Consider the following 57,671-nt stretch of genomic DNA (forward strand, 5'->3'; position numbering starts at 1 on the left):
CCCCCACATCAGCCAACCAAACACATAAACTGCCTGGCCGCGCTGACCTCCGATTACATTACACACACGCCCTTATTTAAGCGAATCCGCTGGTAGAACCATGAAAACAATTCACTTTAGTTAACCCCGTACGCCAAATCAGAGACTTCCTACGGCTCGGTCGCTACTTGTCAGCAACTCAGCAACCGACCAATTACTTAGTCAGAGCCGCCTTGTCACCTGCGAGTCGTCGCCAAGCAGTGGCAGACGCGACACCCATCAGCGCACCCGCCCCCAGAAACACGCTGCCTGCACCCATCGCGGTAGCACCCAAACCAGCAACCGGCGGCAGGATGACCTGCGCCAAGCGGTTACCCATCAGCCGGATGGATAGCGCCTGAGCACGCACCTCGGCATCCACCAGGGAGCTCACCCACGTCATAGACATAGGCATGACAAAGCCCCACGCCAAGCCACAGATACCAACTGCGATAACCATCAGCCACGCACTCTGTAGCCACGGCATTGCCAAAAGCGGCATGACACCGGCACAAACTGCAATGATAAGGACCCGATTGCGATTAGCTTTGCGCAAAACAGTCGGCATGAGGGCTCGGGAAATAATCGCAAGACCACTACGCGCACCAAGGATCGCCGTCACCTCGGCAACACTAAAGCCCAGTTCACGTCCCAGCACCGGCACATATGCCGTCAACAGGTCAATGGCTACGATGACCGCGATTGAGACAGACATAGCGCTGGACATGCCATCGATACGCAGGATGCTTAAGACCGATGCGCCACTGGCTTCGGCCTGCGCCAGCCGCCTCTCCTCCATCCGGCTGCGGTCGCTAACAGTCGACGCCGGAGAATACTCAGTTGAGCTAGCAGCTTGCACTTCGGCGGCTGCATTTGCTTCGTGCCGTCGATAAGCAGTTGCGACCGGCCAGCCGATGACCAGGGCGACCGCACCGATTCCCGTCATCGTCCAGAGCGCGGAAGTGGTGGCGGTCATGGCGCTGCCGTCGTGGTTGGGAGTGAGCAGACCCGCACCGACGATGCCGAGGAACTGCCCGACGGAGATTCCAAGCGTGAAGTACGCAAAGAGGCTATCAAGCCCGGCGACGCCGCCACGCAGGTGCGAAACCATGCCTTGAGCGGCGATGAGCGTGGTCATGTGGGCAAAACCCAGGGCCACGTAGCCGATCAGAAGAATAGGTAGGTTCGGCGAGAGCGCCATTACTGCTGCAGCGATGACGGTGGCGACGAGACCGGAGTACATGACTTCGGTGGCACGATGGCTGTCGACAAGCTTGCCGGCGGGAAGCGCAATAATAAGAGGTACAAGTGAAAATGCGGCAGTGAACCAACCGACGGTGGCGGCGGAACCGCCAAAATCGAGGACTCGCCAAGAAAGCAGCACGCGACCGCCGTTGAAAACCGCTTGCCCCAACACAGTAATGAGAACCAATAGGCCGAACCAGCGTCTCATACCTGTTTGTAACTCCCCTTCTCCTGTGTGGTCGCACTCTTCGCGGGGCGATTTCTTTGCACGTCAATACCTAAATTGATCGGTGTTTTCTCGTCGGCTCGCACTTCTGCCAACCCGCGAAGAACGGTCAAAGCAATGCGGCTTATTAAGAATAGTCCCTGAAGTTAAACATGTTTAGCGCATAGAATGAATTATTCGGGCATCCTTGTCGATGTAACCGGTTTGCTTATTTAGTTAATAAAGAATCAGGAATTAGGAGCCATGCTTGAACGCACATTGGTGTTCGTCGATACGTCATATTTACTGGCGAGCTTTTACAACTCGTGGGAAACCGGAGCCCGCGGGCAATTAGAAATCGACCTTAGAGAAGTAGTTAGTGTCCTTGACCGAATGATTAACCAGCAGCTGAACCAGCCAGTTCAGCGGCAACTTTGGTACGACGGCATCCCGGAGTCGGGGCCGCATCGTTACCAGCGCTCACTGCGCACGATTGATGGTGTGCAGCTGCGCGCAGGTCAGCTCATTGAATGGGGTGACCGACGGACGCAGAAGGCCGTCGATACGCGACTCGTCGCAGACATGGTTGTAGCCGGCCTGCGCAACCAAGTTTCCGATATCGTGCTGGTCTCGGGCGATGCGGACATGCTGCCCGGCGTCGCTGAGGCTTCGGCCGCCGGTGTGCGCGTGCATCTCTACGGCTTCGGCTGGGACTCCATGTCCGGTGCGCTTCGCCATGCCTGCGATTCGACGACAATCCTCGATCCCCGCGAGGACTTCGCCGACGCCATGCAGCTCAATGTCCTCGAGGGCCCAATCCCACCGGTCGTCCGCACGAATAAGCCGCTGGGCGATGCCGAACCAATCGAAGATCTCGGTGCCACCTGCGTACCGGATACGCGCATCACTCCTCCGGGCGAGGACTCGCTTGACGACGGCACGGAGAACACTCCCTCCGCTGCCGACGGTGATGTTGCTTCGCCGGAGGCCGGCTCTCCGGAGGTTCCGCAGGACCAGCGCGTTGTGCCATCCCCCACAGCTGACCGCGACTCCGACTGTCGCAGCGAAGACAATGCCGCAGCCACGCCGACGGCCAAGGCCGACTCGCCGAAGTTCAACGAGGTCGAGCACGCGGCCAAGATGGGTGCCCGGGAAATCCCGGCGCAGGCTGAGCACCGCGCTGAGGTAGAGCGCACCGGCGGTTTGGAAGCTACACAGGTGGATTCCGCTGCTTCGGGCGTTTCGGCTGACTCGCCAACACAGCAAACGCAACCAACTCAGCCAGCACAGCCTTCTCCAGCGGCCATGCCCGGCGCAACAGTCAACACTGGCAGTGGGGCTGGTAACGACACTGCGAACAACACCGGAGCCGAGAATGCAGGCGCGTCTGCCTCCGATTCCGCGTCGTCGATTGCAACCGGCAGTGGGGAGTCAGCGACGGAGCCGTCGGCAAGCGAAGACGGTGCCAACGCGAGTACCCCGAAACCAAACCCGCGGCCGAATCCTTCGATGATGGCGCCAAGGAGGAAGCTGCGTAGTCGATACGTGCCCCTGCCGAACGAGGTGTGGGCATCCGCGGGTTTCCAGACGCCGTTCGATGTGGGACAGCAGTACGCGAACTGGTGGTACGAGAATATTGCGAACGAGCAGGCGCGCGATAGTGCCCACTTGCTCTCTGGTGGTGGGCTGCCGCCGGACATTGATCGTCCGCTGCTGCAGTTTGCGTGCGAAACCCTGCACGAATACACGCTGACGGAGACGCAGCGCGTCAATCTGCGCGATGGTTTCCACGCCGGTATCCGCGGGGTGCTGCTCGCGCGGAAGAACGGCGAATTGGAGAAGTAGCGCGTCTCACGGCTTCGGCAGTTTCGGCGGCTTCGGCGCTGCCGGCGCTACTGTCGCTGCTGGTGCGGCTGACGCGAGAAAGTGTCGGGGTTTATGGCAGTTTAGGGTGGTTTTTCCCGCTCAAACTGCCATAAACCCCGACACTTTCTTGTTGGCGATTGTTGGCAACTGGTGAAGGCTACTTCGCTTCGTCTGCGTCCGTTGTGGTGTCCTCAACGGCCTCGGCAGCCTCGGAGGACTCCAGCTCGCCGGCATTATCCTTCACGGCAGAACCGGATTCGAGAGCAGCGCTTTCATTATTCATCTGGGCACGAATTTCGGCCAGACGCATGTCGGCAGCGGCATCGCGAGTCGAAGTCTCGATCTCAGCCATGCGACCTGCTTGTGAGGATTCCGCGAGCTCCTGAGCGCCCAACGCATTGGCGTAGCGGCCTTCAATCTTCTCACGGACCGAATCCAAAGTCGGCACATTCGGATCCTCGGAAATACCCTGCATGCTCTGGAGAGTCTTCGACGCGGTCTCTTGCATCTTGGCCTGATCCGCCTGCGACTCCAGCTTGCGGATATCCTGCTTAATCTGCTCGTAGCGAGCCTGCGACTGCTGCGCCTGACGCTGTGCCTCCTCAGCAGCAGATACGGCCTGCTGGTGGAGCTGCGTAGTATTTTCCAGCTCCTTTTCAACATTCACCAGCTGGGTGGCAAACACCTCAGCAGTGCTTTCCATCTTCTGTGCAGTGGCCTCATCGCCCTTGGCACGAGCCTGATCCGCATTGGCGAGTGCCTGGCGGGTGTTCTCGGTAATCTTGTCACGCTCAGAGGTCAACCGCCCCAGCTGCATTTCCAGCTGATTGCGGTTGCCGATGATAGCCGCAGCCTGACGCTGAATCTCCTGATGGCGCTGACGCTCGGCCTCAGCTGCCTGTGCAATCTGAACCTTCGGATCCGCATTGTCCTCGATTTTCTTATCAAACGAAGACATCATGTACTTCCAGCCCTTGGCAAATGGATTAGCCATGCAAATCCAACCTTCCTCAACATATGCGGAATAACTAATCGGAACCGAGAAGATTCCATCTCTTAAAAAATTGTACGTGAGCTAGCTCGCTCTCTCTCGGCAAACGGAAAGAGCTGGTTACCGACAAGCAAGACTCCCCCAGAGTTGTAAACTCTCTAAACATGGTTCATTGCCCTCAACGCGCGTACCGCGGACTTGCCGCGAGTCTCGCCGCGGTAATTACTCTGTCAGCAACTGCGGCGCTGGCTAACGCGACAGTCACCGCAACTGCTGACTCCACCGATACCGGCGCATTTTCGCAGGTAGTCGTCGCAGCTCCATCCTCAACGGAGCCGACTAAGCCCTCCGACGCAAAAACCAAGAAGACCACCGAAAAGCCAGCTGAAAAGGCTCCCGAGAAGAGCACAGGGCGAACCGCAGAGAAGTCGGCAGAACAGTCGGCGGAGAAGTCGGCAGAGAAAACCTCTTCAACGACATCGGAAACGTCCTCGACGGAGCCGTCGGAAAGCACTGCGAAAAGTGAGCCGAAGGCGTTTCCCCCACTTGTGCCAGGGGCGAAGACCCAGTGGGGCCTTGGCGTCCAAACTCGTCTCGACCAGGTGACCGAGAAGTTTGATGCTAAGGGCGGCATGCTCGGCATGGGCATCCTGGATCGCCAGACCGGTGAGTTCATCTGCAACGCACACTGTGATGATGTTTTTCGCCTCGCCAGCCTGATGAAGGTATTCATCGCCGATGTCGTGGCCTACTCCAACTACACACAGCCGAAGAAGGGCGAGATCGTCGCTGGCCAGGGCGATATGCCGGTTGAGGGCAACCCCGACGCCATGCTGCGCGACGACATGATTCGATACTCCAACAATGAAGCAACTGACGAGCTGTGGGATTCCTACGGCGGTGTACGCATCGTTGACAATGTCCGGCAGCGCTACGGCCTGTCGGATAAGACCGTCGGCTCGCCTATGTGGGGAGCCACCACTAGTACGCCAGCCGACATGGTCGCCTACTTTGACCGCATGCTGAGCGAAGAAGGCGGACTGAGCGACACGGAGACCAAATACATGCGTCAGCTGATGTACTCACTGCCGCGCTACTCCTACGGCGATGCAGACCAGAACTTCGGTCTGCGTGCAGCGCTACCGAAGGAAACGATTGCCAACAAATCCGGTTGGTACGAAGAGCAGCACACCACTGCCGGATTCCTTGGCGACGATGACCGTTACGCTATCGCGGTTCTGGGCAAAAACCTGACCGCCAACGACCTCACCGAAGCTGTCAAGCACGTGTTCCCGGGCGGGCAGGTTCTGCCAACAGGTGAGAAGGAGACAAAGCATGCCCGCACCAGCGCACCACTGTCGATTGAGGAAAACTCAAACAAAGTCGCTCCAGCCCTGTGGGCACTAGTAGCGGCACTCGCTGGCTTTGGTATTGGCTGGCTCATTCGTGGCCAGCGCGCGGACTAGATACAAAAAGTCCCCGCGGGCTTGAGGCGCGGGGGCTCATGCGGCAGTGCTCTAAGTTGGAAAACGCACAGTATGCGGACTAAACCGCAGAATTTACTCGGTAGCGCTATCCTGTGCGGCCTGCTCGGCAATCTGCGCACGGACATCATCCATGTTCAGCTCCGAAGCCTGGCCAACCAGGTCGCTCAGAGCGGTCTCAGGCAGCACACCAGAGTGCTGGAACAGCAGGATTCCCTCGCGGAAAACAAACAGCGTCGGAATCGACTGAATGCCCAGGGCGGCCGAAACCTCCTGGTTGGCATCGGTGTCCAGCTTTGCGAACACTACCTCTGGGTGCTTCTCCGAAGCCTTCTCATAAATCGGGGCGAACTGGCGGCACGGACCGCACCAGGATGCCCAGGCATCAACGAGCACAATGTCGTTGTTCTGAATAGTCTCAGCGAAAGTCTCGTTCGTAATATCAACAGTTGCCATGGGTCTAACTCCTCTTACTCTTTAACGTCGTGTTCTAACTTCACGTTCTTTACGTAGGTTTTTACCCGTTAGTTCCCCACAACGCACGCGGGAGTCAATTCATTCCCGCCGGGTTCGCGGGGACGTCGTAAAGCGGCGCGTGCTAGTGGTTGATGCGGACAGTGTTGGCCTGTTTACCCAGGCCATCGATGGTGATGATCATTTCCTGGCCATCCTGAAGGTAGGTCTGCGGGCTCATGCCGTGGCCAACACCCGCCGGCGTTCCCGTGGAGATGACATCGCCCGGGTTCAGCTGCACGAACTGTGAGATGTAGGCGATTAACTTCGCCGGGGAGAAAACAAGGTCCGCAATCGGGGCATCCTGGCGCAGCTCTCCGTCGACATATGTGCGCACCCGTGCGGAGTCCGCATCGAAAGCATCGGCTGTGAGCATCCACGGCCCGAAAGCACTGGCACGCTGCAACGTCTTCCCCTGTAACCACTGCGCAGTGGCGTACTGGAAATCGCGCTGGGTGAAGTCATTCATAATCGCGTACCCAGCGATAGCGTCCTGTGCCTGCTCCTCCGACACCCGCAAGCAGGTCTCGCCGACGATAACCGCGAGCTCGCCTTCATAATCGAGCTTTTCCGCGCAGGCCTCCGGCACTCGGATATCATCCTTCGCACCGGCAACGGCATCGGCAAACTTCGCGAATAGCGTCGGCACCTCGGGACGCTCGTGTCCCATCTCATCGATGTGGGCGGCATAGTTCAGGCCGACGCAAACAATCTTGCCCGGCCGCGTGATCAGCGGCGCGAACGCCCACGTGCTCTCCGCCATGACGTTGTCAGGGTTGTTCCCCGCCTCCGCCAAGAGTTCTTCCGCTTCACGACGCCACGTTGGCCGCGCTAACACATCTCCGAGACAGTGGTCATCAAAAAGGACCGCTACGCCGTCGCCGAGAACAGCGGCGCGGGTTGCACCCTGGTATCGCAACGTTGCTAGACGCATGGCTTTCTCATTTCTTCATGGCTATTCTCTGTGTCACTTCTGCCGCCTGATCGGCTCTCGGTTCCACGCTACCGCCTTGTTGAGCTGAATTAGGAAGCAGGTTCGCTCTTTGGCTGACGCAGAGCCTCGCCTTCAGGCTGGGAGGGAAGATTCTGGCTGTGCTGAAGAGCACGCTGTCCCGGCGTAGTCATGCGAACTACCCAAGCAGGACGGACGAAGAGCCATCCGGCACCGATGGCAAGCAGCAACCTGTGCAGACCGAGACACAGCATCGCCGCGATGATGGCCACCAGCGGCGTCATGATGACCAAGTGTGGGTCCTTCGGCAGGATGAGGTCGCAAATAATCATGACCACAACCAACATTGGAATGTGCATGAGGAAGATAGGCAGCGTTCGGCCGCCAACCTTTTCAAAGGGCACAACTAGGCGAGTGTTCTGCAGCATCGCCATAACATTGATTGCAGCCAGTGCGCCAGTGGTGGACAGGTACACGCGGGTGAAGCCGACGTTGCCTTCGTTAAAGCTCGCGTAGGTCGCCTGCACCCAGATTGCCACCGACAGGAACGCCGTCAGCGTCACTAGCAGTGAGAGGCCGCTGCGACGCTGTGCCATCCGGAAGATCCAGGGCGCACCGTACATGCCCAGCACATAGAAGAACAGCATCTTGCTGACAAAGTCCCACGACCAGCTGGATGAGGCAAAAGGCGCCCATGCACTAATGAGGCCTGAAACGATGAGCTGAATCACCGGATGTACCCAGCGGAATGCTCGTGTGAGAATTGCAAATAGCGCCAGCGCCCACAGGAACCACAGGTAAGAAGTTGGCTCGATGCCCGCGTGAAGCGTGTTGTAAATTCGCGGCCCCCACGCACTGTGGTCCGTAATCGGCGGCGGAGACACGATGCCATCGGCATCCTCGTGCGTATATGGCATGAGGAAAAGCACGAAGTCACGCAGTGGAACCCAAATCACGTAGAGATAGACCATCACCCAGATTCGGCGATTGGCCAACTTATGCCACGACTCCTTGAGTGCCTTGCCGGCGAACAGACCAGATAGCAGGAAAAACAGCGGCATACGGATTGGTCCGAGGAAGAAGTTAATCCCCGCCCACTGCGCCGTGTAGTAACCGTGCGCTTGCAGCTCTGTGATGGCATGGCCAAGCACAACTAATAGAATGCACAGCCCCTTGGCCGCATCTACCCAGCCGACGCGCTGTTTCGGCGCACTCTTATGCCTTTTAGCTTTGGTCTCCGCTGCCACGGGAGCGGCAGTTGGTGACATAGTGCTTCCCCGCTTCCCGACGACTCCGCGTAACCCTCAAAACCTTCAAAACCATCAACGCACGAAAACTCGCCCCATTGACTGTCACTCACCTTACCTAGCCACCCGGATTGCACTAATTCTGGGTGGCTAGGCCAGGAACCTAGAGAGAACCGCTGGGCTCCTCCGCCAGGTTGGCGAACCTGGAGTAGTGCAGCTGGTGGGCCACAGCAATGCTTCCGGTCGGCCCACCACGGTGCTTTGCGACGATAATATCCGCCTCACCAGCACGTTCATGGTCGGCCTCCTGCGAGTCCGGCCGGTAAATCAGCATGACGATATCGGCATCCTGCTCCAGTGAGCCCGACTCACGCAGATCCGAGACCTGTGGCTTCTTATCTGTGCGAGCTTCCGGACCACGGTTCAGCTGCGAAATTGCAATCAGCGGTACCTCGAGTTCCTTCGCCAACAACTTGAGCTGACGGGAGAACTCCGAGACCTCTTGCTGCCTGGACTCGACTTTTTTACCCGAGCTCATCAGCTGCAGGTAGTCGACCACAATCATCTTCAGATCGTGCTTCTGCTTCAGCTGACGTGCCTTCGCGCGAATTTCCATCATGGTCAGGTTCGGCGAGTCATCAATAAACAGCGGAGCATCCCGAATCTTGTCGCCGACCTCGACCAGCTTTGTCCAGTCCCGCTCATCCAGGTCACCGGAGCGCAAAGATGCCATGTTGATTTTCGCCTCTGCGGACATGATGCGCATCATGATTTCGTTGCGCGACATTTCCAACGAGAAAATTGCGCTGGTCATGCCGTTGCGAATCGAGGCCGAACGCATGAAGTCCATCGCCAGCGTGGACTTACCCACACCCGGACGAGCCGCAATAATCACCATCTGACCTGGGTGAAGGCCGTTCGTCAGCTTGTCCAGGTTGGTAATCCCCGTCGGCACACCCTGCGCCAGACCGCCGTTTTGGGTAATAAGATCCAGTTCCTCCAGCGTGTCATCCAGGACATCGGCGATGGGAACGTAGTCATTCTTCGTGTTCTCACGTCCAACGCTGAAGATGAGCTGCTGCGCCTCATCCACCAGCTGCTCCGGCTCCGTGTCCTCCGCGCCCGCATAGCCGATCTGGGCGATCTTCGTGCCGGCCTCGACCAGGCGACGGATTGTCGCCTTCTCCGCAACAATGCGGGCATAGAACTGCGCATTCGCCGCCGTTGGAACCAGGGAGGCCAAGGTGTGCAGGTACAGCGGACCACCGATACGCTCCAGGTCTCCAGTTCGATCCAGACGACCTGCCAGCAAAATAGGGTCAATTTCCGAGGACTCACCGTAGAGGTGCAAAATCGCCGAGTAAATCGTCTGGTGCGCTGGCCGGTAGAAATCCTCCGGCGTCAGCTGCTCGTACACATCCGCAACGACCTCTGAGTTCAGCAGCATCGCGCCGAGCACACTCTGCTCCGCCTCGATATTGTGCGGCGGCGTGCGCTCAAAAGTCGCGCCCGCGACCGCACTCGCACGAGCGCCACGACCACGGTCTCGCTCCCAGTCCCGCGCCCCAGATCCGCTTGCCGACGATCCGTTGCCCGAGCTCTGAGAGAAGGAATACTCCTCCGGTGGCGCATCCTCTACCGGCGGTTCCGGGGGCAGCGGAACGTCATCGAAGGAATCATCGTGGGAATTTACCGAGTAGGAGGACGCCTCGTCCCCTGCTCCGGAATGACCACCATCACCTACAGGCTGACTCATCGTGAGCAGCTCCTCCCCTTCTGGACCACTTAGGTGCCTTTTCAACCCTGTTGCTGACTGACCGTCACACTCAATATGTCTGTTCCGACCGCCAGCACTGGACACCTGACTACCTACCGCAGTTATACCTGTTCGAGCGGATTGACGGACCTGTAAAAGTACCCTTGAAGGCCCCGGAAAACAATCTTCTACGGTGTTTATCCCCGAAGTTATCCACAGCACCTGTGGACAAGCCTGGGGAGAACATGTGCACAATCAAGAAAAGTCCAGGTGAACGGTCCGTAACCCTAAACCGCCGCTTGAATGTTAACGGGGGTAGCGGAGTTTCAACCCGGAAATATTCTATCTACGCAGGTCAGTGCGTATTTGCCTTAATTCTGCACAAATGTAATCCTCTGTTACCTCGTTAGCATCGATGCTGCTCATGCGGAGATTATTAACGATAAATTAATAAAAATCTCGCGCTCTCCAGAAAAGTTATCCACGGCAGCCAGGCAAGTTACCCACAGGTTTATCCACAGCAATCATCGTTAGCCTGTGGACAAGTCGTAGACGCTCTTTCCAACACCTGCGTAAAAGGCTTTAAACCAGCCTTAAACCACGAAAAGCCCCGACCTTTCACTACGAAAGATCAGAGCTTCACGTGTGCTGTTGTCATTGGGCCTCAGAGCCCGCGCAGTCTTTAAACGCGGTGCTCGTCAGCCGCCGTCAAAGTAAAAACTCTAAACCGCGAACTTACGCGGCGACGACCTGTACGGAAACATGCGCGGTAATCTGCGGGTGCAGCGCGATGTCAACGGTGTGCTTACCAAGGGACTTGATCTGGCTCGGAGCAAGCACGACTGCGCGCTTGTCGATAGCCTGACCGGAAGCCTTACGAACTGCATCGGCGATGTCACCCTTGGTGACAGAACCGAACAGCTTGCCATTTTCCGAAGCCTTCACAGCAACGGAGACGTTGTCGAGCGAATCAATCTTCTGCTTGACTTCACGTGCATGGTCGAGGTCGCGGATAGCGCGAGCCTCCTGGGCACGACGAATGCCCTCGATCTGCTTTTCTGCGCCGCGGGTGGCAACAATTGCCAGTCCGCGAGGAAGCAGGTAGTTACGTCCGTAGCCGGCCTTGACCTCAACGATGTCGCCTGCGACACCGAGCTTGTCAACGTCGGCGGTGAGGATCAGCTTCATGATCCCTGCCTTTCGCTGGATATGTCTTTAAAAGATTATGAGAATTGTGGATGCTAAATCTGCTGCAAACTAGTCACGTAGTGCCGTGGCTGCAAGGAGCTTAGAACGGAGGCTCATCGCCGCCGAAGCCGCCACCGGCCGGAGGAGCTGAGTTCCACGGATCTTCCGCAGGAGCTCCGCCACCAAAACCGCGATCGCCCTGTCCACCCTGGTTGCCCTGGTTTCCACCAAAGCCACCGCCGAAACCACCACCGGCATTTCCGCCCTGGCTGCGGTTGCCGCCGCCAAAGTTTCCACCGCCGTTGCGTGGAGTGCGCGTGACCTGAGCTCGAGCGAACTTCAGGGACGGGCCCACCTCATCGACCTCAACCTCAAAGACGGTACGACGCTCGCCCTCGCGGGTCTCGTAACTGCGCTGGCGCAGACGACCCTGGACGATGACGCGCATGCCCTTGGAGAGACTTTCGACAGCGTTCTCCGCCGCCTCACGCCACAGGCTGCAGGTGAGGAACATACCCTCGCCGTCAACCCACTGGCCATCTCGGTACACCCGCGGAGTCGACGCGACGCGGAAGTTCGCGACGGCGGTGCCGTTCTGGGTGTACTTAAGCTCCGGGTCAGCAACCAGGTTGCCAACCACTGTGATTTGTACGTCTCCCTGAGCCATGCTTCTTCTCCTCGGTTGTATTCTGTCGAGCTGATGATGGGGCTTTCGCCCGCTATCCTACGGCTTTCGCTTTACCGGTGTGCCCCATTCGAGCACTCTGGCTACGCAAATATGACGCAGATTAACGATCAACCCGCAGCACCTTGGTGCGCAGGATGCTGTCGTTCAGATTCAGACGACGGTCGAGTTCCAGCACGGTTGCGGACTCGCAGGTGAGGTCGACGACAACGTAGATGCCGTCTTCCTTCTTCTCGATCGGGTAGGCGAGGTGGCGCTTACCCCAGATGTCCACCTTCTCCACCTTGCCGTTCTCCTTGCGGACAACGTCGAGGTACTTCTCCAGGGACGGGCCTACGGTGCGCTCATCCTGAGACGGATCGATAATAATCATTACTTCGTAGTGACGCACGGACCTCATCACCTCCTATGGTCTAGTTCTTGTATTTCGGCTACACAGCGTGGTGCGCTGGCACTGTCTTTCATGCCAACCGCTATGCAGCAGGAGGATCGTTGCGTCAAGCAACCCTGCCAGGGTACCGCAGGCAGAGGTATATGTCCTAATCGCAGGCGCCGTCGGCAAGCAGTACTGGCAAGCGGTGTCAGGGCGCCGAATAAAAAGAGACGCACACAGAGCTACTGCGTGCGTCTCTTTGAATTGTGAAGTTGTCGCGTGCTTGGTGGGCAGTTAGCGCTCTAGCAGCTAACTACCTGGCCTGCGTCCTACATTGATGTCGAGGAAGCATGTGCCAACGCAATAATCACCGGAATGACTGTCGCGAATAGGAAGGCTGCCAGGCACAGAGCCCAAATGATTGCCGGTTTCCACTTCTGCATGAAGCCCCAAAAGGCCGTGCCGAACATCAGGAAGCCGATCGCGACGCAGACGATGGTGAAAATCACCCACGTATCCACTTACTGTCCACCTCCAGGGTTACCGGGGTCTCCGCCGCCTTCATTGCCACCGCCGAAACCACCGCCTCCCGGAATCGGGATGGGCAGTAGGTCAGCGATTCCGCCGCCACCGCCGCCGCCATCGCCACCCGGAACCGGAAGCGGTGCAGGCTGCTCCTCGGAGGACTCAGAGGTCGACTCCTCGGCCGACTCCTCTTCTGTGGTCTCCGGGGCAGAGCCCTGGTCATAACCAGAGTCAGAGGTCGACGGCGCCTGGTACTGCGGCGCACCTGCAACACCACCGATTGGTTCCGGCTTGGTGAAGTACTCAAAGTCCTCGTTGGCCAGTGCGTTATCCATGGTGTACTTCCACAGATCGCCCGGAGTTTGGGCACCGTACATGATGCCACCGTAGGCGTTGTAGAGCGCCGAACCATCGACGTTGCCAACCCACACTGCAGTCGACAGCTGCGGTGTCGAACCGATCATCCACGCATCCTTGTTCTGGCCGGTGTCACCCAACTGCGTAGTACCGGTCTTGGCGGCCGACGGGCGACCACCGCTCAAGGGCTTGTTGCTGTAACCGGCAATAGGCTCCATGGCCGATATCATATTGGTGGCCACTGCCTTGGAAACTCGACGGTCGCCCTTGTCAGCGTTGGACTCGTAAACAATCTCGCCCTTGGAGTTTTCGACCTTCTCTACGAAGTGAGTCTGCTGATAGACGCCATCGTTAGTCAGGGTAGCCAGACCAACGGCCATATCCAGCGGACGTGAGAGGTACTGACCCAGGGCGATACCGTCCTGCGAGTGACCGTTGTCGTCCATCAGAGTCTTTTCAATACCCGGGATGGACTCAGCCACGCCCAGACGATGAGCCATTTTGGCGGTGTCATCCGGACCATTCTTTAGGTCGCGCTGCAGGCGAATAAACGGGGTGTTCAGCGACTGCTTCAGGGACTCATAAAGCGGAAGCACGCCACCGCCGGCACCGCCGTCGTTGTGCAGAGTGACGTTACCGGACTGCACAGGTGCCGAAGAGTACTGCGCGGTCAGCGGAATGCCCTGATCGAGCGCTGCGGCCAGCGCAAAAATCTTGAAAGTAGAACCGGTCTGCAGACCGCTGTTCGCGTAGTCCCAACCAGTCGGATCGTCGCCACCGTAGTAGGCGCGGACAGCACCGGTCTTTGGCTCCACCGAAACGATGGCGGCACGCAAACCCGTTGACTGATCGACGTAGTTTTCCATCGCATCCAGGGCAGCCTGCTGTACCGTCGGGTCAATGGTCGTCGTAATGCGTAGACCGCCGGTGTTGACCTCCTGCTCGGAGATACCTTCGCGCTCCAACTCAGCCAGCACCTGATTCTTGATCATGGCAGCCGGGCCGGGCTCCGGAGCCTGCTTCGGCGCCAACGCCGGATCGATGGTCTCCGGGTACTGCATTCCCGCGCGGTCCTGCGGCGAGACGATGTTCATCTCCACCAGGCCATCGAGGACGTAGTTCCAACGCTGCTCAGCCTCCGGGCGGTTAGTCCACGGATCCAGTGCGGATGGACGCTGAATCGAGGCCGCCAACACAGCACCCTCTTCGGCATTCAGCTCACCGACTTCCTTACCGAAGTAGGCCTTCGACGCTGCCGCGATACCGTATGCGTTACGACCAAAGTAAATCGTGTTGAGGTAGGCCTCAAGGATTTCGTCCTTGGTCCACTCCCGCGCCATCTTCGCCGACATGACCAGTTCCTTGGCCTTGCGGGTCAGCGTGCGCTCATTGCCCACCACAGCATTCTTGACGTACTGCTGCGTAATGGTCGAGCCGCCACCCGCACTGGAATTACCAGTCACGACTCCCAGAGCCGCACGGGCATAACCAGTCAGGGAGAAACCCGGGTTGGTATAGAAATCACGATCCTCAGCTGCCAGCACTGCATTGCGTACAGCATCCGGCACCTTGTCGATAGTGATGTTGCTTCGGTTACCGCCCTCGGGGACGATGCGCGTGATTTCCTTTTCACCAGAACGGTCATAAATCACCGCAATCTGGCTATTGGCCAACTCCTCTGGCTCCGGCACGTCCGTTGTCGCATAAGCAACACCGAACACAACTACCGGCAACAGCACGACCAACGCCACGGCTAGACCGAGCCACGCTAAAATTCGCCGCTTATTGTCAGTCGGCTGTTCTTCTTGCGCCATCGAGCTTTCCTCTTCATGGTCATCTGGTTCATGGTCATCTGGGGCGTACTGCCCCTTCTCCGGATCCGGCTCGCTTGCCGACGTCATCTCTGAACCGGTAGCCAGACCCTCGTCATTGCCACCGACCGAAACAGCATCAATGCTGTCACTGGAATCGTCGTCAAGCGATGCGTCATCGGAGTGTGCGTGCGTATTGAAGGAATCAGCATCCGGCTGATCCCACCACTCGCCTGATGAATTAGAACCCTGGCCCTCGTGAGGGCTGTTAGGACCGCCTGGGCTATCGGGTCGATCATTGCTCACGGGTGCTCTCCCTAGTTTTCTGACTCTTCTCGAGCTGCCTGAAGTGTCCGGGTCAGGAAACTCCACTTGCAGTCGGGGCACACCTCAACTTCTTTGACGGTGCACGAACCATATTCATTAACTATTGCGGATAATTCGTTTTCAGTACAAGCAGAGCCGGAACGACGGCCCAAGTTTTCTCCGAACACCCAGAATACGAGTCGGAGGTCGAATTTGCGACATACTGGGCACTCTTCCTGGGACTTTCTGCCATGAAAACGCGCGGCAGCGACCAGCCGAGCATCAGCATCACAGAGTGATTTCCGTGAAATCTCCCCTACACGCCACTGCTCCAATAACTGCTTCTTGAGCAAGGAGTGATCAATCTCGCCCTGCCATGTCATCACGAAGACAGATTAGCAGGCTCGTGCGGGCTGGTTTCACCCCCGCTTTATCGGTAAACACATGCCCCCTCACGGTTCGGGCATCGGCAAAAAACGCATAAAGGTATAACGTCACGCTCGTTACCTCAATGCGCGCACCCACTCACGGCCGCACCGCTGGCGCAAGACCCTGGTGCGGGGTTCTGATGCTAGGTCTTGATGCGAGTTCCCGGTGTGAGTTCCCGGCGCGAGGTCAAAGCCTCCGAGCACATAGTTTCAAGGAGAATTACTAAATGAGTTCAATTCGCGTCGCTATCGTCGGCGTCGGCAACTGCGCCTCTTCCCTGGTGCAGGGTGTCGAGTTCTACCGCGATGCAAAGCCCGATGAGACCATTCCTGGCCTCATGCACGTCGTCTTCGGCGACTACCACGTCTCCGATGTCGAGTTCGTCGCAGCTTTCGACGTTGACGACAAGAAGGTCGGCAAGGACCTCTCCGAGGCCATTGTTTCCTCCGAAAACTGCACCATCAAGATTGCCGATGTCCCGACTCTCGGCGTTGAGGTTCAGCGCGGCCCGACCCTGGACGGCGTTGGCAAGTACTACGCGGACACCATCGACGAATCCCCGGCTGAACCGGTCGACGTAGTTCAGGCGCTGAAGGACGCCAAGGTCGATGTCCTGGTCTCCTACCTGCCGGTCGGTTCCGAGCAGGCCGACAAGTTCTACGCACAGTGTGCCATTGACGCTGGTGTGGCCTTCGTCAACGCCCTGCCGGTCTTCATCGCATCCGACCCGGAGTGGGCCAAGAAGTTCGAAGACGCGGGCGTTCCGATTGTCGGCGACGATATCAAGAGCCAGGTCGGCGCAACCATCACCCACCGCGTCATGGCCAAGCTATTTGAGGACCGCGGTGTTCGCCTCGAGCGCACCCTGCAGCTCAACGTCGGCGGCAACATGGACTTCAAGAACATGCTCGAGCGCGACCGTCTCGAGTCCAAGAAGATTTCCAAGACCCAGGCTGTCACCTCCAATCTCACCGGTCCACTGGCCGGCAAGATCGATGACCGCAACGTCCACATCGGCCCGTCGGACTGGGTGGACTGGCTGGATGACCGCAAGTGGGCCTACGTCCGACTCGAGGGCAAGGCCTTCGGCGAGGTGCCGCTGAACCTTGAGTACAAGCTCGAGGTCTGGGACTCCCCGAACTCCGCCGGCATCATCATCGATGCTGTTCGCGCGGCCAAAATCGCCAAGGATCGCGGCATCGGCGGCCCGGTTTACGCCGCTTCCTCCTACCTGATGAAGTCCCCGCCGAAGCAGCTTGCCGACGATGTTGCCCGAGCACAGCTCGAAGCATTTATTAAGGGCGAAGACTAAAAGGTACAAGCACTCAAAAGTACAAGCGAGCAGCTCCGGGAGCATGTTCCTTGAAAAGCGCCAGCCGGTTACCCATGCAGTAGCCGCTGGCGCTTTTGTGCTCCTCTATCCCCTATCCTCCCCGCTTCCTTCCACGCCCTCCTCGCCCTACTCGCCCTACTCGCTGCTGCGCCCACCTCGTCCCTGCCATGGATGCGTGCGCTGCAGCCGTCGTAAAGCTGACAGCAATACATCCGAGAGGATTGATTCGCGAGATATATCACAAGCCGAAAGTATTCGCGAGAGTAGCCGCATGGCTACCTCCAAGCCAACGTTCTAAGTACAGAAGAAGTGACACTTTAGGGGGTTTCTGCCAGTACCGAAAAAACCTTATACACAGATAGGTTTAATGCTTTGTACTGGGGTTTTAGATAATTGATGGAGAATTCCTGGTGATTTCATTGCCGAAATCACCAGTTGTAGAAAAATAAATAGCACCCCAAATAAATTTCGTATTGGCAACTAGCGCTGTTCGCATATAACATCGTCGCTATGACATTATCTTCGGGCTCGATTGGCAATCCTGATGCCGTTACTCCTCTGTCGCTCGCTAAGCGCATTCGCCCTCTCCTGACTCGCGCTGAGCTGCTCTACAGCCGCCGCTCCTCGGAGTCCCAGCTCAGCCGCGCGCAGCTGTCCATCATGATGACCCTGGAGGCACTGGGCGCCTGCCGTATCAGCCAGTTGGCTGAGGCCGAGGCCATCCGCATGCCCACCGCCTCCAACGCTGTGCACCACTTGGAGGTCGCCGGCATGGTGGAGCGCGTCCGCGACAGCAAAGACCGCCGTGGCGTCCGCGTTGAACTGACCGACCGTGGCCGTGAAGAGCTGCACCGTGTTTCTGAAGAGCGCAATCAGCAGATGGCTGAAATGTTCAGCACGCTGAGCCAGGAAGAGCTGGAATTTGGCGCTGGTCTTGAGACGATTCTGTCCAAGATTCTCGAAAACTACCCGGAGCATCCAAAGACAAACCCAAGCGTCTAGTCTCTTTTCCAGCTAGCCCTGCCCTCTTTAAGCCCACAGGCAGGGTACATAGCTTTTACACGTCATCAGTGCCGTTTTATATATACCCGCCTATCCACGTAGGCTATTACCCAGAAGCACCACTTGGATATTTCTGAGTAATCACAGGAGGATTAGCGATGGCTTCCCGCCCGCTTCGTATCATGATTGCGTGGCGTCCAGGCGAGTACGGCACCGAAACGCTTGCTTACGCCGCTTGGTTAGCTCGCACCACGAAGGTGCAGATTCGCGTCGTCAGCGCACTGTCGCGCGGCTGGCCGCTGACCTCACTGGCTCGGCTGAGCACCAATGACTCCTGGGTTTCCCACGAAACCGAGTCTCTTGAAAAAATCATCAAGGATGAGCTAAAGCTCGCTGGCCTGCGCAAGGGCATGCTTGACGACGATGCCGTGCGGATCATCGAATCCTCCAGCGAATCTACAACTATCTGTAACGAGGCCGAAGAATTCGAAGCCGATATGGTTCTGCTTGGCACGCGCCGAAGCAATACCAAGGACTGGGCCGCCAAGAACCGCAGTCGCTTTACCGCGGGGTCGACTTCGGATGCGCTGCTGCACTACTCGCCAACTCCACTGGGGCTGGCTATCCCCGGCGCGAAACTTTCTAAGCATGGTGTGACCCGTGTCAGCATTTGTTACATTGACACCCCACAGTCGCACCACGCATTGAATAAGGCTGCTGACCTGGCACACCGTTGGGAAGTTCCCCTGCGTCTGGTCTCGTTTACGCCCCGCGGTGCGACCATGTACCCGACGGAGAACGGCTACGGCCCCTCCTCGGACCTGATGATTGAGTGGCGCGAGCAGGCGATGGGGCTGCTCGACCGCGGTACCGACCGCGCGCATACCCGTTACCCAGATCTGTCCATCGATGCGGACGTGGCCTCCGGCAACGGTTGGGAAGAGGCCATTCAGTCCATCAAATGGAAGAAGGGGGACTTGCTCGTTTTGGGCTCGTCCACGCTCGGCCCCTTTGGACGAATTTTCATCGGATCGTCGACCAACCACATTGTTCGCCACAGCCCGGTGCCAATGCTGATTACCCCAGCCTAATTACTCCGGCCTAATATGGCAGGCACATCAAATGGCATTAGTACGGTATTAGTACGGCATTTTAGAGGCGAGGGGAGCAGATGGTAGACAACACACCTGAGCGCGATGAGGATGAACTCTTCGACGAGCTTGAGCGCAAGATGTACTCCGGCAAGCGCGCCTATGTCTACACCGCAGGCGTGATTCTTACGACCCTGCTGGCGGGCCTCATTATTGGTATCGCCGGCGCAATCGTCGGTGGCCCCACCTGTGATGCGGGCAAGTCTAGCTTCATCTGCTCACGCACTTGGGAGATTCTCTTCCCGGTTGTCCCAGGCGTAATCTCCCTGGTCGGCTGCCTTTTGGGCTTCTGGCAGACCTACGTGGAGTGGAAGAACTTCCGCAACTGGCGCCCGTGGCTGGCCATGTGCTGGGTGCTCATGCCCTTCACTTTGATGTGGATGGTCTCCACATTCGGTGTCCTTATCCTTGGCGTGAAGTAGGGGTAAGAGGCGGCCAGCCTCGGTGCCACCCTCTTGAGGTTTTTGCGAGAAAGCCTCAAGCGAGAAAGTGTCCGGGTTTATGACAAATTTGAGCCAATTTTAGGCCTCAAACTGTCATAAACCCGGACACTTTCTTGTATGCACTGGCTTCCTTGGCTACTTCTTCACAACCAGGTTGACCATCTTGCCCGGAACGACAATGACCTTCACGATATTGCCACCGGCGCTCTCCACCGCTGCGACAACCTTTTCGTCGGCACGCGCGACGGCCTCGATATCCTCGCGGGAAGCATCGGTAGCCACGTCAATGCGGGCGCGGACCTTGCCGTTAATCTGAACTGGCAGCTCAACGGTGTCGTCGACCAACCACTTCTCGTCAACTGCCGGCCACGGACCGTGCGCCAGGGACTCGGAGTGGCCGAGGCGGCTCCACATTTCCTCCGCGATATGCGGTGCCACCGGGCCCAGCATGAGAGCCAGCGGCTCCACAGCGGCGCGCGGTGAACCGGCTGATCCGTAGGTCTTGGTCAGGTAGTTGACGTACTCAATGAGCTTTGCGACGGCCGTGTTGTCACGCAGTTCTGCGTAGTCAGAGGTAACCCCTTCCACGGTGCGGTTGAGCGCCTTGAGGTCGTCGTCGGAAAGCGTTGCGTCCGTGACGGCGAGCTCACCGGAGTCCTCATTGACCACCAGGCGCCAAGCGCGCTGGAGGAAGCGCTGCGAGCCGACCAGGTCCTTCGTCGCCCACGGGCGGGAGGTGTCCAGCGGCCCCATGGCCATCTCGTAGACGCGCAGGGTGTCAGCGCCGTAGTTGTCGCAGACCTCGTCAGGGGAAACGGCGTTCTTCAAGGACTTGCCCATCTTGCCGTACTCCTGGAAAACCTCCAGGTCGGAGCCATCTTCGGCGCCGCCTGGGATGAGGAACTTACCATCGCGCTCAACTACCTGATCCGCCGGCTGGTAGACACCACGGGCATCGGTGTAGGCGTAGGCCTGGATGTAGCCCTGGTTGAACAGACGACGGTACGGCTCCTTGGAGGTCACGTAGCCGAGGTCGAAGAGGACCTTGTGCCAGAAGCGGGAGTAGAGCAGGTGCAGCACCGCGTGCTCGACGCCGCCGACGTAGAGGTCGACGCCGCCTGGATCGTCCTTACCGTGCGTCTCCGGGCGGGGGCCGGTCCAGTAGCGCTCGTTTTCCAGGTCAACGAACTTTTCAGCGTTGTTCGGGTCAATGTAGCGCAGCTGGTACCAGGAGGAACCTGCCCAGTTCGGCATGACGTTGGTGTCGCGGCGGTACTTCTTCTTGCCGTCGCCGAGGTCGAGCTCGACGTTGACCCAGTCAGTGGCCTTGTCCAGTGGAGCCTTTGGCTCGGTGTCGGCATCGTCCGGGTCGAATGTGACCGGCTTGTAGTCCTCGACCTCCGGCAGCTCGACCGGAAGCATGGACTCGGGCAGTGCGTGGGCGTGACCGTCCTCGTCGTAGACGATGGGGAAGGGCTCGCCCCAGTAGCGCTGGCGGGCGAACAGCCAGTCGCGCAGCTTGTACTGGACCTTCTCGTGGCCAGTACCTTCCTTCTCCAACCACTCAATGACGGTGGCGATGGCGGTGTCCTTGTCCAGGCCATTGATGTCCAGGCCGGAGTCATTGGCGGAGTTCACGCACGTACCGTTACCGACGTACGCCTCCTTTGCAATGTCACCGCCTTCAACGACCTCGCGGATTGGCAGACCGAAGGCAGTGGCGAACTCGTAGTCGCGCTCATCGTGGGCCGGGACAGCCATGATGGCACCGGTGCCGTAGCCAATCAGGACGTAGTCGGAAATGAATACCGGCACCTGTTCGCCGCTGACCGGGTTGGTGGCGTAAGCGCCCAGGAAGACGCCGGTTTTCTCCTTGTTCTCCTGGCGTTCCAGGTCGGACTTGGAGGCAATTGCGGCGCGGTAAGCGGCGACGGCCTCAGCTGGGGTTTCCTTGCCGAAGGTCCAGCGCTCATCCACCCCCTCGTAGGAACCACTGCCGGCTTCGACCAGCTGATCCACCAGCTCGTGCTCAGGAGCGAGCACCATGTAGGAGGCTCCGAAGAGAGTGTCCGGGCGAGTGGTGAAGACCCTAATCTTGGTGGAGACCTTCGGGCCGACCTCAGCTGCGAAGTCGACCTCAGCACCGCGGGAGCGACCGATCCAGTTGCGCTGCATGGACTTGACCTTGTCCGGCCAGTCCAGCAGCTCCAGATCATCGACCAGGCGGTCGGCGTAAGCGGTGATGCGCATCATCCACTGGCCCAGCCGCTTGCGGAACACCGGGAAGTTACCGCGCTCCGAACGACCTTCGGCGGTCACTTCCTCGTTGGACAGCACAGTGCCGAGGCCCGGGCACCAGTTGACCATCGAATTCGACTGGTAAACCAGGCGGAACTCATCCACAGCTTCGCGCTGCTCAGTCTCGCTGAGCTCAGCGTAGACGCGACCGTCCTTGGTAGCCATCTCGCCCGACTCCAACAGTGGAATCAGCTCATCGATACGACGGGCCTTCTTTTGATCCTCATCGAACCAGGCGTTGTAAATCTGCAGGAAAATCCACTGCGTCCACTTGTAGTAGTCCTGGTCAGTGGTCGCGAAAACACGACGGCGGTCATGGCCAAGCCCCAGGCGGCCCAGCTGGCGCTCCATGTTGGCGATATTCGCTTCCGTCGTCACGCGCGGGTGCGTACCGGTCTGGATTGCGAACTGCTCCGCCGGCAGACCGAAGGCGTCGTAGCCCAGGGTGTGCAGCACGTTTGCGCCCTGCATACGGTGGAAGCGCGCGAAGACGTCGGTGGCGATGTAACCCAGTGGGTGGCCTACGTGCAGACCGACGCCTGACGGGTACGGGAACATGTCCTGGACGAAAAGCTTGTCCTTCGGCGGAGTCGAGCCGTCGGCAGCTGCCAAATCGCCGACCGGGTTGGGGGCGTAGAAGGTGCCGTTATCTTTCCAATACGCCTGCCACTTTCCCTCTAGCTGAGTCGCCAGCTCGGGGGAGTAGCGGTAGTCGGTGGCTTCTGCCGAGGACGAGGACTTTTCGCTGTTGGTCATGGTCTCACAGTCTAATAGGTGCGTTTGGCACGTGCCCAACCACCTATATAAATTGGAAGCATGATTGTCATCCCTGTAATTACCCTGGTTCTGGCTGTTTGCATAGCCGTTGTCGCTGGTTTGGCATGGTCGGCGAAGCTGCCGGGTAATAACTGGATTGGAATTCGTGCGCCCGAGGCTCGAAAGTCCCAGGAAAACTGGGATATTACGCACCGCGTTGCCGGGCCGCCGTGGGCTGTGTCCGCCGTCGCTTTCCTCGGCGCCGCCATGCTCGCCTTCCTCGCCATCCGCCCGGAGGCCTCTGGTTGGATGTGGCTGTGGTACGCCGTCGCTCTGCTCGCCGGTATCGCCATGCTCGGCGTTGGTGCGGCTATCGGCTCGCACACCATCGCGCTTTACGACGCCAAGGTCTCCGCCGAGTCCGGCTCCGGTTGTGGGTGCGGTGACGGTGACAGCGGCTGTGGCTCTGCCACCACTAATGCCGCTGACACTGCAGCTGATGATGCCTGCTGCTCCGACAACCCAGCAGCAGACTGCGGTGTCTCCGGTGGCTGCAGCTCCTGTGGCCTGGAAGGACTGTGCACGGACAAGGGCTCATCCGCGGATGCCACTTTCAAGCCTGTGGACAAGGATGCGCTGCGCAAGGCAGCTGAGCAGAAGAAGTAAAAAATTATTGCAGAGAAAAGCTTCTGCAAAATAGTAAGACAACTTCTGGTTGCCCACTAAACTATTTGTCCATGTGGCAACGAATTGTGAGTTGGCGTCCAGATCCCCTCATCGTCGGTATCGTTGCTGCAGCGATACTGGCGATTTTTTTTCCTGCAAGCGGCACTACCGCTGAGGTTTTCAGCTGGGCAACGAAGATCGCCATCGGCTTCTTGTTCTTCCTCTATGGTGCGCGTTTGAGCCCGCAGGATGCGTTGGCCGGTGTTAAGCATTGGCGGCTGCACATAACCATTCTGGCTTTCACATTCGTGCTGTTCCCAATCCTCGGCCTGCTGATGAAACCCCTGGATTGGATTCTCTCTCCTGGCCTCTACCTGGGCATTCTGTACATGACGCTGGCCCCGTCAACGGTGCAGTCGAGTGTGAACTTCACCTCCATCGCCAAGGGCAATGTCGCTGGCGCAATCGTCAGTGCCTCGGCTTCTAACCTGCTGGGCATCGTCGTCACACCGGTGCTCGTGATGCTGTTGATGGCCACTGGTGGCGGCGTTCATGTGGATTCGTCGGTGTTTTTGGATATTTCGCTGCAGTTGCTGCTGCCGTTCGCAATCGGCCAGCTCACTCGCCGTTGGACCCTGAAGTTTGCCGCCGCGAAGACGACTAAGAACGTTGACCGACTTTCCATCGGACTGGTTGTCTATGCCGCGTTCTCCGAGGGCATGGTGCAGGGCATTTGGTCGAAGGTGCCGGCCGGCGACATTGTCATCCTCTGTGTGCTCTCGGTAGTGCTGGTGGAATTCGTTTTGCGGCTGTCCGGTTTCATCGCAAAGAAGATGGGTTTCGACCGCAAGGACCGCATTGCCATTCAGTTCTGCGGTTCGAAGAAGTCCCTGGCCACTGGCCTGCCAATGGCCGCCGTTATCTTCGGTGCCGATGCCAGCCTCTACATTTTGCCGCTGATGATTTTCCACCAGATTCAGCTGATGATCTGTGCGGTCTACGCCGCTCGCTGGGGCAAGGAAGCAGAAGCTGAGCCGGAGCGACAACCCGCTTAACGCGGTCTAGGGCATGAACCCGAGGGGCGAATCCGGCTTGGCACATATACTGGGGCGCACAACATAAGGTTCGGTTTTAAACGAGCAAACGAAAGTGTGAGATTCAGTATGGCTAACGAGAATCCGGCTCCATTCTCCCCGGAACAGCGCGCCACAGAAGAGACCGCGATCAACGAGTTCTGGTCGTGGTGGAACTCTTTTGGCGCCGATGCGCTCGACTCTATGTTTAGTGTCCAACTCGGTATCGATGGTGCCCCGAACGCCGCCGATGTGGACATTATTGATGTCCAGAAGGAGGTCGGCGGCCGCATCGCCGCCATTAATGACCGGCTCATCTGGGGGTTTGAGGCTGGCGCTCCGTATTCTCGCCATCTTCTGACTGTGAGCGCTGCAGGTGACCCGGAGCTGCGCCCGGTCGCTCGCCGTTGGCTGGAGGCCGCGCCTGACGACGGCGCGGTGTGGTCTTTCACCGACCTCCGCCAGGCGGATCCGGCGATGAAGCTGTCGCTGGGGGATGTCGCAGCTACGTTGGTTGCACAGGGTGCTCTCGAGGCCGATGCTCCCGCCGAGGTCGATCCGGCAGATGCCCGCGTGGCTGTTAGCAGTGGTCATGGGGCAGTGGACGTTCGCCTATTCCACCCGCTGTTCCCGGCAATTGCTCAGTTGGAGGACGGTGAGCGCTTGGTAGCTCAGCTCGGTTTCACACTGCTGCAGCTGGCTCTGGGGGAGGAGGACTTCGGCCTGTGGCTGCGCGGTTTCGCCTTCGCTGGCGAGGAGCCGGAAGGTGCTATCCCGCTACCGGAGCTGGGCGGTGTCGTCGAGCAGCTCGCGGAAGAGTGCCCGGAGTGGCTCACCATTGATGCCGAAGCCAACGGCCAGCCGCTCGTCGTCGCTACTCGCGCTCCGATTACGCAGCTGGTGAGCCCGACTATGACGCAGCATGTACTGATTCAGCTCATGCTCGCTCACATTGACGACAAGGGCTTGCCGACGGACGAGTCGAAGGAATCCCTCTCCGAGTTCAATACCGCTGCCGCTGAAGCCATCGCTGAGGACAAGGGTATTTTTGTCGCAACTGAGCAGTCCGATGGCATGGCTCTAATGCACTTCTTTATTGACCCGGCATCTGATGCGGAGGCGGGTCTGCGAGCTGTTGCGGAGACGTGGACCGACGGAGAGCACGTCGTCGACACCGCTTACGATCCAGCTTGGCAGCGCGTCGGCCACCTGCGCGTGTAGATTGGTTTTTTGTTATGAACGCTCGTCATCGTCTTACTCCACGACCTTCCCGCGCGATTCGCCTGGGGCTTACCGGTATCATCGCTGTCACCAGCCTTCCGCTGGCAGCCGGGAACGTCGCTGCGGCTCCGCAGCCGAAACTGACTCCACAGGGCACTATTGATGCTCCGGGGCGCACCCAGATCAGCTTTACCCACACCCCGACCGGCGCTCACTACGGTACGGCCAACGAGAATGAAGCTCGTCCGGGGCTGTCGATTGTCAAGCTCTACATTGCCGACTACGTCTTCAAGCACGGCACCGAAGCGGACAAGGCGAAGGCCACACAGATGATTCGCTACTCCGATGACAACATTGCCAGTGAGCTCTACGGCCGTTACCCGGATTCCATCAACGCCACGGCGCGTGAATACGGTCTCAGCAACACCCACGGTGCGGGCCACTGGGGAAATTCCACTACGTCCAGCGCTGACACTGTGAAGTTCCTGGAGGCCAAGAAGCGCGAGAACCCTTCCGACCCGGTGCTGGTTGCTATGCGCACCGCGTCACCTGTGGCAGCGGATGGCTACCGTCAGGATTATGGGACTGCCACGCTGCCTGGTGTTATTGGCACAAAGTGGGGTTGGTCCGATGACCGCCAGAGCGTTCACGCCTCGGCGTCCATTGGTCCTGACTTCAGCGTCGCTGCTAACACCTACGGCACTAAGGAAGCTCACACCAGCGATGTTCAGAATGCGTTCGGTGGCACGGTGGGCACTCCACCACTGCCTGGTCTGCCCGACAGCCCGAGCCTGCCCAACATCCCAGGCGTCCCGAATCTGTCCGAGAGCCCGAATCTCGGCGAACTACTGAACCTGCCGGAATCCCCGCAGCTGCCGCAGATTCCGGGGCTGCCAAACTTCACAGGCCAGGTACCGGCGCGGTTCTAGCCACTGACCGCTAGCCGCTGGCACCGTCTCACACAGCGCTTACGCAGCGCACCTCACACAGCGGCACCTCACGCGACAAGGTTCACGAGGGCCATATACAGCGCCGTGCCTACAAATATCGAGATCACGGTGTTGCGCCGCCACCAGTGCAAAAAGATGGTGACGACCAGCGCCACAGGCACGGCCCAGGCAGCGCCGGGGTCGCCACCCTCACCGCTGAGCCCCAACCGTCCAAAGACGGTGTAAACCACCAGCGCCATCATGACTCCAACCGGCATGGTCGTCCCGAGGAATTCGAACAGGGGAGAGCCCTTCAGGGTCCGCACGAACGCAAACGGCAGTGCGCGCAACGCAACTGTCACTGCGCCCATCGCAAAGAGCGCGGCTAGCACATAGCCGGAATCGGGCATCGCGGTCATGCTCACTCTCTCTCCGTTACACGCTGATTGCTTGACGATGTCATGCGCATCACCCGATCCACTCGTGGTGACCACACGCGCAACAGCAGCATGCCGAAGTACATCAACAACCCGATGACCAGCATCTGGTTCGGGTTAATCAGCCACCCGACCAACGTGCAGACGATAGCGGCCAGGGGCAGTGACCAATCCTTGGAGGTCTCAAAGGCGTCCATGGCCAGCACCGTAAAGAGCGCCACCAGTGCGAACTCGGCACCGCGGATACCCTCGGGCAGTGCTGCGCCGGTTAGCGCCCCGACAACACCGGAGCCCACCCACAGCAACTGGCAGAGAATCTGAATCGTCAGCAGTCGGCGGCCCGACATCTTTTCAGCCGGATTTGCCGCAGAGACGATGGCATACGACTCGTCGGTAAGCGCGTATGTGGAATATGCGCGGCCGAGACGGGACCGGATCCTGTCGCGGGGGAACGTCAGCCCGTAGAAAACGTGGCGGAAGTTGACCATAAACGAGGTCACGGCACAGCCGAGCAGACCCGTATGCGCCATAACCAGACCGACAGCGAGGAATTCCATCGACCCCGCGTAGACCACGAAGGAGAAGATGGGTGCCCACCACCAGCTAAAGCCAGTCTGTGCGATGAGTAGGCCGAATGCGAGCCCCAGCGGAATGAGACCCATGCCCACGGGCAGTGTCTGCCGAATGCCGGCAGCTATGTCGCTGCGGTCGCTAGTTGCAGTGGCGTTTACCTCGGCGCTGTTTCCTTCGGCATTGATGTGCTCACTCATCTAGTTGTCACGTACATCTACGGGGTAGGTACCATACAGCGGCAGCGGCCAGGGCTGACGGCGCATGCAATCACCCCAGATGTCAGCGGCAGCAGGCGCGAGTACATCAGAGGGCAGGGCAGGGGCGACGTACCAATCACCGCGATCGAGCTCTTCTTCCAACTGCCCCGGATCCCAGCCCGCGTAACCGGCGAAGATACGCGCGCCATCGATGCGGTCGCGTACGTCCTCCGGCTCCGCACCGAGGTTGACCAGCGCAAACCTGTGGGCGATGCGTTCCATCAGCGGTGCACCGGTAATACTGTCGGTCTCCTCTGGGAGGGTAGCGCCATTTCGCACCACACCAATGCAGATTGGCTGCGTCTGGTTGACCGGACCCCCGACGTAGAGCACCGGCGGCTTAGCCATCAGTGACGCCCAGGGCTCGAGCACATTGTGCACAGGCGTCTGCGAACGCTGCGTGAGATCGACACCAAGGGTGCCGTGCTCATCGTGTTCAATGAGGAAAATCACCGAACGAGCGAATTCCGGCGAGAGCATGCCGGGGGCTGCGAGCAGCAGCATACCGGCGGCCGGATCGTTGCGCTCGAGGCTGGTAAAAAGCCGGTCGCCATAGAGATTTTCCGGATTAATCGATGCCATTAGCTCTCACTTTCGCTTTCAGCCTGCTCACCGGACTGCTCGTACCACCATTTCTTCAGCGCCAAGATAGCATCCTCACGCTCCAGCGGACCGGACTCCAATCGCAGCTCTTTCAGGTAATTCCAGGCCTGTCCGACTTCCTTGCCGGGCTTCAGGTCCAGAATTTCCATGATTTCGTTGCCATCCAGGTCGGGGCGGACGCGTGCGAGGTCCTCCTGCTCAGCGAGCTCCTTGATTCGCGCTTCCAGGCTGTCGCAGGCTCGTGCGAGGCGTGCTGCTTTACGACGGTTTCTCGTCGTACAGTCGGCCCGCACGATTTTGTTGAGTCGTTCCAACAAATCTCCGGCGTCGTTGACATAACGTCGCACCGCCGAGTCCGTCCACTTGCCTTCGCCGTAGCCGTGGAAGCGCATGTGCAAGTAGACCAGCTGGGAGATTTCATGGCTGATCTTCTTCGGAAACTTCAACTTGCGCAGACGGCGTCGCACCAGCTTCGCACCGACGACCTCATGCTGGTAGAAGGTGACATTGCCCTGCTCGTTGTAGGCGCGGGTAGCGGGCTTACCACAGTCGTGCAGCAGTGCCGCCCAGCGCAGCACGAGGTCCGGTTCACCGGGTTCTTCCTGGTCAATAGCTTGCCGCATGACCTGCAGAGAGTGTTGGTAGACATCCTTGTGCTGGCGGTGTTCATCCTGCGTCATGCGCATGTCGGAGATCTCCGGCAGCACGCGGTCGGCCAACCCCGATTCCACCATCAGGTTGATACCTCGGCTTGGGTCCGCACCCAGGATGAGCTTGTTCAGCTCGGTGGAGATGCGCTCAACCGTGATGCGGTCAATTTCGCTGGACATTTCTTTCAGCGCTTTGAGCACACGCGGTGCCACGTCAAACCCCAGCTGGGAGGCGAAGCGGCAGGCGCGCAGCATGCGCAGGGGATCATCGCCAAAGCTGATCTCCGGCGCCCCCGGGGTGTCCAACACACCCGCGACAAGATTCTCGAAACCTCCGAGCGGGTCGAGGAAGGTGCGAGTGCCGTCGCCATGCAGTTCAACGGCGATGGCGTTACAGCGGAAGTCACGGCGGATTAGATCACCCTCCAGCGTGTCGCCGAAAGTGACCTCCGGATTGCGACTGACCTGGTCGTACGTATCCGCACGGAACGTGGTAATCTCCACCTGACGGCCATGCCGTTCCGCGGACAGCGTGCCAAATTCAATGCCGGTATCCCAGACAATGTCCGCCCAGTCATCGAGAATCGCGCGCGTCACCTCCGGGCGTGCGTCGGTGGTGAAATCGAGATCCACGCCCAGTCGCCCTAAGAGAGCATCGCGCACAGAACCGCCCACAAGGTACAGACGGTGGCCAGCTGCACTAAACGCAGCTGCCAGCGAATCGAGAATCTCCGACTCCTTAGCAATCGCCTGATCCGCCACTGCCAGCATTGCCGTCCTACGCACCTGTGGGTCCGCATCAGCAGCCGCCGGAGTAGCGCCGTGAGGTGTAGTCCCCCCGGGCTGGTCACCATTTGTCGTTGAAGGAGTCGATTGTGTCACGACCGACACAATACCCGCTTATACCTATAAACCCGGTAGTCTAAGTGGAATGAACAACGTGGTACGCAATGACAACTCGGCGGCGAAGAGCCGTCGACGTCGTCGGCGACCGCGCAGAAGGGGTGGCGCTTCCGCGTCCACCAACACCAATAGCGCTACTACCAGCGGAAATTCCGCAAAACGTAGTGGCTCCGGCGCCAATGGCCCCCAAAAGGCCAAGCCAAACTCCGGTGGCGCCAAGAAATCTTCCAAATCACCGAAGTCGGCACGACCCTCGAAGCAGTCGAACAACCGCGGTGGCCGTAAGAACGGTCAGGATAGGAACAATCGCCGTCGTCACGCACAGACGAAGCGTACGAACAATCGCCGTGCGCACTCGTCGCGCGCGCAAAATGCAGCGCCGATGCAGACCTCGATTGAGACTTCGGCGGGCGGACTGGTCGTCTCGGGGCTTGCTGAGGCGGTCGGCGATGGCGGCAAAGTCAACCTGTCACGGATTTATGTCGCGCTGATTGGTCGGCACGATCGTCGCGGGCGCCTGCTGTGGTCGATGCCCAAGGGCCATGTCGAGCCCGGCGAAGCGTTCGATTCCACCGCCGAACGTGAGGTGTGGGAAGAAACGGGCATTCGCGGCGAGGTCATCGAGGAGCTCGGTGTGATTGACTACTGGTTTGTCTCCGATGGCACGCGGATTCACAAGACCGTGCACCATCACCTTCTGCGCTACGTCGATGGCGATTTGAACGACGAAGACCCCGAGGTCACTCAGGTCATGTGGGTCCCGGTAGACACCCTGGTGGAGCGGTTGGCCTACGCTGACGAACGCAAACTGGCCCGGCGCGCGCACAATCTGCTGCCCGATCTCGCCCGCGCGGAAAAGCGAGCAGGCCGGCAGACGCCGAGGTGATTGCGCATGTTCAGGTTGCAGTTGCCAAGGAATGTTGTTCGTAAAGTCACGGCCGCCACCGCAGCGCTCATACTGTGCTTGCCGACGGCCGTTGCGCCCCCAGCTTTTGCGCAAGATGAGCAGTTGTGGGGCAGTGGTACCAATCGAGTCGGTGAACAGGGACCCCTTCGGCTTTCGATAACCAGCTTCGCTCCGCATGTCGCGGCTCTACATTCGACACTGACCATCAAGGTGCAGGTGCACAACACCTCCAACGCGGATATCAGCAATGTTGCGCTGCGCCCACAGCGGGCCGGCGCACTAGCTTCCTCTGCAGATGCGCGGACGATTCTCGCTGAGCCTGAATCGGTGTTTGATGTGGCTGGGACCTTCAGTGCCCCCATCGAGCTGAAAGCGGGCGAGACGCGTGAGGTTACGCTAAGTGTTCCTATCTCCGCACCGGCCCCAGAAGGACTCGACATCACGGAAGCCGGCACGTTTCCGCTGCTCATCAACGCTAACGGGCAACCGGAAGATGACATCGACCGCCTGCTGGCGGAAACACGCGCACTGCTACCGGTGACGGATTCGCAAGCCGCAGAGGATGAGCCGGAACCGCCTGCCGGTGATGAGACCGACAACGATGAGACCGACAATTCCGATGCGGCCACCCGCCGTGAACCAGTGCCGTTTTCGCTGATTTGGCCCATCAGCCAGCCAGTGCCAGTGGTCGGCGGTGAGACCGGTGACGCACCCTCGTCGCCGAATCTCATCCTCACCGACAATTCTTTGGCCGAGTCTCTCGAACGCGGTGGCCGCCTCGACGGTTTGCTCACCTCGTTGGAAAAAGGCTTTGCCGGCCCCGATGGGGAGAGATTGCGGGAATCGACATGCATCGCCATCGACCCGGAGACCCTCGATGCAATCTCCCGGATGACCCGTGACTACTGGATTGGCACCAGCCGCCCAAGTCCTGTGGAGTCCTCTCCACGACTGCGGGATTCCTGGGGAAACGCGGATGACACCAATCTCACGCATATGCCCGCCAGCGACAATGCCGCCGACTGGCTTAATCGGCTGCACGATCTCACACAGGACACATGCACACTGTCACTGCCGTGGGGCGGCACCGATGCCAGCGCCGTAGCTCGCGTGGCGGATCAAGAGCTTTCCATGGAGGCACTCGCCGCTGGTCGGCAGACCATCGCCAAGCATTTGGACGTTCAGACACTGCCGGGTATCTATTTGCCCGCCGAGGGATACGTAACGTCGGAAAGCGCCCCGCTGTACTCGGCGGCGACAGCTCTGAACGGAACCACCCCGGAGCGCGCATTCGAAGACCGCGTAGATACCGGCGAGACGATGCCTCCCTCGCCCACTCCACGCGAAGCCGCGCAGGACACCACCGTATTAGTCGCGGACAACACCGCTATCACCGCCGGTCAGACACTACGGCCTGGCCACAGTGGCGTGCTTGCCGACGGTAGCCGCGCCTTCGCCCTCTCTGGGGCACTGACAGCCTCTCTGGCTGTAACAGGACGGTCTCCCCAGACTGTGGCGTATTCGAATCTGCTCGGACGCTACGATTTCCGAATCGACTCCGAGGCTGCACGGATGCAGACAGCGATTGGCACTCTGTTCCAATCACTGACTGATTCGGATGCCCCTCGCGCGGCTGTGGTGGCAGCACCACCGTCCGGTTGGGATCCACGCGCTAGCGACGCTGAAGATTTCATGGCCGCGGTTCGGAAAGCCGTGGACGCTAACCTGGCTGAGCTGACTCCGCTGATGGACTCCATCACCGCCGCAGCTCGTGACCTGGATGCGGGCTCGGTTACCCCAGTTGACGAGTTCGCCGATCCCGCGCCGGTGGGTGAAGCGCTCGTGGAGAAGGCTCGGATAGCCTCCCGCGAAATCACGGACCTGACCACAATCATGTCCAACGATCCCAACGTCGCGCTGACGCGGTATGAATTCACCCGCCCCCTGCGGCACGACTTACTGCGCTCGTTTACCACTCTCGGCCGGCGAAATCAGCTGCAGTCAACTGACGTGCAGCGGCGGAGCGAAGAACTCAGCGACCAGGCACTGGTTATGACTCGACGTCTGCGCAATTCAGTGACATTGGTAGCTCCCGGCGGTGTCTACACCCGCGCAACGCAGCTGTCGCCGATTGCGGTGCTGGCTCGCAATGGTCTGCCACTGCCGGTTCCCGCGTTCGTGCGCGTCGGCTCTGGAGATTCGGTGATGGAGGAGAAGTATGAGGCCGCCATCCCTGCCAAGGGATCGGTGACTGTTCAGTTCACTCCGAAGTCGGGTGATGATGCAGAATCCACTCCGGCAACCAATGCTCCAGAGGGAGACCGGCCACGGGATAGTGGAGACAATTCCCACAACCTGTTGTTGTGGCTCGAATCACCTGGCGGCACGCCTATTTCTCAATCAGTGAGTATTTCCGTGCAATCCGGCGCTTCCGTCGGGGTTTTGGCTATCGTGACCCTCGTCATCGTCACTGTTGGTGGGTTTTTTGCCGCAAAACGGTCACAGTACTTTCGGAAATAGACCCCCTTTTAAGCAACAATAGGACATGTGACTGACTCAGACGCGCATAAATCTGGACTTCGAGGCCGCATTCGTCGGCCCGCGCCACCGGCTCCGGTTCCGGCGGCGCGGCCAACGGCTGAATCTCAGCCGGCCGAAGCGGCCCCGGACCTAACTCGCGTATCCGGCCATAAGGCAAATGCCGATACCGCCGCTGACGCGATGACGGAATCGGCATCACCATCGCCGGCAAAGGCGGCAACTGCGACAGCAACAGCTTCCGGCGATTCCTCCGCGGGCTCGACGACGGACGCAAATCAGGGACAGTCGAACTCCGACATTGTCGCCTCCACGGGCTCGATGGCAATCGCTACCCTGATTTCACGCATTACGGGTTTTTTGCGAAACCTGCTCATCGGCGCGACGCTGGGTCCGGCTGTGGCTTCAGCCTTCAACGTCGCCAACACACTGCCGAACCTGATTACGGAAATCGTCCTCGGCGCGGTGCTGACTTCTCTGGTGGTGCCGGTGTTGGTGCGCGCGGAGAAGGAGGATCCAGATCACGGTGCCGCCTTCATTAGACGTCTCTTGACTGTCTCTATGACGCTGTTGGCAGTGGTGACGGTACTAGCAGTGATAGGTGCGCCACTATTGACCAGATTGAGCCTTAACGAGGCCGGTAAGGTCAACGTTCCGCTGGCGACGTCATTTGCGTTCCTATTATTGCCGCAAATCATCTTCTACGGCATATTTGCGCTGCTCATGGCGGTGCTAAACACCAAGGGAATCTTTAAACCCGGTGCGTGGGCACCTGTCGCCAACAACGTCGTGGCCATTGCCACGCTCTTGCTATATCTGTTCCTGCCCGGCCAATTGAGTCCGGATTCGGACGGTTCACTCTCCGATCCGCACATCCTGCTTTTGGGTCTTGGTACCACTCTGGGTGTCGTCATTCAGGCAGCCATCATGATTCCCTACCTCAAGCGCGCGGGCATTGATTTGCGTCCGCTGTGGGGTATCGACGACCGCATCAAACAGTTCACCGGCATGGGTGTCGCGATTATCACCTACGTGGCAATTTCCCAGGCTGGTTACTTCATCACCACCAATATTGCCTCGACTGCCTCCAAGGCAGCGCCGACGATTTACCAGCAGGCTTGGCTGCTGTTGCAGGTGCCCTACGGCATCATCGGCGTTACCTTGCTGACCGCCATCATGCCGCGACTGTCCCGCAATGCAGCCGACGGCAATGATGGGGCAGTGGTCCGCGATCTATCCATCGGTACGCGTCTGACCATGATTGCGCTGGTGCCGATCGTCGCCTTCTTCACCGCCTTTGGCCGCCCCATCGCTGTCGGTCTTTTCGCGTATCTGGAGTTCCCCCGCGAAACCGCGGAGATTCTTGGCTGGACGCTGTCCTTCTCGGCGTTCTCGCTTATTCCATATGCCATCGTGCTTTTGCACTTGCGTGTTTTCTACGCCCGTGAAGAGGCCTGGACCCCGACTTTCATCATCCTCGGCATTACCACTGTCAAGGTGATTCTGTCGTTCTTCGCTCCTCGTCTGGCTTCTGACGATGAGACCGTCGTCGTGTTGCTCGGTGCCGCCAACGGTTTCGGTTTCGTAGCCGGCGCAGTAATTGGCTTCTTGCTCTTGCGCCGCACTCTCGGACACTTGGACAGTAAGGCGACCGTCCACACCGTGCTGTGGGCACTGGGGGCGTCGCTTGTCGGTGTCGCCGTTGCTTGGGGTGCATTCGCATTGACCGACCTTGTGCTGTTCGATTTCTTCGGTTCCTTCGGCGTGCTGCTGCAGACCATCGTCACCGGCGTGGTCTTCCTCATCGGTACCGGCCTGGTGCTCGCTCAGGCTCCATTGGAAGAGGTCCGCGTTCTGGGCGGCTTCCTCGGCCGCATCCCGGGTCTACGCCGCTTTGCTCCGCAGCCTCATGCAGCCGACAATGCCGTCGCCGACCGTGAGGATATGGAGCGCGAACGTGGCTTCGCCGCTGATGCTTTCTCGATTGCCCCGTCGAACCTGATTGGCGAGGCCACGGGTCTGGCAAACGAGGGCTTCACCGCTTCGCCGCTGCTGCCGCCGATGCCGACGCAGGGTTCTCGCCCAACGCGCTATGTACCCGGCGAAATGGTCTCAGGTGGTCGTTTCCGTCTGCGTTCTGAAGTCGCGACCTACCCAGGTCTGCGCCTGTGGCGCGCCATGGATATGGGAGATCCCGATAACGCAGATGTCGCACTTGTCTTCGTCGACACGATTGCACTGCCGTACTACGACACTTCGCCATCGGCTGCCGCCCAGAAGATTGCCACGACCACCAATGAGCTGCGTGACCTGGCCGGCACCGGGATGTCCCGCATTCATAGCGTGGCGAAGACGCGCACCGAGGTGCTCATCGTCGCCGACTGGACCAGCAGTATCGGTATTGAGCGGTTCGATCAGGCCGCCCATCCGGATGCCCTGGCACTCGCAGTTGCATCACTTGCCGAGACGATCGCCGACGCCCACGAATCTGGACGCTGCCTTGGCCTGACAAACAAGCCTGGACAATTGCGCATCAGCAGCGACGGCCACATCTACGACGCTTTCCCCGTCGTTTTGCCCAATAGCTCGCAACGTTCGGACTACAGCGCGTTGCTTTCAGTCATCGACGAGCTGTTCTACAGCGTGACGAACATCCCCTCCGATATTTCTGCTGCCATCGACCGCGCGAAGCAAACACGTCCGGAGAACTTCAATGGGCAGGAGTCGCCAGCTCGCACGCTCGCCGAGGACTTTCGCGCCGCAGCGCTGGGCCCCGATTCTTCGGAGTTTCTCGCAATCGACCCCGACACCGGTGCGCGCGAATCCGTCGATGTCGGCGGTGCAGCCCAATCAAACGCTCATCACACCAAGAATCGCACCCGCGCATTCAGCACCGGCGCAGTCGTTGTCGGCGTAGTCATTGTCGGTGCACTTGTCGCCGCGGGCATCTTTGGTCTGGTTAACCGTTCCTCGGACGCACCGATTAACTCCGAGTCCGTACGACGCGGCCCGGCTCCGGTCACGACGCTCTCGCTTGCCGACGCTAGCGAGTGGCAAGCCGACACCGACAACCCGGCAGCAGGTCCAGACAATCCGGACATGGCTGAGCGGACCATCGATAATGACGAGGAAAGCTTCTGGGTAACTTCTACTTACCTCAGCCAGTTCGGCAATCGTCCAGAGGACTTTAAACCTGGTGTTGGTATTCGGGTCACTCTGGATGAACCGGCAACCATTCGAGAGCTTAAGGTCTCTGCGACCCCGGGCGCACACATTGAAGTTCGCGGCCTACGCGATGCTGACTCGACGAACTTGGATGACACAACAGTTCTCGGTAGCGCAACCGCCACCTCAGGTACGACGACCATCGAAATCGATAGCCGGGACACTGAGTGGAAGAACCTTGTTGTCTGGATCTCCGGCTTGCCGACGGCTGCGGAGGCGGTAGCCGACAGCAACTCAGACACTGATGCTGATACGAATGCTGATGCTGAGTCGCAGAATTCCGATTCGGACAACCCACTTGTCGGCGACCGCAATCTGGCTGAGCAATCCCCGGATTCGTTGCTGCCAGTTGCAATTGGCGATATCCAGGTGCGTGGTACGGAATAACGCTCTGATCTTGCCTTAGGCGGCAACAGTTTAAGTCGTCCCAAGTTATCCACAGCTACTGGGACATTTTGAAATTCATCCACAGCCCGCGGTCTCCACGGCAGTTTTGCCAAGCGGAGAGCGCGGGTTTCGTGTTTGCATAGGAGCCATGAACTTTGGGGGAAGAAATCGAATTGGGGACAGTCACCGTAAGGCCCATGCGGGTCGGCGACTGGGGGACTATGGCGTCGTCGGTATGCGAAAGCATGCATCTGCGGACGAGGTTGATCGTGAGTTATTAAAGGCGCACCTGGCGGGGGATCGTCGCGCGTTCGCGGTGTTGGCACAGCGTTATTACCCGCAGTTGGTAGCTATAGCGCGGCGATATCGTCGGGATGATTTCGATCCCTTGGATGGGGTACAGGAGGGGTTGGCGCGGGCAATTGCGGGGGCGGCGAGTTTTCGCGGGCGTTCTACGGTGGCGACGTGGCTGACGTGCATCGTGAAGAATGCGTGTATTGACCACATCCGCGGTCGTTTCGGGGAGATCTCTCTGTGCGATAAGGACGAAGATTTTGAGACGCTTCTGAGTTCACAGCCAATTCCCTGCCCGGATGTTCCGCTACGAGTGACTATGGTCGCCGCATTGGAGCAGTTACCAACGGATCAGCGGGATGCTCTGTTGTACTTGGACATCTTTGGGTATTCGCTGCAGGAGACCTCTCGCAGTATTGGGCAGCCGAGCGGAACGTTGAAGTCTCGACGAGCGCGGGCGCGTCGTGCGCTTCGGCGACAGTTGGAAGAAGTGCAGGTGGCCTAACAACTGCGGAGCAAGGGAGAAGCAGGGGAGGGGAATAGAGATGGCTAACCTCACGTTGGTTGAGGTAGCTGGTTCCGGTAGTTTCTTTCCCGGAGCTGAAAAATTTGCTTGCTACTGAGCATCACTGTGCGCCATGTGATGTGAGAGATAAAAATTATAGGAGTCTTCATGAGCGATATCGTTCACGACCTAATCATTGTCGGTTCCGGTCCCGCCGGTTATACGGCTGCCACTTACGCAGCTCGCGCCGACCTGAAGCCTGTGGTGTTCGAGGGCATCGAGTTTGGCGGTCTGCTTATGACGACTACCGACGTGGAGAACTACCCAGGTTTCGCCGAGGGCATCATGGGGCCAGAGCTAATGGATCAGATGCGCGCACAGGCTGAGCGCTTCGGCGCTGACCTGCGCATGGAGATTGTCGATCGCATGGATCTCACCGGCGACATCAAGTCTGTTTGGGTTGGCGAAGAAGAGCACAAGGCTCACGCTGTCATCTTGGCAACCGGTGCCGCTCCGCGTTATGTCGGCGCTCCGGGCGAGCAGGCACTGCTGGGCCACGGTGTCAGCGCCTGTGCCACTTGTGATGGTTTCTTCTTCCGCGACCACGATATCGCCGTCATCGGCGGCGGTGACTCCGCGATGGAAGAGGCAACCTTCCTTACCAAGTTCGCCCGCTCGGTGACGATTGTCCATCGCCGCGACGAGTTCCGCGCGTCAAAGATTATGGTTGAGCGCGCCCAGAACAATGACAAGATTCGCTTTGCGACGAACAAGGTTGTGTCCCAGGTTCTTGGTGAGGACAAGGGTTCAGTTACCGGTCTCGAGCTGGAAGACACCGTCACTGGCGAGAAATCCGTCCTCGATGTGACTGCCATGTTCGTAGCAATTGGCCACGAGCCACGTTCGCAGATGGTTCGCAATCAGCTGGACTGCGACGAGAATGGCTACATTCAGGTAGCCGCTCCGAGCACCCAGACCTCCCTCAAGGGCGTCTTTGCAGCGGGCGATGTTGTTGACTCGCATTACCAGCAGGCAATTACCGCCGCCGGCTCTGGCTGCAAGGCCGCGCTGGATGCTGAGCACTACTTGGAAACTGTTGCTCGGTAGCTGACAGCAGGGCAGTCTCGCTAGCTGGATAAACAGCTAATAGTTGGGGCAGTGCAATTGTTGGACAAGGCCAACGATTGCAGAAATCCAACTATTGGGAGTATCCGATAGTCTGTCAGCCCAATTGTTGCTAGACGTTGCTCAATGAGGGCGCAGCAGGACGTGTTATAGCCCGATCCGCCCCGCACCCCTCGAGCGCTCGCAGCGTTCCCAAGAACACCATTAATTAACAATTTAGTGCTTCACTCGCGCCACCGGAAGCCCCAATTTTTGACGCCTTTAGCGCCAAATCCGTACGCGAGACTGAAGAAACTGGGTTGAAAAATTAGAATCAAGAGCACGAATCAAAACCACTAAGAACTCAAACGAGCTCATTCTAAGGAGAAGAATTTCATGGCTCCGGTAACTGTCACCGCCAACACCTTTAAGTCCGATGTCCTCGAATCCGATAAGCCGGTACTTGTAGATTTCTGGGCAGAGTGGTGTGGCCCGTGTAAGAAGATTGCTCCCGTTCTCGACGAGGTTGCGACCGAGCTCGATGGCAAGGCCGTCATCGCCAAGGTCAACGTCGATGAGGAGCGTGCACTGGCTGGCATGTTCCAGATTATGTCCATCCCAAGCCTGCTCCTATTCAAGGACGGCAAGAAGGTCGAAGAGATTCGCGGAGTCCGCCCGAAGGGCGAAATCACGGCGCTCATCGAGAAGCACCTTTAAAAAAACCAGGGGTTGCTCCTTATCCGATACGAGGTCGCGATTGCTCACCCGTCACTTCACTTCTTCCGCCTTCGTTGGACACGCCCCATTAAGATGTGACTGAAGTTATGGTTGTGATTTAGAGTTAGTTCTGGGGTTTTGCCGTCGAGCTTGCCGACGCACCCTCGTAACAATCAATTCGCGCCTGCGACCTGGTAATCTTGCTGGAAATGGCGGTTTACGTCTTCCTTAATACCGTGAAGGAACCAGGTTGCCGCCAACTTAAGAGGTATTGCTGACCATATCCTCTGAGAGTGCGCGGAGTTTCTTAACTGAAGTTTCGTTTAGCTCACTGGCCAGTAATACTGATTAAGTGTTGTGAGGACCCACAACGGCCTGAACATAATTGTGGAGTTCGGAAGGGAGTTTTCGTGCCAGAGTTTCTGAAGGTGGGCGATAGGTCACCTCGTGTTGCCGAGGTACGTTCTACCCTGGCTCGTCTTGGGCTTCTGCCCAACTGGGAGGGCTCAGCTGCAGAAGAGAACTCGCCTCAGTGGTCTGGTGACGACGACCTCTTTGATGAGGATATGCGCAACGCTCTCCTGGCGTTCCAACAGTCCCGCGGTGTCTATGCCGACGGCATCATCCGCGACAGCACCCTGCGCCTACTGCGAGAAGCTTCGTACACTCTGGGCACTCGCGTACTGTCCTACGATCCGCTATCACAAATGACCGGTGAGGACGTGGGCGTCCTCCAAGCTACCTTGCAGGAGCTCGGTTTCCACGATGCCCGAGTAGACGGCCACTTCGGCCCGAAGACCGATGCCTCTGTGCGTGAATACCAGCTCAATTACGGGCTGGAGCCCGACGGTATCTGTGGCCCCGTTACTCTCCGAGCGCTCAGCTACTTAGGTAGGAGGGTTACTGGTGGCTCGGTAAACGCTTTCCACGAGAAGGAAATCCTGCGCACGATGGGGCCAAAGCTCTCAGGCAAGCGCATTGTCATTGATCCAGGCCTTGGGGCAGGGGAGCCCGGCATCGTGGTCGACGGCCCCTACGGTCAGATTTCTGAAGAGGAAATTCTTTGGGATTTGGCCTCTCGCATCGAAGGTCGCCTTGTCGCGGCGGGTGCAGAGACTATTCTGTCTCGTCCTCGTACCGACAACCCATCTATCGAAGATCGAGCTGAGATGGCCAACGCATTTGGCGCTGACATCTTCATCTCCCTGCAGGCTGACCACTATCACAACAACCGCGCCAGCGGTATTGCGACCTTTTACTTCGGCTCGATGAAGGGCTCCAACTCCATTCTGGGCGAACAGCTCTCTGGCCTTATTCAGCGGGAAATTGTTGCCCGTACGAGCCTGGTGGACTGCCGCTCGCACGCCCGTACTTGGGATCTCCTCCGTCTGACCAGGATGCCCACGGTGGAAGTCGCCGTTGGTTACCTGACCAATGAGGATGACGTGGCAATTCTTTCTTCCCCAGATCAGCGGGACGTAATTGCCGAATCTATCGTTGTCGCTGTAAAGCGTCTGTACCTGGGCGATGAAGAGCAGCAACCAATGACCGGCGCTTACAGCTTTGCTCAGCTGATTGAAGAGGAAAAAGCCTAAACACGGCCGGCCTATGTGACCCGGCGCTAGAGACTGAACAGCTTTGAGCGCATAAAGGGTTCTTTCGCACTTAGATCCAACGCATGGCCGATTTCTTCGTCCCAGTCCAATTCCGCATCCAACTCGATACGGAGTTTCGGATGAATCGGATGTGGAGTCACCACCCGAAACCCGGAGTCAAGAAGGGTTCGCGTACGAATTAAATCACCGGCGTTATGGTTAATCGCCGCCAACGAATCTGAGATACACGGCTTTGGATTTAGCTTTTCTTCGAGTTGCGCCTCGAAATCAGCGATTAGATTCTCCGTACCGTCGTCAGGCGTTGGCGATGACGGCGTGGGTCCCGACATAGAATCCGCTGTGCCACTGCAACCAAACGCCTCTACCGCTGAAATCCCGCGCAGCGCGAGCTTGTGCAGAGCGGTCACAATGAGAACGCGGAGCATGTCATCATCGACCTCTAAAGCGTTGTAATGGAGACTCGTCAGCGCAATCGCATCCGGCGATATTGGCCCGGAAGGCATGGAAAATGTCGTCGGGCAGAAGCGCGGGGGCGCAAAGAGGAGCGTGCCGACGGTCTCCGGCTTCCCATCGATAAGTGATGCCGGCGGCTTTCGCCGTAGCGAATATCCGCACGGCCCCCAGGAAAGGTAGACGGTATTGAGCCATGCTTCCTTCTCCAAGCGCACCTGGGCGGCTAAATCAGAGCTTAGGTCGCTATTTAAGGGACTCTCACTGGCTCCGGTAGGCCGAGTAGGGGGTTGGCTGTCCGGATGCTTTAAATCGCCGTTGAGGGCTTCATTCTCTTCTGGCTTGCGAGGGTCCAAATTAGGTTCGCGCGGCTCAGACGAGAAGTGGGGTAGGGCAGTTGCAGTACGGATATGCTCCATGCCCTGTTCCCAAAACAGGCTTAACATCGTCTCCGGATAGATTCCATCGATGTCGGCCAGCGAAATTTTCTCGATGAATACTTCAGTCACAGTAGCCGGGTTTACTCTTCGTCGAGATGCATCAGTGACATGATGCGATCAAAGTCCTCGAGGTTGCCGAATTCGATGACAATTTTGCCCTTACGCTTGCCCATCTGGGCAGTCACCTTCGTATCAAAAGAATTGGACAGGCGATCAGCCCAATTATGGAGTACCTCCGGCTGCGGAGTGGGCTCGCGGTGCTGCTTCTTTGGTCGCTCGCCTGCATTGAGTAATGTCACTGCTTCTTCGGTCGCACGGACAGATAGTCCTTCAGCAACAATTCGCTCGGCGAGGCGCTGCTGTTCCTCCTTACCTGCCTTGACCCCAAGCAAGGCACGTGCGTGGCCAGCCGACAGAACACCGACCGCTACACGTCGCTGTACCTCCACCGGCAACTGCAAGAGTCGAATCATGTTGGTAATAACGGGCCGTGAGCGACCGATACGATCCGCCAGCTCTGCCTGAGTAACACCAAACTCATCGAGCAGCTGTTGGTACGCAGCGGCCTCTTCGAGTGGATTCAGCTGCACGCGATGGATGTTCTCTAGTAGGGCATCGCGAAGCATGTCCTGGTTTGGAGTATCGCGAACGATGGCGGGAATCGTGTCAATTCCAGCTCGCTGAGAAGCACGCCAGCGACGTTCACCCATGATGATTTCAAACTCGGGTTGCGGCGCGTTCGGATCTTCCTTGCGCGCTGCCTCGAGTGCCGCCGCACGATCATCCTTTGTGATTGGTCGTACGATAATTGGCTGCAATAGACCGAACTCACGAATAGAGTGAGCGAGCTCATCCAGGGGTTCTTCATCGAAGACCTCTCGTGGCTGCTTCGGGTTCGGCGTGATCAGCTTCAAGTCGATCTCGCGATAGGTCGCGCCAAACTCGTTTGCAGCCGAAGCGTCAACATCAGCGACCTTAGCGCTATTGTGGTCCACTACTCCCGACGTCGCTGAGGGCATTGTTTCACGTGAAACATCGCTAGGCTTACCAATGGCCTTATCGTCACTGTGACGGTTCTTCGCCTCATTGGTATGAGGCTCGCTCTGCCCAGATTTTGCAGATTTTCCGGCGTTTCCTCCCTCAGTCAACGAGGTGCCGGATCCCGCCGCGGCTGCCCCCAGTACGTCGGCAACTCCGCTACTTCCAGCCTGCTTCGTCCCCTGGGTACGGCGGGGACCGAAGATAATATCCGCGGCACTCTCACCGACCGACGGGTTAGCCGCCGGAGCAGTTGGAATCAGCGCAGCGATACCGCGACCGAGCCCTCCCTTGCGGTTCTCCTTTTTCTGGTTCGACATCGGTTACTACTCCTAGTGGCTTTAATTTGTCTCAATGGAATTGGACGGGGTAGGGGAGGAAGCTGGCTTTTGCCCAATCGCACTTCCCCCCGGAACTGCTGAATAGTCGCCACGCGTTGCCAATTCCTTTGCAGCATCAAGATAAGCAACTGCGCCCCGAGACCCTGGATCGTAGGAAATTACGGTCTGCGAATATCCCGGCGCCTCCGATACCTTCACGGATCGAGGGATGAGATTACGTAAAACAACCTCGCCGAAGTAATTACGTACCTCATTGGCAACTTCTTCTGACAGCTTGGTGCGGCCATCGAACATAGTGAGCAGCACAGCAGAAATATGCAGCTCCGGATTGAGATGCTGACGAATCATCTGCACGTTATTCATCAGCTGCGTCACACCCTCCAAGGCGTAAAACTCACACTGAATCGGTATCAAAACCTCGTTGGCGGCGGTCATCGAATTCAGCGTCAACAGACCAAGCGAAGGCGGGCAGTCAATAATGAGAAAGTCGAAGCCATTGTCGATCAAGTACTGATCTGGAACTGCATCAAGAAGCCGGCGCTCACGGTTCAGGAGCGAGACCAGCTCAATCTCGGAGCCCGCCAAGTCCAATGTCGCCGGCACACAATAGAGGTTCTCGGATTCAGGGGAACGCTGGATGACATCGTCAATCTGTAGCTCGCCAATGAGAAGCTCATACGTCGAAGGAGTCCCGGAAACATGCTCAATTCCCAGGGCCGTAGAAGCATTTCCCTGCGGATCATTATCGATGACTAGAACCTTGAGACCATGCCGCGCAAGCGCCGAAGCGATGTTGACTGCCGAGGTGGTCTTGCCCACGCCACCCTTCTGGTTGGCGATCGTGATACGACGCGGTCGCTCGGGGCGTGGAAGCGATAAACGGTTCGGGGCTTTAACTTGCGCCGCCCGTTGAGCTGCCGCAGCGATGGGTGTGTCTTGCCAGGACTTCCGGCTCATTAACTATTCCCCTTACAAGCACAGCAATCACCAATCATGGCCACTGGAGTGCGAATTAAAACTTAGTAACTATCTGCAAAAGCGTAATCATCAAGCCCCAACAACCGTTAGACGCCGACGATTGTGGAAATGTTTCACGTGAAACATCCACCTTGGTCGCTAGGACTTCGCCATACCGCGATACTTATCCCACTCTAGCCCGACGGCACTACGCGCCTCAATGCCGAAACCAAAACACGAACGAATCCGCAGTGAAGTAGGGGAGCGGGGCTTACAGCCTACTTCTTCTGAATGATCACGGCGTACGTCGAGGTTCCCAACACGGAACCGCCGACCTCTACGACGCGAGGATTAATTCCCTTCGCCTGAGCAATAAGCTTTGCATCCCGATCGATTTCTTCTTGAGCAGTTCCCCCCTTCAGTGCAACCATCGCGCCCCCGGATTTAACTAAAGGAAGCGACCATCCCGCCAACTTCCCGAGAGGGGCAACAGCGCGGGAGGTGACGACATCCACTTGGCCAATCTCAGTGCGAACCAGTTTCTCCTCAGCACGCCCGCGAACTACCGTTACATTGTCCAGCTCAAGATCTTCCACAACTTCGTTCAAAAAAGTTGTACGGCGCAGCAATGGTTCCACAAGAACCACCTTCAAATCCGGTCGTGCAAGAGCAAGCGGAATGCCGGGCAAGCCCGCCCCCGAACCAATATCCGCAACTACAAGCCCTTTGCCTATCGCTTCTCCAACTACCGCAGAATTGATAATGTGCCGATCCCACAGCTTTGGAGTTTCACGTGGCCCAATCAAACCTCGGACTGTCGCCTCCTCGGCCAACCATGAGTGGTAGCGGTATGCCCGATCGGCATTGTCTCCAAACACGGTATCTATCACCGAACGCAGATCTGCATCGACCATACCTGCGGAGGCTTCTTGCTTATCGACATCTTTCGCGGAGTTACTCAACAGTTCCTCTAACCTTTCCAATGGGGCAGCTGTGCCGTCACTCGTCGAGCTTTTCAACACCCCTAGTGTACGACAGTGCAACAACGATGTTTCACGTGAAACATTGACTGGGGATGGATGCCAAACTCGAGACTCCAGAGAAAACTACAGATCTGTAATAACAGCGCCGTTATTTGCGTGAAAGGGGACTAAGGCAAACAAAAACGGCCCCGCAGCAAATGCGGGGCGTTCTGATTAATTAACTTATGTAGACGAAGCGCAGTGCTACTTCAGCTATTTCTTTTTGCGCTTCCGTTTCTTCCGATTCGCGGGCTTCTGTCCCGGCGCCGGCTTGGAAGCCGGACCCTGCTGTCCCTTCGCCGAATTGCCATCTGGAAGGTGGCTAGAAGCCTTGTTCGCAGTAGAAGCCTCACCAGACTGCGACTGCTGCGAATTCTGCTTTGCCTGGCGCTTGCCGCCCTTCTTCGGGTTGATTGGCTTCTGGCCAACCTTCGGAGCGAGCTTCTCCTGTGCCTCGCGCTTGGCAGCCTTCTTGGCTGCGACAGCTTCCTTCTCTTCCTCATCCAGCTTGCCAAAGATGTAGCGCTGCTGGAAGTAGGTCCACACGTTGTTAGTCACCATGTAGACAAGAAGACCGATGTGCCAGAAAGCACCGGTAACAAGAATCATGATTGGGAAGAACCAAAGCATCATCTTGTTCATCATGTCCATCTGCTGCCCCATAGGGCCTTCTTGGCGCTTCACCAAGCCGGCTTCCTGGCGGGCACGCGTGCGCTCAACAGACATACGAGCGTTGAAGTGCGTTGCCAGTGCCGCGACAACAATCAGCGGGATAGCAACGATCATGATGTCCATGCGGGTGAAGTCTGCAGGCGTACCAGGCACGGTAAAGGCTGCGTATTGATCCTCACCCATTCCAACCGAACTGGACAGTGGAGCATTGAGCACACGAGCCAGGAGGAAGGACCGCACCTCATCTACACCGAAGATGTAGTTAGGCGTATTCCAATTCTGCTCCACCGACATGCCGAGCGCATTGCCCGACGTACCTGTTCGGTTAAACGAACGCAGCACGTGGAAAAGACCGATGAACACAGGCATCTGAACCAGAATCGGCAGACAGCCGCCGAGCGGGTTGACACCCATTTCCTTCTGTAGCTGGCGCATAGCAAGAGCCTGAGCCTGCTGATCATTCTTGTACTTCTCCTTGATCGCCTGCATCTCAGGAGCGAGTTGCTGCATCTTGATGGCAGAACGCTGCTGGTTCAGCATCGGCTTAAACAGGAGGATACGGATGGTGACCACAAGCAAAATAATGGCCAGCACCCACGAGATACCCGAGGAGGGATCGAATAGGAAACCTGAGGCCTTATGCCAGAACCACAGGATGGCCGAAATCGGCCAATACACGAAATTGAGCACGGTCTAAGATCACTCCGTTCTTTAGGGGGCAGCGCACTCGCGCCTTCGTCTACAAAGCCCGGTCAAAGGCTAAGCATTACTAGAGGTTACCTGTGCATTCGCTTTAACCACGAACCCAGGCCGGGGAATGTAGCTGGAACTGGATCCCAGCCGCCCGGATGCCAGGGTGCGCAACGGAAGATACGCAGGAGAGTCAGCCACAGGCCACGAATAGCTCCGAAGCGGCGCACGGCCTCAAGACCATATGCGGAGCACGTCGGTTCAAAACGACATGTGCTCGTTGGCTTCAGATTAGAGATACGGCGGCGGTAGAAGAGAATCGCCCTCTCAGCCACACGTGCACCGGGGGCCTGGGCGAGGGGGCCGTCGTCAAGCGAATTAGCGCCGACGTTCGTATGTAGCGAGTGCCGATTGCACATCGTGGGACAGCTCCTGGCTGGTGGCTGTGGCAGAAGCGGGCAGCGCGCGAACGACAATGTCCATAGTGGACGGGAGATCCTGCGCGGCCGCGGCCATAACATGGCGGAGCTTGCGGGATACAGCGTGACGAGTCACGGCGTTGCCCACAGCTTTAGACACGACAAGACCGACACGCGGACCACCAAACCTGGCAATCTGCGTATCGGTCTTATCTTCACCGCCAGAAGCGGCGGTGTCACGAATATGCAAGACCAAAGTCTTGCGTCCGATTCGGCGTCCACGTCGTACGGTGACCGTGAAGTCACGCGAAGAACGCAGCTTATTGCTCTGAGGGAGCACCGAAATCGGCGTCCTCTTACTTAAGCGGACAGGCGGGCACGGCCCTTGCTGCGGCGTGCTGCCACAACGGCGCGACCGGAACGGGTACGCATACGGGTACGGAAGCCGTGCACGCGTGCACGACGGCGGTTATTCGGCTGGAACGTCCGCTTCGACACGGTTGACACTCCTTGAAACTCAAACGACCACGAGTCCACGCTGAACACACCGCAGTAAATCTCTCGCTTTGAGTGCGAAGCAGCGATGCGTCTGACGCATTCCCGTGATGCACGGAAAAATTACTTACCGACAGAATGAAAGCTACAAGCGTTCTGTCGGGTCCAAGCACGAGCTCGGACTCATATCTCAATGGATATGAAACACCCAGATAGGTTACGTCGAATCGAGGGAGAAATTCAAATCAACACGCCGGATTTACCTGGAGAATCATTTTCCAAGTTTTCCAACGGTACCGATGTTGACCTGTGGAAATACTGACCTATGCACCGCAATCCACAGGGTGTTCATCCAATCAGCTGTGGATAACTTCCACACCATGAATCACAGCGAGCAGGGGAAATAACGCGTTTACCTAGGTAAACGCAGACTAGGGGGCTATTTTTCATTGTGAGCAGACTGTGGATAAACTGTTAGTCAATTAGCGACGATGTTTATCCACAGGTGTGGACAAACATGTGGAAGTCCTGCTCGGGGCGTATAGCACCTTGTGTAGAAACACCCCACAGGGCGAATTACAAGAAATAGCCCCCAAATGGGCAGCTATGGCACTCTCGCCATGCCAAAAACACTCCACAAAAACAGGTCGCCTCGATAAATTTGATGAACGTAAACATGTAAAAGGACATTCACACAGTGAGCGAACAACCAGAATTGCCAGGTGGACTCTGGGAGCAGGTCGTTTCTATCCTGACTTCACCAGAAGGTGCGCCGGAGTTGGGTATTGCACCACTACGCCCGCCACACAAGGCACTGCTGCGGTCAGTGACGCACACTGGTGACTTTCCAGGTTTTTTCCTGCTCAGCACTCAATCGCCAGTGGTACAGGCGCTGGTAAAAGAAGAGCTCAAGGGCATTATCGAAGCCGTCTTAGCTTCGCTGACCGGCGAGGAGTTGGAAACGGTCATCACCGTTGCTGATCCTGCTGACGACGCTGAAGATAGCCAGGCGGCGGAGGCCACTCAACCATCTGCACAGCACTCGGGACAGACCCCATCTGCAGCTTCGCGTCCGCAGCAGGCTCAGCGTCAACAGCCAAACCAGCAGCAGCACCAGCAGCAGTCTGGCCGTAACTACCCGTTCCCCAGTGCAGATACGAACGACTTCAATCTCCACGAGCAGCACCAGGGATCGACACAGATGCCACAAGTGCCGCAGACGCATCAGCCAAATGTCCATAATCAGCAAAGTGCCCAGTCACAGCACCGATCGATGGACGCCGTGGATTCAATGGCGCAGGGGCTTTCGCACTCATCTGCCGAGAATCCGATGACTATTGCTGATCAGCGCCAGGTCACAAGTCCTTTCCGCTCCGAGAGCCACGGCACTCCAACCGAGATGAGCATGCCTTTCGAGGAGCCCACCCTCAACCCGAACTACACCTTCGAGACCTTCGTTATTGGTCCGCAGAATAAGTTCGCCGCTGCAGCCGCCGTCGCTGTTGCGGAGTCTCCGGGGCGCACCTACAACCCGCTGTTTATCTCCGGCGGTTCGGGTCTTGGCAAGACGCACCTGCTCCACGGCATTGGTCACTACGCCAAGCATTTGTACCCTAACCTGCGGGTTCGTTACGTTTCCTCGGAAGAGTTCACCAACGACTTCATTAATTCCGTGCGTGACGACGCCCAGGAATCCTTCAAGCGTCGCTACCGCGATTTGGACATGCTCATCATCGATGACATCCAGTTCTTGGAGGGCAAGGAAGGTACACAGGAAGAGTTCTTCCATACGTTCAATGCCCTGCACCAGTCCAATCACCAGATTGTGCTGTCGTCGGACCGCCCACCGCGGGAGCTTAAGACTCTGGAGGATCGCCTTCGTACCCGCTTCCAGTGGGGGCTCAATCCGGATCTGCAATACCCGGACTTGGAGACGCGAATCGCAATTCTGTCGAAGAAGGCACAGCTGTCTGATCTGGTCGTTCCGCATGATGTACTCCAGTACATCGCGGAGAACACCTCGTCTTCTATTCGTGAGCTCGAGGGGCGTCTACTGCAGATTAGCGCTCACGCGTCCATGATTCATGAGCCTGTGACCTTGAAGTTTGCACAGGAGATCCTCGGTGCCGACGAAATCGAGGTGCAGATTACTCCGGAGATCATCATCTCCACCACGGCTGAATACTTCGACCTAACGGTTGCAGATTTGGTGGGCCCGGGTAAGACTCGCCCGGTCGCTCATGCACGCCAGATTGCGATGTACCTGACGAGGTCCTTCACTGAGCTTTCGTTGCCGTCGATTGGCCGAGAGTTCGGAAATCGTGACCATTCGACGGTTTTGCACGCTGAACGCAAGATTGTTAAGGAAATTCAGGAGAAGAAGCCCTCAAAGGACCAGGTCAACGACCTGACCACACGCATTCGAGATCGAGCTCGTGGAACGGCTTAAAAACCTTGGGTTCGGCGTGCGGAATTCTTGTTATTAACTGCGGTTTTTCCGTGCACAGAGCTGTGGACAACTCGTAAATTTTGTGGATGAAAGATGAAGCCCGAACACTATCCACAGACACCCCAAGTTATCCACAGTTAGACGCACTGGTTATCCACAGCGCGAAACCAGCGAAGACCAGCGGGAATCATGTAATTTCACAATGTGCACACCCCCTATTACTACTCCCGACTTTAAAAATCTCTAGAAACTTCTAGATAAAAGGGGGCCTGCGCACAACCCCGAGCAAACAACCTCTGGCGCACAACTTTAAAAATGCCAAGAACGAGTAAGAACTACGATTAAGCACTAGACGGACTACAAGAATCCCAGTGAGGTCTTTGGCAGTCTGCAGTAGAGTTGTACGATGGAATCTTTGTAACTCCAGTCATGTGTGCTGACATAGCGCGCTGACAACACAAAAGACGGCTAATAAACGGCTAAAAACAGACATCCAATACCGGTGGAGGAACGATGGAGCAGACCGAAGTCCGTATTCGCGCGGCTAAGGACGATCTCGCGGGTGCGGTGAGCTGGGTTGCTCGTAACCTGCCTGCACGCCCGACTCAGCCGATTCTGCGAGGCATGGTTTTTCTCGCGGATGACAATGGTTTGCAGCTCGCTGGCTATGACTACGAGGTCTCCACTCAGATCCGTATTAGCGCAGAGGTCGATGAGCCCGGTCGCTTCGCCGTCAATGGCAAGTTGGTTTCTGACATTGTTTCTAAGCTGCCGAATAAGCAGGTAGAGATGCACTTTGATGGCACGAAGGTCATCGTTCGTTGTGGTTCTTCCCGCTTCGAGCTGCCAAGTCTGACCTTGGAGGATTACCCGCAGCTACCGGAAGCTCCGGCTGCTACCGGCACCGTCGATGCAGCTCTGCTGGCCGAGGCTATTGGTCAGGTCGCTGTCGCTGCCGGCAAGGATGAGTCGCTGCCGATGCTGACTGGCATCCGGATGGAAACCGAAGGTAACGAGGTCACTCTCGCTGCCACCGACCGTTTCCGCCTGGCGGTTCGCAGTTTCGAGTGGGAGCAGATCCCGGAGGGTGAGACCAAGCTGCTCATCCCGGCCAAGACCTTCGCGGAGACCGCCCGCACTCTCGATACCACTTCGAGCGAGCCAGTGACCTTGGCATTCGGCGACGGATCCGATGATCGTGAGGTCGGCTCCGAAGGCTTGCTGGCTATCCTCGCAGATCCTCGTCGCACTACCACGCGACTGCTGGACGCCGAGTTCCCGAAGTTCCGTCCGCTGCTACCGAAGCAGCATTCCTCCATGGCTGTTGCCCGTGTTGACCAGCTGCAGGATGCCATCCGTCGTGTGTCTCTGATGGCGGATCACGGTGCGCAGATTCGCATGGACTTCTCCGACGGTCAGGTTGTCCTTTCCGCTCATGGAGACGAGGTTGGTCACGCAGAAGAGACTGTGGCCTGCAACTTCTATGGTGAACCACTTCTGATTGCCTTCAACCCGCAGTACCTGCTCGAGGGGCTCAGCGCTGTTCGCTCCCATCGTGTTCTGCTGGGCTTTACGCAGCCATCGCGTCCTGCGATTCTCATTCCGGAGCCGGAAGCCATTCCGGAGCTCGGTGAGGACGGCTTTTACCCAACGCCGGAGACCGACTTCACTTACCTGCTGATGCCTGTGCGCCTGCCGGGCTAGTCTGCGGCTATGCACATTCGGTATTTGTCCTTGCGGGACTTCCGCTCCTGGCCGGAGTTGGAAGTCGAGTTCACGCCTGGAATTACCGTATTTACCGGGCAAAATGGCTACGGCAAGACCAATATCGTCGAGGCCGTTGGGTATCTCTCCACGCTCGGTTCGCATCGAGTTTCTATGGATGCTCCGCTGGTTCGTTCGGGGACCCCGTCGGCACGCATTTCGGCGACGGCGGTCAATGATGGCCGCGAGCTAACTGCGCATCTGCTCATCAATCCGCATCGCGCGAATCAGGCGCAGATTAATCGCACGAGGCTGAAGTCCCCGCGGGAGTTGCTGGGGATCGTCAAGTCGGTATTTTTCTCGCCCGAGGATCTCACGCTGGTTAAAGGCGAGCCCGCTTCCCGTCGCCGCTACATCGACGATTTGCTCGCTTTACGACGGCCACTGTCCGCCGGTATCCGCATTCAATATGACAAGATTTTGCGTCAGAAGAATGCGCTGCTGAAGTCGGCGGGCTCGACGCTGCGCCGTGGCTATTCTTCTTCGGAGGGGCAGGCCGCACTGAGCACGCTGGATACCTGGGATGCGCAATTGGCGCAGGTGGGAGCGGCGTTAATGGCTGCGCGCATGGATTTGATTGCCGAGCTTTCCGAACATGTCAGCGAGGCCTATGCCACGCTTGCCCCGCACTCGCGCCCAGCCACGATTGCCTATGCGCCGAAGGTCGACAGCCTGGATGGCGGGCCATTGCCCAGCGAACCGGAGCTGCTGGAGGCATTGCTGCTGACGAAGATGGCGGAGCGCCGCACCGCGGAGATTGAGCGCGGTTCCTGTCTCGTTGGTCCGCATCGCGATGATCTCGACCTCATTCTCGGCAATGACCCCGCCAAGGGCTTCGCTAGCCACGGCGAGACCTGGTCTTTTGCACTCGCGCTGCGCCTCGGCGCATACTTTTTGCTCCGTGCCGATGGACCCGACCCGGTTTTGGTGCTTGACGACGTGTTTGCGGAGCTCGACCGGCATCGTCGGGAAGCTCTCATGGAGATCGCGCAGCAGGCTGAGCAGGTGTTAATCACCTCGGCGGTGGGAGAGGAGTTACCGCAGGCATTGGTCGAGGATTCCTCGGTGACTCATCACACGGTGACGGTGGCACAGACTGAGCAGGGGCGAATCTCGTTGTTGGATGAAAACCCAGTCGCGGAAGAGTGACGGGTATGGTCGAGAACATGGAGCCGGATAACTCACCGGAAGAGGAAAACGACCTGATCAGCGACGCTTTCTTCCGCATGCGCGATGCCGCTAAGGAGGGCGGTCACAAGTTACCGAATCTCCAGCGCCCACCGAAGAAGAAGGGCTCGTGGTCTGGCCTCGATAGCCGTGTGCCTGTGAAGGCCGCGGAGGGGATTGTTGCGGACGTCGATAAGCAGCGGGCAGCGCAAGCAGTTGTGCGAGATCGTGCCGGTACGGTAATTTCGCCGAGCCTGTTGAAGGAGGCGGGGATTCGGCTGTACCGGAAATATGACCGTCGACCTGCGCCGATTGGTGCGGTGCTGAATAAAGCAGTAGTTGATCGCGGTTGGCAGATCCATATTGCCCACGGTGTGATCATGACGGAGTGGGATTCGATGGTCGGCAAAGTTGTCGCGGAACACTCCCAGGTCAAGGAGTTCAAGGACGGCACTTTGGTGGTCGAGTGCCAATCGACAGCATGGGCAACACAGCTGCGGCTAGCGCAGCGACAGGTTTTGAAGTCGATTGCGGAACGCGTCGGCGATGGGGTGGTTGAGGAAATTAAGGTGCTGGGGCCGAAAGCGCCGAATTGGCGCAAGGGCAAATTGCACATCGAGGGCCGAGGACCGCGTGATACTTACGGGTAAAGGTCGGTAAACGGTCTACGAATAGGCGTCGGTATGCGTAAAACTGCGAAATTTGGTCCTTTGAGCGCATCGGCTATATCCACAGTAGGGGACTACGTTGGGGTAAGATGGGCAGGAGAATACCGGCAGGCGGTTCTTGAGACGTTCTCGGCATCCAAACTAGCCAGACCTATCTAGTAGTCCTATGTAGTTCTGGCTGGCGCCGATAGCGCTTGACCGCCGGCCTATTTTTCGCGCGCTGACGAATGTTGCGCGGGGAGAGAACCAAGAATAGGAGACGCGCCGAACCGTGGCTGCTACCGAACATCAATATGACGCCTCATCGATTACCATCCTCGAGGGCCTCGAGGCCGTGCGTAAGCGGCCGGGTATGTACATTGGCTCGACTGGTGAGCGTGGCTTGCACCACCTGGTGTGGGAGGTTGTAGACAACTCCGTCGACGAGGCGATGGCGGGTTACGCCACCGATGTTGAGGTCACTCTGCTGGAAGACGGCGGCGTTCAGGTCCGCGATAACGGTCGTGGTATTCCTGTCGAAATGCACCCGTCGGGCATGCCGACGGTGCAGGTGGTTATGACTCAACTGCACGCCGGCGGCAAGTTTGACTCCGAGTCCTACGCTGTTTCCGGTGGTCTGCACGGTGTGGGTATTTCGGTGGTCAACGCGCTGTCGACGCGTATGGAAACCGAGGTCATCCGTGATGGCTACACCTGGTACCAGAACTTCGACCAGGCCGTCCCGGAAGAGATTATCCGAGGTAAGAAGACTCGTGGTTCGGGCACCACACAGCGTTTCTGGCCGGACCCGGAGATTTTTGAGACCACCGATTTCAAGTTCGACACCATTTCTCGCCGCTTGCGTGAGATGGCGTTTTTGAACAAGGGCCTGACCATCACGTTGGTGGACAAGCGTGTCTCCGAGGAAGAGCTCGAGGCTGAGGCTCTGGCGGAGCAGGCGGAGACCGAATCCGCTGAAATCGCCAAGGATGCGGCTGAGGAGCAGAAGGAGCAGGCAGAGAAGACCACCAAGCCGAAGGAGCGCCGCAAGGTCTTCCACTACCCGAATGGTCTGCGGGATTATGTCGAGAATCTGAACAAGTCGAAGAACATCATCCACCCGACCATCATTTCCTTCGATGCTGCAGGTGACGGCCACGAGGTCGAGATTGCCATGCAGTGGAACTCGGGCTACTCCGAGTCGGTGCACACCTTCGCCAACACCATTAACACCATTGAGGGTGGCACCCACGAAGAGGGCTTCCGTTCTGCGTTGACATCGCTGATGAACCGCTATGCGCGTGAGCACCGACTGTTGAAGGAGAAGGAAAACAACCTCTCCGGCGAGGACTGCCGTGAAGGTCTCGCTGCCGTGATTTCGGTGAAGGTCGCCGATCCACAGTTCGAGGGCCAGACAAAGACGAAGCTGGGTAACACCGAGGTGCGTTCTTTCGTCCAGCGCATGACCAATGAGCACATCGGTCACTGGCTGGAGGCCAATCCGGCTGAGGCTAAGGCCATTGTTAACAAGGCCATTGCTTCGGCGCATGCCCGTCAGGCGGCTCGTAAGGCCCGCGACCTGGTGCGTCGTAAGTCCGCGACGGATCTCGGAGGCCTGCCGGGCAAGTTGGCGGACTGCCGTTCGAAGGACCCGAAGCAGTCCGAGCTGTTCATCGTGGAGGGTGACTCCGCAGGTGGTTCTGCAAAGGCAGGCCGAAACTCGCTGTTCCAGGCCATTTTGCCGCTGCGCGGTAAGATTTTGAACGTCGAGAAGGCGCGCCTGGATAAGACGCTGAAGAACAACGAGGTCCAGGCTATTATTACGGCGCTGGGCACCGGTATTCACGACGAGTTCGATATCGAAAAGCTGCGCTACCACAAGATTGTGCTGATGGCCGATGCCGACGTTGATGGTCAGCACATTGCCACGCTGCTACTGACGCTGCTGTTCCGTCTGATGCGTCCGCTGATTGATGAAGGGCACGTCTACCTCGCCCAGCCACCGCTGTACAAGCTCAAGTGGGCCAAGGGTGAGCCGGGCTACGCCTACTCAGATGCTGAGCGCGATCAGCTGCTGGAAGAGGGGCTGGCCGCCAACCGCAAGATCAACAAGGACGACGGTGTCCAGCGCTACAAGGGTCTCGGTGAGATGAACGCCGCCGAGCTGTGGGATACCACCATGGATCCGGATCACCGCGTGCTGCGTAAGGTCGCCCTCGAGGACGCACAGAAGGCCGATGAACTGTTCACCATTCTGATGGGCGATGACGTCGCTTCACGACGTTCGTTTATTACCCGTAATGCGAAGGACGTTCGCTTCCTCGACGTCTAAGCCGATACCTAGTCTAGTTATCGGCTTGTCGGTTCCCCTGACAAAACCTCAGTTCAGCCATTAATGTTTATGAAATGGAAGATACTCGAGGAAGCATGGTCAACGGGGAACCGCCAGTCGAGCCACGTATTGTGCAGGAGACATTGCCCGATGGCTCCGTGACCCCGATGGCGCTTCGGACTCCCGAAGGTACGCCTCGGGGCATCGTCGTTATTTGGCCGGGCTTTGGCATGGGGGCTCGCTATTACCGGCCGATTGCCCAAGAGTTACAGCGCCGAGGTTTGTGCGTCCTGACCTCGGAGCTGCGCGGCCAGGGTAACCAGACTGCGGTGGCCACCCGTGGCCACAACTGGGGCTACCAGGATCTTGCATCGGTGGATTACCCGTTGGCCGTGGCGCGTGCGCGTAAGGAGTTCGACCACCTCGCGGCAGGGGAGAGCACAGAGGAGAAGCTGCCGGTCTACCTGCTGTGTCATTCCATGGGCGGCCAGATTGCCTCGCTGTATCTGGCTCGACCGGAAGCGGACGTGGCTGGCGTAGTGATGGTCGGCTCCGGTACGCCGCACTACAAGTGTTTTACTGGCAACGAGTACAAGCGGCTTCGCTACGGCGCACCGTTTATGCAGGTAGTGTCCCAGATTCTGGGTTATTGGCCAGCGGGCAGGTTTGATGTGGCCGGCTACGGCCGACAGGCCCGTAACCATGTGGTGGAGTGGGCGCGCTTCTCTCGCACGGGTCTCCTGCGACCGCGCGGTGCGGACATCGACTATGCCGCTGAGATGCCTAAGGTAACTACCCCGGCGTTGTTGTTGAACTGCGGTGGTGACCGTGACTGCCCGGCGGAGTCGGCGCAGGCCTTGGCGCGGATGTTGCCGAATTCGGCGAAGTACGAGTTCATTGAGCAGCGCCTGGGACATAACCGATGGGCGCGTGAGCCGCAGGCTGTGGTTGACCGCTTCGAGCGGTTCATTGAGGAGATTTAAACTGCAATTTTCCAACCTGTAATCTGCGCTTCTTAACGTAGATACTTATGGCAACATCACCTAAAAAAATATCTGAATTTTCCCGTCGGCACTTCCTGCAGACCGCCGCAGGAGTCGGTGCCGTCACCGCTGCGAGCAACCTGCTGCCACCATCACTGCGCCACGCGCTCGCGCAGCCCCGACCGGCTGGCTCTCTTGACCAAATTGAGCACGTAGTCGTGTTGATGCAGGAAAACCGCTCTTTTGATCACTACTTCGGCACGCTC

General features: G+C 58.1%; 49 protein-coding genes (1 of these 49 running past the window's edge). 24 read left to right on the top strand and 25 right to left on the bottom strand.

The window, feature by feature from the left end:
* Nucleotides 1-193: 193 nt before the first annotated feature.
* Complete coding sequence (locus tag HMPREF2847_RS03350) at nt 194-1,471, bottom strand: MFS transporter (RefSeq protein ID WP_070851534.1); 1,278 nt, start codon at nt 1,469-1,471, stop codon at nt 194-196.
* A gap of 261 nt (nt 1,472-1,732) precedes the next feature.
* Here HMPREF2847_RS03350 and HMPREF2847_RS03355 point away from each other — a divergent pair, with 261 nt between their 5' ends.
* On the top strand, nt 1,733-3,313 hold the full coding sequence (locus HMPREF2847_RS03355) for an NYN domain-containing protein (protein ID WP_070851535.1): 1,581 nt from the start codon (nt 1,733-1,735) through the stop codon (nt 3,311-3,313).
* Between the two features lie 178 nt (nt 3,314-3,491).
* Here HMPREF2847_RS03355 and HMPREF2847_RS03360 read toward each other — a convergent pair whose 3' ends face one another.
* Complete coding sequence (locus HMPREF2847_RS03360) at nt 3,492-4,328, bottom strand: PspA/IM30 family protein (protein WP_070851536.1); 837 nt, start codon at nt 4,326-4,328, stop codon at nt 3,492-3,494.
* A 161-nt stretch (nt 4,329-4,489) separates the two neighbouring features.
* Between HMPREF2847_RS03360 and HMPREF2847_RS03365 the strand changes: the two genes are divergently transcribed.
* Complete coding sequence (locus HMPREF2847_RS03365; protein ID WP_070851537.1) at nt 4,490-5,791, top strand: serine hydrolase; 1,302 nt, start codon at nt 4,490-4,492, stop codon at nt 5,789-5,791.
* 93 nt (nt 5,792-5,884) lie between these two features.
* Here HMPREF2847_RS03365 and trxA (HMPREF2847_RS03370) read toward each other — a convergent pair whose 3' ends face one another.
* The 10 genes from trxA (HMPREF2847_RS03370) to HMPREF2847_RS11420 all read right to left on the bottom strand — a co-directional run bounded on the left by trxA (HMPREF2847_RS03370) (nt 5,885) and on the right by HMPREF2847_RS11420 (nt 15,905).
* Nucleotides 5,885-6,265, bottom strand: a complete 381-nt coding sequence (trxA, locus tag HMPREF2847_RS03370) for a thioredoxin (RefSeq protein WP_070429055.1) — start codon at nt 6,263-6,265, stop codon at nt 5,885-5,887.
* Nucleotides 6,266-6,407: 142 nt separating this feature from the next.
* Nucleotides 6,408-7,256 carry a fumarylacetoacetate hydrolase family protein gene (locus HMPREF2847_RS03375; RefSeq protein WP_070429056.1) on the bottom strand — a complete coding sequence of 283 codons (849 nt, stop codon included), beginning with the start codon at nt 7,254-7,256 and terminating at the stop codon, nt 6,408-6,410.
* An 89-nt stretch (nt 7,257-7,345) separates the two neighbouring features.
* Nucleotides 7,346-8,542 (bottom strand): acyltransferase family protein, encoded by a 1,197-nt coding sequence (locus HMPREF2847_RS03380; protein ID WP_070851538.1) that lies wholly within the window; start codon nt 8,540-8,542, stop codon nt 7,346-7,348.
* Nucleotides 8,543-8,684: 142 nt separating this feature from the next.
* A complete protein-coding gene (gene dnaB, locus HMPREF2847_RS03385) occupies nt 8,685-10,277 on the bottom strand; it encodes a replicative DNA helicase (protein ID WP_049170075.1) in 1,593 nt (530 codons plus the stop codon).
* Between the two features lie 735 nt (nt 10,278-11,012).
* On the bottom strand, nt 11,013-11,465 hold the full coding sequence (rplI, locus tag HMPREF2847_RS03390; RefSeq protein WP_005511982.1) for a 50S ribosomal protein L9: 453 nt from the start codon (nt 11,463-11,465) through the stop codon (nt 11,013-11,015).
* Nucleotides 11,466-11,565: 100 nt separating this feature from the next.
* On the bottom strand, nt 11,566-12,132 hold the full coding sequence (locus HMPREF2847_RS03395; RefSeq protein WP_049170077.1) for a single-stranded DNA-binding protein: 567 nt from the start codon (nt 12,130-12,132) through the stop codon (nt 11,566-11,568).
* Nucleotides 12,133-12,253: 121 nt separating this feature from the next.
* Nucleotides 12,254-12,541 carry a 30S ribosomal protein S6 gene (gene rpsF, locus HMPREF2847_RS03400; protein ID WP_005511978.1) on the bottom strand — a complete coding sequence of 96 codons (288 nt, stop codon included), beginning with the start codon at nt 12,539-12,541 and terminating at the stop codon, nt 12,254-12,256.
* 311 nt (nt 12,542-12,852) lie between these two features.
* Complete coding sequence (locus tag HMPREF2847_RS03405; RefSeq protein ID WP_016421704.1) at nt 12,853-13,044, bottom strand: hypothetical protein; 192 nt, start codon at nt 13,042-13,044, stop codon at nt 12,853-12,855.
* On the bottom strand, nt 13,045-15,522 hold the full coding sequence (locus tag HMPREF2847_RS03410; protein WP_070652672.1) for a transglycosylase domain-containing protein: 2,478 nt from the start codon (nt 15,520-15,522) through the stop codon (nt 13,045-13,047).
* An 11-nt stretch (nt 15,523-15,533) separates the two neighbouring features.
* On the bottom strand, nt 15,534-15,905 hold the full coding sequence (locus tag HMPREF2847_RS11420; protein WP_240593405.1) for a DUF5318 family protein: 372 nt from the start codon (nt 15,903-15,905) through the stop codon (nt 15,534-15,536).
* Nucleotides 15,906-16,177: 272 nt separating this feature from the next.
* Here HMPREF2847_RS11420 and HMPREF2847_RS03415 point away from each other — a divergent pair, with 272 nt between their 5' ends.
* The 4 genes from HMPREF2847_RS03415 to HMPREF2847_RS03430 all read left to right on the top strand — a co-directional run bounded on the left by HMPREF2847_RS03415 (nt 16,178) and on the right by HMPREF2847_RS03430 (nt 19,859).
* Nucleotides 16,178-17,263, top strand: coding sequence for an inositol-3-phosphate synthase (locus HMPREF2847_RS03415; protein WP_016421706.1), 1,086 nt, complete (start codon nt 16,178-16,180; stop codon nt 17,261-17,263).
* Nucleotides 17,264-17,794: 531 nt separating this feature from the next.
* On the top strand, nt 17,795-18,286 hold the full coding sequence (locus HMPREF2847_RS03420) for a MarR family winged helix-turn-helix transcriptional regulator (protein WP_048733166.1): 492 nt from the start codon (nt 17,795-17,797) through the stop codon (nt 18,284-18,286).
* 158 nt (nt 18,287-18,444) lie between these two features.
* A complete protein-coding gene (locus HMPREF2847_RS03425; protein WP_048760048.1) occupies nt 18,445-19,377 on the top strand; it encodes a universal stress protein in 933 nt (310 codons plus the stop codon).
* Between the two features lie 80 nt (nt 19,378-19,457).
* Nucleotides 19,458-19,859 carry a hypothetical protein gene (locus HMPREF2847_RS03430; protein ID WP_070851539.1) on the top strand — a complete coding sequence of 134 codons (402 nt, stop codon included), beginning with the start codon at nt 19,458-19,460 and terminating at the stop codon, nt 19,857-19,859.
* 156 nt (nt 19,860-20,015) lie between these two features.
* Here the strand turns inward: HMPREF2847_RS03430 and leuS are convergent, their stop codons facing one another.
* Complete coding sequence (gene leuS / locus HMPREF2847_RS03435) at nt 20,016-22,934, bottom strand: leucine--tRNA ligase (RefSeq protein WP_070851540.1); 2,919 nt, start codon at nt 22,932-22,934, stop codon at nt 20,016-20,018.
* A 60-nt stretch (nt 22,935-22,994) separates the two neighbouring features.
* Between leuS and HMPREF2847_RS03440 the strand changes: the two genes are divergently transcribed.
* The 4 genes from HMPREF2847_RS03440 (at nt 22,995) to HMPREF2847_RS03455 (ending at nt 26,823) form a co-directional block, all read left to right on the top strand.
* The gene (locus HMPREF2847_RS03440) at nt 22,995-23,600 is read left to right on the top strand and encodes an SdpI family protein (protein ID WP_070851541.1); all 606 of its coding nucleotides are present in this window, start codon (nt 22,995-22,997) and stop codon (nt 23,598-23,600) included.
* Nucleotides 23,601-23,671: 71 nt separating this feature from the next.
* Nucleotides 23,672-24,655, top strand: a complete 984-nt coding sequence (locus HMPREF2847_RS03445) for a bile acid:sodium symporter family protein (RefSeq protein ID WP_070851542.1) — start codon at nt 23,672-23,674, stop codon at nt 24,653-24,655.
* Between the two features lie 108 nt (nt 24,656-24,763).
* Nucleotides 24,764-25,894: a DUF695 domain-containing protein gene (locus HMPREF2847_RS03450; protein ID WP_070851543.1), complete on the top strand. Its 1,131-nt coding sequence runs from the start codon at nt 24,764-24,766 to the stop codon at nt 25,892-25,894.
* Nucleotides 25,895-25,908: 14 nt separating this feature from the next.
* Nucleotides 25,909-26,823, top strand: coding sequence for a hypothetical protein (locus HMPREF2847_RS03455; RefSeq protein ID WP_246821920.1), 915 nt, complete (start codon nt 25,909-25,911; stop codon nt 26,821-26,823).
* Between the two features lie 68 nt (nt 26,824-26,891).
* Here HMPREF2847_RS03455 and HMPREF2847_RS03460 read toward each other — a convergent pair whose 3' ends face one another.
* Genes HMPREF2847_RS03460 through HMPREF2847_RS03475 form a run of 4 tightly spaced genes read right to left on the bottom strand, consistent with a single transcriptional unit; the run spans nt 26,892 to nt 30,114 of the window.
* Nucleotides 26,892-27,242 carry a branched-chain amino acid transporter permease gene (locus HMPREF2847_RS03460; protein ID WP_038627068.1) on the bottom strand — a complete coding sequence of 117 codons (351 nt, stop codon included), beginning with the start codon at nt 27,240-27,242 and terminating at the stop codon, nt 26,892-26,894.
* A gap of 2 nt (nt 27,243-27,244) precedes the next feature.
* A complete protein-coding gene (locus HMPREF2847_RS03465; protein WP_141765046.1) occupies nt 27,245-28,030 on the bottom strand; it encodes an AzlC family ABC transporter permease in 786 nt (261 codons plus the stop codon).
* Complete coding sequence (locus HMPREF2847_RS03470) at nt 28,031-28,672, bottom strand: YqgE/AlgH family protein (protein ID WP_070851544.1); 642 nt, start codon at nt 28,670-28,672, stop codon at nt 28,031-28,033.
* Nucleotides 28,672-30,114: a CCA tRNA nucleotidyltransferase gene (locus HMPREF2847_RS03475; protein ID WP_070851545.1), complete on the bottom strand. Its 1,443-nt coding sequence runs from the start codon at nt 30,112-30,114 to the stop codon at nt 28,672-28,674. The genes HMPREF2847_RS03470 and HMPREF2847_RS03475 overlap by 1 nt, the downstream gene beginning before the upstream one ends.
* 160 nt (nt 30,115-30,274) lie before the next feature.
* On the opposite strand from HMPREF2847_RS03475, the gene HMPREF2847_RS03480 reads away from it, so the two are divergent.
* The 7 genes from HMPREF2847_RS03480 to HMPREF2847_RS03510 all read left to right on the top strand — a co-directional run bounded on the left by HMPREF2847_RS03480 (nt 30,275) and on the right by HMPREF2847_RS03510 (nt 41,518).
* Nucleotides 30,275-31,132, top strand: a complete 858-nt coding sequence (locus HMPREF2847_RS03480) for an NUDIX hydrolase (RefSeq protein ID WP_187401106.1) — start codon at nt 30,275-30,277, stop codon at nt 31,130-31,132.
* A gap of 6 nt (nt 31,133-31,138) precedes the next feature.
* Nucleotides 31,139-33,673, top strand: a complete 2,535-nt coding sequence (locus HMPREF2847_RS03485; RefSeq protein ID WP_070851546.1) for a hypothetical protein — start codon at nt 31,139-31,141, stop codon at nt 33,671-33,673.
* 27 nt (nt 33,674-33,700) lie between these two features.
* Complete coding sequence (locus tag HMPREF2847_RS03490; protein WP_070851547.1) at nt 33,701-37,303, top strand: murein biosynthesis integral membrane protein MurJ; 3,603 nt, start codon at nt 33,701-33,703, stop codon at nt 37,301-37,303.
* 235 nt (nt 37,304-37,538) lie between these two features.
* Complete coding sequence (locus HMPREF2847_RS03495) at nt 37,539-38,102, top strand: sigma-70 family RNA polymerase sigma factor (protein WP_246821921.1); 564 nt, start codon at nt 37,539-37,541, stop codon at nt 38,100-38,102.
* A gap of 168 nt (nt 38,103-38,270) precedes the next feature.
* Nucleotides 38,271-39,209, top strand: a complete 939-nt coding sequence (gene trxB / locus HMPREF2847_RS03500; RefSeq protein ID WP_070851549.1) for a thioredoxin-disulfide reductase — start codon at nt 38,271-38,273, stop codon at nt 39,207-39,209.
* A 393-nt stretch (nt 39,210-39,602) separates the two neighbouring features.
* Nucleotides 39,603-39,923 carry a thioredoxin gene (gene trxA, locus HMPREF2847_RS03505; protein ID WP_070628759.1) on the top strand — a complete coding sequence of 107 codons (321 nt, stop codon included), beginning with the start codon at nt 39,603-39,605 and terminating at the stop codon, nt 39,921-39,923.
* 410 nt (nt 39,924-40,333) lie between these two features.
* Nucleotides 40,334-41,518 (top strand): N-acetylmuramoyl-L-alanine amidase, encoded by a 1,185-nt coding sequence (locus HMPREF2847_RS03510; RefSeq protein ID WP_005511642.1) that lies wholly within the window; start codon nt 40,334-40,336, stop codon nt 41,516-41,518.
* Nucleotides 41,519-41,544: 26 nt separating this feature from the next.
* On the opposite strand, the gene HMPREF2847_RS03515 is transcribed toward HMPREF2847_RS03510, so the two are convergent.
* From HMPREF2847_RS03515 to rpmH, 8 genes are all read right to left on the bottom strand, one after another.
* Nucleotides 41,545-42,498, bottom strand: a complete 954-nt coding sequence (locus HMPREF2847_RS03515) for a hypothetical protein (RefSeq protein ID WP_070851550.1) — start codon at nt 42,496-42,498, stop codon at nt 41,545-41,547.
* An 11-nt stretch (nt 42,499-42,509) separates the two neighbouring features.
* Nucleotides 42,510-43,787: a ParB/RepB/Spo0J family partition protein gene (locus tag HMPREF2847_RS03520; RefSeq protein ID WP_070851551.1), complete on the bottom strand. Its 1,278-nt coding sequence runs from the start codon at nt 43,785-43,787 to the stop codon at nt 42,510-42,512.
* Nucleotides 43,788-43,808: 21 nt separating this feature from the next.
* Nucleotides 43,809-44,765, bottom strand: coding sequence for a ParA family protein (locus tag HMPREF2847_RS03525; RefSeq protein WP_070851552.1), 957 nt, complete (start codon nt 44,763-44,765; stop codon nt 43,809-43,811).
* A 278-nt stretch (nt 44,766-45,043) separates the two neighbouring features.
* Entirely contained in the window at nt 45,044-45,679 is a 636-nt protein-coding gene (gene rsmG, locus HMPREF2847_RS03530) for a 16S rRNA (guanine(527)-N(7))-methyltransferase RsmG (protein WP_070851628.1), read from the bottom strand.
* A gap of 321 nt (nt 45,680-46,000) precedes the next feature.
* Nucleotides 46,001-47,149 carry a membrane protein insertase YidC gene (yidC, locus tag HMPREF2847_RS03535; RefSeq protein WP_070851553.1) on the bottom strand — a complete coding sequence of 383 codons (1,149 nt, stop codon included), beginning with the start codon at nt 47,147-47,149 and terminating at the stop codon, nt 46,001-46,003.
* Nucleotides 47,150-47,235: 86 nt separating this feature from the next.
* Nucleotides 47,236-47,568 carry a membrane protein insertion efficiency factor YidD gene (gene yidD, locus HMPREF2847_RS11215; RefSeq protein ID WP_080972909.1) on the bottom strand — a complete coding sequence of 111 codons (333 nt, stop codon included), beginning with the start codon at nt 47,566-47,568 and terminating at the stop codon, nt 47,236-47,238.
* Entirely contained in the window at nt 47,528-47,908 is a 381-nt protein-coding gene (gene rnpA, locus HMPREF2847_RS03540) for a ribonuclease P protein component (RefSeq protein ID WP_005511651.1), read from the bottom strand. The genes yidD and rnpA overlap by 41 nt, the downstream gene beginning before the upstream one ends.
* Before the next feature lie 20 nt (nt 47,909-47,928).
* The gene (rpmH, locus tag HMPREF2847_RS03545; protein WP_005511646.1) at nt 47,929-48,066 is read right to left on the bottom strand and encodes a 50S ribosomal protein L34; all 138 of its coding nucleotides are present in this window, start codon (nt 48,064-48,066) and stop codon (nt 47,929-47,931) included.
* 694 nt (nt 48,067-48,760) lie between these two features.
* On the opposite strand from rpmH, the gene dnaA reads away from it, so the two are divergent.
* The 7 genes from dnaA to HMPREF2847_RS03580 all read left to right on the top strand — a co-directional run.
* Complete coding sequence (gene dnaA, locus HMPREF2847_RS03550) at nt 48,761-50,512, top strand: chromosomal replication initiator protein DnaA (RefSeq protein ID WP_070851554.1); 1,752 nt, start codon at nt 48,761-48,763, stop codon at nt 50,510-50,512.
* A 513-nt stretch (nt 50,513-51,025) separates the two neighbouring features.
* Nucleotides 51,026-52,216 carry a DNA polymerase III subunit beta gene (dnaN, locus tag HMPREF2847_RS03555; RefSeq protein ID WP_070851555.1) on the top strand — a complete coding sequence of 397 codons (1,191 nt, stop codon included), beginning with the start codon at nt 51,026-51,028 and terminating at the stop codon, nt 52,214-52,216.
* Nucleotides 52,217-52,225: 9 nt separating this feature from the next.
* On the top strand, nt 52,226-53,425 hold the full coding sequence (gene recF / locus HMPREF2847_RS03560; RefSeq protein ID WP_070851556.1) for a DNA replication/repair protein RecF: 1,200 nt from the start codon (nt 52,226-52,228) through the stop codon (nt 53,423-53,425).
* A gap of 5 nt (nt 53,426-53,430) precedes the next feature.
* The gene (locus HMPREF2847_RS03565; protein WP_005511606.1) at nt 53,431-54,093 is read left to right on the top strand and encodes a DciA family protein; all 663 of its coding nucleotides are present in this window, start codon (nt 53,431-53,433) and stop codon (nt 54,091-54,093) included.
* Nucleotides 54,094-54,382: 289 nt separating this feature from the next.
* Nucleotides 54,383-56,422, top strand: coding sequence for a DNA topoisomerase (ATP-hydrolyzing) subunit B (gyrB, locus tag HMPREF2847_RS03570; RefSeq protein ID WP_070549579.1), 2,040 nt, complete (start codon nt 54,383-54,385; stop codon nt 56,420-56,422).
* 74 nt (nt 56,423-56,496) lie between these two features.
* Entirely contained in the window at nt 56,497-57,405 is a 909-nt protein-coding gene (locus HMPREF2847_RS03575; RefSeq protein WP_336620213.1) for an alpha/beta fold hydrolase, read from the top strand.
* Nucleotides 57,406-57,452: 47 nt separating this feature from the next.
* Nucleotides 57,453-57,671, top strand: partial view of an alkaline phosphatase family protein gene (locus tag HMPREF2847_RS03580; protein ID WP_070851558.1) — the beginning only. The gene runs 1,734 nt beyond the window's last position; 219 of the gene's 1,953 nt are visible here — the first part of the coding sequence; the start codon lies at nt 57,453-57,455; its stop codon lies beyond the right edge, outside the window.

This window comes from Corynebacterium sp. HMSC074C03 (genome assembly GCF_001838285.1).
Taxonomy (GTDB): domain Bacteria; phylum Actinomycetota; class Actinomycetes; order Mycobacteriales; family Mycobacteriaceae; genus Corynebacterium; species Corynebacterium amycolatum.

Coding starts and splice junctions, on each gene's coding strand:
- HMPREF2847_RS03360 (WP_070851536.1), bottom strand. CDS start 4,328: ATGGCTAATCCATTTGCCAAGGGCTGGAAGTACATGATGTCTTCGTTT.
- HMPREF2847_RS03565 (WP_005511606.1), top strand. CDS start 53,431: ATGGTCGAGAACATGGAGCCGGATAACTCACCGGAAGAGGAAAACGAC.
- HMPREF2847_RS03575 (WP_336620213.1), top strand. CDS start 56,497: ATGGAAGATACTCGAGGAAGCATGGTCAACGGGGAACCGCCAGTCGAG.
- HMPREF2847_RS03430 (WP_070851539.1), top strand. CDS start 19,458: ATGGTAGACAACACACCTGAGCGCGATGAGGATGAACTCTTCGACGAG.
- HMPREF2847_RS03445 (WP_070851542.1), top strand. CDS start 23,672: ATGTGGCAACGAATTGTGAGTTGGCGTCCAGATCCCCTCATCGTCGGT.
- leuS (WP_070851540.1), bottom strand. CDS start 22,934: ATGACCAACAGCGAAAAGTCCTCGTCCTCGGCAGAAGCCACCGACTAC.
- rplI (WP_005511982.1), bottom strand. CDS start 11,465: ATGAAGCTGATCCTCACCGCCGACGTTGACAAGCTCGGTGTCGCAGGC.
- HMPREF2847_RS03350 (WP_070851534.1), bottom strand. CDS start 1,471: ATGAGACGCTGGTTCGGCCTATTGGTTCTCATTACTGTGTTGGGGCAA.
- HMPREF2847_RS03395 (WP_049170077.1), bottom strand. CDS start 12,132: ATGGCTCAGGGAGACGTACAAATCACAGTGGTTGGCAACCTGGTTGCT.
- HMPREF2847_RS03460 (WP_038627068.1), bottom strand. CDS start 27,242: ATGACCGCGATGCCCGATTCCGGCTATGTGCTAGCCGCGCTCTTTGCG.
- HMPREF2847_RS03425 (WP_048760048.1), top strand. CDS start 18,445: ATGGCTTCCCGCCCGCTTCGTATCATGATTGCGTGGCGTCCAGGCGAG.
- HMPREF2847_RS03525 (WP_070851552.1), bottom strand. CDS start 44,765: ATGAGCCGGAAGTCCTGGCAAGACACACCCATCGCTGCGGCAGCTCAA.
- HMPREF2847_RS03480 (WP_187401106.1), top strand. CDS start 30,275: ATGAACAACGTGGTACGCAATGACAACTCGGCGGCGAAGAGCCGTCGA.
- dnaB (WP_049170075.1), bottom strand. CDS start 10,277: ATGAGTCAGCCTGTAGGTGATGGTGGTCATTCCGGAGCAGGGGACGAG.
- HMPREF2847_RS03485 (WP_070851546.1), top strand. CDS start 31,139: ATGTTCAGGTTGCAGTTGCCAAGGAATGTTGTTCGTAAAGTCACGGCC.
- HMPREF2847_RS03440 (WP_070851541.1), top strand. CDS start 22,995: ATGATTGTCATCCCTGTAATTACCCTGGTTCTGGCTGTTTGCATAGCC.
- HMPREF2847_RS03355 (WP_070851535.1), top strand. CDS start 1,733: ATGCTTGAACGCACATTGGTGTTCGTCGATACGTCATATTTACTGGCG.
- HMPREF2847_RS03420 (WP_048733166.1), top strand. CDS start 17,795: ATGACATTATCTTCGGGCTCGATTGGCAATCCTGATGCCGTTACTCCT.
- dnaN (WP_070851555.1), top strand. CDS start 51,026: ATGGAGCAGACCGAAGTCCGTATTCGCGCGGCTAAGGACGATCTCGCG.
- HMPREF2847_RS03415 (WP_016421706.1), top strand. CDS start 16,178: ATGAGTTCAATTCGCGTCGCTATCGTCGGCGTCGGCAACTGCGCCTCT.
- HMPREF2847_RS03375 (WP_070429056.1), bottom strand. CDS start 7,256: ATGCGTCTAGCAACGTTGCGATACCAGGGTGCAACCCGCGCCGCTGTT.
- HMPREF2847_RS03475 (WP_070851545.1), bottom strand. CDS start 30,114: ATGCTGGCAGTGGCGGATCAGGCGATTGCTAAGGAGTCGGAGATTCTC.
- HMPREF2847_RS03365 (WP_070851537.1), top strand. CDS start 4,490: ATGGTTCATTGCCCTCAACGCGCGTACCGCGGACTTGCCGCGAGTCTC.
- rsmG (WP_070851628.1), bottom strand. CDS start 45,679: ATGGTCGATGCAGATCTGCGTTCGGTGATAGATACCGTGTTTGGAGAC.
- trxB (WP_070851549.1), top strand. CDS start 38,271: ATGAGCGATATCGTTCACGACCTAATCATTGTCGGTTCCGGTCCCGCC.
- yidD (WP_080972909.1), bottom strand. CDS start 47,568: ATGTGCAATCGGCACTCGCTACATACGAACGTCGGCGCTAATTCGCTT.
- trxA (WP_070429055.1), bottom strand. CDS start 6,265: ATGGCAACTGTTGATATTACGAACGAGACTTTCGCTGAGACTATTCAG.
- trxA (WP_070628759.1), top strand. CDS start 39,603: ATGGCTCCGGTAACTGTCACCGCCAACACCTTTAAGTCCGATGTCCTC.
- HMPREF2847_RS03465 (WP_141765046.1), bottom strand. CDS start 28,030: ATGAGTGAGCACATCAATGCCGAAGGAAACAGCGCCGAGGTAAACGCC.
- HMPREF2847_RS03495 (WP_246821921.1), top strand. CDS start 37,539: ATGCGAAAGCATGCATCTGCGGACGAGGTTGATCGTGAGTTATTAAAG.
- recF (WP_070851556.1), top strand. CDS start 52,226: ATGCACATTCGGTATTTGTCCTTGCGGGACTTCCGCTCCTGGCCGGAG.
- HMPREF2847_RS03520 (WP_070851551.1), bottom strand. CDS start 43,787: ATGTCGAACCAGAAAAAGGAGAACCGCAAGGGAGGGCTCGGTCGCGGT.
- HMPREF2847_RS03450 (WP_070851543.1), top strand. CDS start 24,764: ATGGCTAACGAGAATCCGGCTCCATTCTCCCCGGAACAGCGCGCCACA.
- HMPREF2847_RS03470 (WP_070851544.1), bottom strand. CDS start 28,672: ATGGCATCGATTAATCCGGAAAATCTCTATGGCGACCGGCTTTTTACC.
- HMPREF2847_RS11420 (WP_240593405.1), bottom strand. CDS start 15,905: ATGACATGGCAGGGCGAGATTGATCACTCCTTGCTCAAGAAGCAGTTA.
- HMPREF2847_RS03380 (WP_070851538.1), bottom strand. CDS start 8,542: ATGTCACCAACTGCCGCTCCCGTGGCAGCGGAGACCAAAGCTAAAAGG.
- HMPREF2847_RS03455 (WP_246821920.1), top strand. CDS start 25,909: ATGAACGCTCGTCATCGTCTTACTCCACGACCTTCCCGCGCGATTCGC.